Raw genomic sequence first — 57,671 nt, 5'->3', positions numbered from 1 at the left:
AAGGGTTTGACGAAAATAACGTTTATCGAAACCTGCAGAGAATCGTTCTCAGCGCTTTTGATAAGTTTGAGCGCTTACATGGTCCTCACAGAAAACAAATAGATACGGCGATCAAGGGCGAGTCGAAAATTATCCCCGTAGAAGAGGCTTTTGACGCACTTAGTGAAATTGCAAAGAAAAATAATTTAGAGAGCGAAATTAAACCGGTTGTTGAGTCCCTGCAATCTCAACTGAATAGCTACCGCACGGTTATGCTTAACTCTGGCATGGCTGGCCTCAACTTGTCTTTAGCTTTCCATGAGATGGTCCATGGCGTAGATACTCTGACTAGGCAACTTGAGGGAAATACCAGCAAAGTAACGCTTCAGCAAACAATTGTACATTTGCGAAAATTATTGGATACATTCAAGCCTCTTCTAAACAAAGAGCGCGCGCGCAAGACAACTATCAGAGAGCTTGTTGCCAGAGCTCTGGACATGAACTCTGGGCGATTCAAACGCCATGATCTTGTCCTGTCTAATCACCTGTCTGATGGAGGTGTTTCATTTCCGGTTAGCGGCCCCCTCAACCTGTTGATGGGCGCGATAAACAATATCATCGATAACGCTATTTATTGGTCGCGTTATCAGGCGCAGAAAGAAGGCAAGCAGGGTGCCGTCCTGATCATGACGCAGTGGGATGGTGATAAACGCAGCGGCTCTCTTGCGATTATTGACAATGGCCCCGGTTTTGAATTGCCGTTAGACCAGCTGGGCACTCCCTTTGTGTCAAACAGGGCAGAGGGTATGGGACTTGGGCTTTACTATTCTCGGATGGTAATGGAGTCAATTGATGGCAGTTTAGTTTTGTGCTCAGCTGATGAAATTCGAGATGATTTTCAAGTCCCAGACGCATACGACGGCGCTGCAATTATATTTCAGTTCAAGGAAGAAAAATGATCCCTCAATTCGTACGTGTCGCTGCTATTGATAACGAACAGGAACATCTGGATAAAATATATTCGGCCTTGGTCTCGGCTGGATATTGGGTTATGCCTTTCTTGTATGACCTAGGAACGATAACCCCTACGCCTCCACAGCCTTTCAATGGTGTCAGGATAATTTTTTCCGACATACACTTGGGTGATGGAGGAATGAATAATATGGCTCAGCAGACGCTAGCTATAATGTCGAGCCTGAAAAAAATTGTCTGTGATGGCCCTTATGTGGTCATTTTTTGGACTGCATTTCCTGAAGATGCTGAAAATGTCTTTGCTGAGATAACGAAGAGGGCGAAAGACTTTGACCTAGTTGTACCAGTAGGCTTTGGATGTATAGATAAAAAATTAGTGCTAGGCCTTGAGCAAGAACCGAAACGGCTTGGTGATTTGACCAACCAAGTTAATGAGGCAATTTTGAATTGTGGTGCTTTGCTGCTCTCTATCTCTTGGGAGGAGCGTGTTTTTCAAGCTGCGGTACGTTCCACTCATCGCCTTTTCGATTTGACTAGGGCGGCCGGGGAAGAAGGCGCTTTGTCCCGCTGGCACAAGCTTCTAGCATTTCTATCTACAGAAGCAGTTGGTTCGGCTCAGGCACAAATTGCACCTGTCGCGGCTATGGATGCTGCTTTATTACCCGTTTTAGAAGATCGGCTCGATGTCTCAGCTGAATATGTTGCAGGATTAAATGCTTTGCTTGCGGAGCAAATGGGTCACGCTCCAGACGGAGTATCGCAGTCTAGTTTAAATACCCATTATCTTGTGTCCGTCTTGACTGACCCTGTGGCATTTCAGCCCTCCAGTCGGGGGATGGTCTCAATAGTGGATAGGGCGGGCTGGGATCAGGCATGCCCCGAGCTTTGGGGAGCTAGTTGCAATGAAGTGTTAGGCCGTGAGTTTCTAATGCCTGGGGACTATGTAAGAGATGATGGTTTTCTCAATTCTTTAACTCCGTGTGTTGTAACGCTTACTCCCGAGTGCGACGACGTCCAGGGTAAGGTCTATAGCTATAGATATTTGTTAGCTGTTTTTATCCCTGTCGCCGATGTAGATAAAGCTCGTTATTTTTCGAGAAAACAGAGGAAGTACTCCAATCTTTCCATTTTTGACGTGGGTGTACTCTCGTTAGATCTTGGAGATGGTGTCAAGGATTACTGTCTGCTGGTTTCGTGCAACAGGTTTTTTGCAAAGCCTGTCAAAGACCTATTGCACGTTCAGCCTAAGCTAAGATTGCGGCGTGCAACTCTTGAGGAGCTGAGTCATCACTACACGACTCACGCACGACGTCCAGGTGTGATGAGGTTTTTTCCTGAATAGGATTAGTAGTCAAACCTCTGACAATGGCAGCCATCACTGGTGAGCAAACCGCATTACCAAGTAAACGAATGCGGTTTCTCTTATTGATTTCTGGGAATATGTAGTTCTCAGGAAAGCCCATCGCTCGACGGAGCTCAATCGGTTGTAGCATCCGCATCATGTGACCGTTTTCGGTCGGTACAACCAGTGCAAACCGATCGACGGTAGTGATAGTTCTCAAGGGTACGTCTAACGACTGATAACCGCCTGCACCATCATTTCCGTAGTACACCAATAGGAAAGCTTCGTTCTCGCCGAACGCAGCTATTCCTCGATCTGCGCGAGCTAACGTCTTTTGAGCTCGGCCGGGCTTACGGAGGGGGGTCATGCGCCACGTTCCGTCAGGATCGAGTATCTCCCTAGCCGTCATCTCCCTATCTGCACTACCCATAGTGCCAGTGGGTTCGTTAAGCATGTCTGCGATCAAGAACAACCTCTTGCGGCGCTGCGGCACTCCAAAGTCAGCAGAGTCCAAAATTTGCTCATGCAAGTGATATCCAAGATCTTTGAGCTCCGCTTTTAGCTCGGGGTAGCGCTCCCAGGGTTTCATGTGAGTGACGTTTTCAAGCACAACCCAACGAGGCTTCATCACTTTGGCATAGCGTATAACCTGTAGAGCTGTCTCTTTGCTTTCTTCAGAGCGCGGCTTGCTGCCTCTAGCGCAGGAGTGATGCGTGCACTCGGGGGAGGACAATAGAAGATCGATGGGGCCCGTCTGTTTTACGACATCGGACGGCTCGATTAGCCTTAAGTCTCCTGTAAACACCTTTGCGCGAGGAAAATTGAGGCCAAAAGCCTCGGTGGCTATGGGCCACATATCTACGCCGCCTACCACCTCAGCGCCTGCTAGCCGTGCGCCTAGACTGCTACCGCCGCCGCCGCAGAACATGTCGAAAACCTTGATGCGCTCCATAGCTAAACTGCTCTCTATTAATTAGTCGCCACGTTACCAAGTCAACAGAGGAATGCCAAATTTAGCCCGGCGTCTAGAGAATCCGGGGCGATTCAGTCTATGTAAATCATGTTTCCCTACGGGCGACAAGGCAGTCTGCTGTTGGCCGGTAGCGGCCCTTCTAAGCGAAAGCCCCTAGTTTTATGACACACGCCGTATCATCACAAACAGCTCCTCCCGAGGCATTCATTGATGTAACACCTATTTGCCACGTAACACGCATACCGGCAAACCAGCCACAGCTGTTTTAATGCTTCAAAACCTTTTTAAATCAAATAGTTACCGATCAACGTAACACGCGTAACGCCCGTAACACGGTTTTTATTAGGGTATACCCCGAGCCCCATCAGTATTGATCCTCCAGCGAAAGGAGATCGATCATGCTCTTGGCTTTGGTTAGACAGCGGGGGGCCCTGCGCATGTTGGTTTGTCACGGGGTAGGAAACCCGCGTGATCGTGTTAGCGGAAAGGCGCCCAGCTTAGTGAACAGGTGAACCGGGTGACTGCTGTTCACCAGTGCATTTGCCCTATGAACCGGAAAGTCGCTGGCACCCTGGGCATTTCGGATAGACACGGGGCATAGAACCTGCCGGATCTCGTTAGTGGCTGGGCTCCAAAGTTAGTTGACTGGTTGACCGAGCCAATCGTTCACAATCCTGAACGAAACCAAGCACCGTTACAGATCCGATAAGGATGCCCTTTTCTCTTCAAGATCCTTTCAATTTCAATGTTGAAATTTCAGTAAGCTGGTGTGGCTGCCGCTACCACGATTCCGCGGGTTTCATGCCCCGTACCTTCAAGAATGCTCCAGGGTCCCCAGCGACATATCAGACCTACCCTCCCACCAGATTCGGGGGTATTTTCTCCGGTCACCCACTGGAGTAGGAAACACCATGTTCTGGCGCAGAGACAAACCGCTGAGGGTAGAGCTGCTTACACCCATCCACGTCACTGCTTCCTCAGCTCCTGCACATCTCGAGACGTTAGATGACCCAGCTGCCAAGGAGGCGAAAACCAATACAGACCTGGCTTTCAAACTGATTACATTTGGAGCGCTGGCATCGCAAGCAGCGCTGGTGATCTACGGTTACTCACTCCTATCCGGCAGGTTTCAGCAGTTCGGTATCGACCAGAACGAGCTATCACTGAGCACACCAACGCTGCTTCTGCACGGGTACACCAGTCTGTTCTCTGGTGCATTGGACGCTGCGGAACAATGGCCCATCGTAGGACCCGGCCTTCTGGCTTTCGCATTTGTGGCGATTGCTGCGCTCTTTGTTGCGGTTATAACGAGGAGGCCCAAGGCCAACGTAGTGATCGGACTTGCAGCATGGATAGGGATTGCCATGTTTATGGCGTTCTTCGCTCCTGGCGCAGGAGTTCAACAAGGTAGGGGGGCTGGGCTTGCAGATTTTAAAAGGTATACCCAGTTAGAAACTGCCGGGGACCTCGAAGCGGTGGATACCGTGGTAACCGACAAGGGCGAACGCCTGGTAGGCCATTTGATCCTGGCGGACAGCAAAAGTACGTTTCTACTCGTGGGCAGAACCCTATTTAAGCTTGATGGTACGACTGGCCGCGTAATCCGTGAGACGGAGCTGAAACAACGTCCTCCCGAGATGGAAAAGCTCACACCGAAGGCGTAAACCCAAACGCAGCAGGAAGAGCCATGTATGCCCACGTGTATGCCTAACCGATACAACGCCTACGAGGCCCAGCAAATACGGCAGCCTTACAGTCCAGTTCAAACGACGCCGGGGCACCACATACAAACAAAAAGCCCCAGGTCTCTCGACCCGGGGCTTTTTTGTGGACGCATGTTTAACGCTTTTGCAACGCCTCCAACCGCGCAGGTAGATCCTCGTTTGGAAAGCGTTTATGCAACGCCAGCAGCTTTTCATCCGCCGCTCTGGTCTCACCTGCGTTACGCAAGCGCAGGATTTCCTGCAGCGCTTGTTCCAGCGTGGGCAAGGCGACCGCTGCGCGTTTGCTCATTTTGGCGGTGGGTGCTTCAGCCAGGGAGCCTGCGGACTCTGCCTGCACCTGCGCGCTGTCCGCCTGGGGCGCGAGGGCGAGTCGGGCCATCGGCGCGGGGGCCGCTGGAGCCGCCAGCGCGGGGGGCGGGGGCGCGGCGGCGTATTGCGCAATGTCGGGCGTGGGCCGGTCGGCGGTGGGAACGGGGGAACGCACGACCAGGCCGATCATCAGGGCTACGCCTGCGACTGTGGCAAATGCCATCTGCCAGCGCGGCCGTTGGCAGGCGTGCAGCCAGCGTTGCCACAGGTTGGGACGCGGCGCCGGGGCTTCGCGGCGGGCGGCGGCGAGGATGAAGGCGTCGAGGGCGGCCGGCGGTTCGCCGTGGGCCTGCTGGCGAAAGTGCTGGAGCAGCACGTCGTCGCTCGAGTCCTTGGTGTGTCGGGGGTCAGTCATACGGTTACCTCCTCGGCCAGCAGCCGACGCAGTTTCTGCTGGGCGTAACGCAAACGGCTTTTGACGGTTTCCAGCGGGACGCCGGTCAGGGCGGCGATTTGCGGCAGTTCCAGGTCGCCGTGCAGGCGCAGCAGGAATACTTCGCGCTGGTCTTCGGGCAAGTCCTGCAGGGCGGCATCGAGACGACCCTGGTCGCGGCTCAGGCTCAACTGCTGCTCGGGGCCGGCGCTGTCGTCGAGGCGGGCGTGCAGTTGTTCGTCGTAGCTGTCGTGCAACGGGTTGTGGACACCGTGCTTGCGCCAGTGATCGATCAAACGGTTGCGCGCAATCTGGAACAACCACGTACGAAAACTCGCTCGGCCCTGTGGCTGGCTGCTGCTGCGGATCAGGCTGAGCCAGGTGTCCTGGAACACTTCCTCGGCCAGTTCGGCCTTGTTGCTCAAGGACACGAGAAAACGGTACAGGCCCTGCCGATGGCGAGCGTACAGGGCTTCAAACGCCGCCCCGTCGCCGTCGCGATAGCGGGCCAGCAGGGCCTCGTCGCTGGGTGAATCCATTGAATGCCAAACTCCCTTCAAATGATCATTGCGTAACCGGTGTCTTGAGGCTCTGCGCCAGCTCGACCAGTTGCACAAACTCGTTGCGCAGGCCAAAGAAGTCATCGCCTCGGGCGGCGCGCGCCAATGCGGCGGTGTCGGCCAGGCTCATGGTGCCAGTGTAGCGTCCGTCATTCTTGAGTTGTTGGGCAAAAGCCGCCACGGCGGCCGAGAAGCGTAGGTCAGCGCTGGGCTGGGCGTTGTTTGGCTGGCTGCCGATTGCGCGTTCGATCAGTCGGCTCTCGCCGCCTTCGGCCGGCTTGTAGCGAACGCGCAACAGCGCCAGTTCTCCCGCGTTGCTGTCAGCGCTTGAGGGCGACCCGTAACGCAGCGGCTCCAGCCAGCCTTTTTCGCCCTTCGGAACAATTTCATACAACGCAGTGACGGTATGTCCGGCACCGATCTCGCCGGCATCGACCTTGTCGTTGTTAAAATCCTCACGCTTCAAGGCGCGGTTTTCATAACCCAACAGGCGATATTCACTCACCTGCGCCGGGTTGAATTCCACCTGCAACTTCACATCCCGCGCCACCACCGCCAGGGTTGAGCTGAGCTGATCCACCAGGACCTTGCGCGCTTCACGCAGGGTGTCGATGTAGGCGTAGTTACCATCGCCAGCATCGGCCAGTTGCTCCATCAACTGCTCATTGTAGTTACCCACGCCAAACCCCAGGGTGGTCAGGGACACCCCGCTTTTGCGTTGTTCGACCGCCATTTGCTTGAGGCTGTCGAAGTCGCTGATGCCGACGTTGAAGTCGCCATCGGTGGCCAGCAGGATGCGGTTGATGCCCTTGTCGATAAACCCTTCACGGGCCATCTGATAGGCCAGTTCGATGCCCGAAGCGCCGGCTGTCGATCCACCTGCGTTCAGTTGATCGATGGCGTTGCGGATCCTCGCCTTGTCGCGGCCGGAGGTCGGCTTGAGCACGACTCGCGACTCGCCGGCGTAGACCACCAGTGAAACCCGGTCTTGATCACGCAGCTGATCCACCAGCAGTTTGAGGGTGCTTTTCACCATCGGCAGGCCTTCGCGGCGATCCATGGAGCCGGAAACATCCACCAGGAACACCAGATTGGCCGGCGCCAGATTCGCCACCGCACGGTCGGAAGCCTTGATGCCGATGCGCAGCAGACGGGTGTGGGGGTTCCACGGCGTCGCCGCGACTTCGGTGGTCACGCCGAAGGGCGAGCCGTCGTTGGGCAACGCGTAGTCGTAAGAGAAGTAGTTGAGCATTTCCTCCAGTCGTACAGCGCCTTCGGGCGGCAGGCGACCTTGATTGAGGAAACGCCGGACATTGGCATAACTGCCGGTGTCGACGTCGACACTGAAGGTCGACACCGGTGTTTCGGTGACGCTGTGGACCGGGTTGTCCGGCAGCTGTTGATACTGCTCGCGAGACTCGGCGCGGTATGGCGGGGCGACGCCGTCGTGCATGACCACAGAGGCGGGCATTGGCGCCGCGACGAGCATTCTCTTGAGCCCGCCACTCTGTACCTGAACGGACTCACTGTGCACGTGCGGCGCAGCGACAGCGTCGCGAGCTTTAGCCTCATCACGGGACGAAGACAGCCCACACCCGGCAAGCGCCACCAGCAAGGTAACGGCAAAGCCTTGGGCAGCGGGGCGCAGTAGCAGAAGAGAATGGGACATGGGCTGAACCTCGTGAGTGAATGATGCGTTCACAAGGTCAGACGCAAGCGCGGCGTGATTCGGGTTTTCCGCAGGGAACAGATTTAATCCAGTGCGATGCGTCCCCTTCTGAAAATAAGCCCTTTCAAGGTCTTTGAGGACACGCAGCAAGCTGCAGAGCTGTTTTGATCTGAAGTGGAGGGTTCTTTTGTGTGTGGCTTGAGATCCCCCCTCACCCCAACCCTCTCCCCAGAGGGGCGAGGGGGCTGATCGGGGGATATTGGCGGTTTACATCGACCTGGCAGATCGGCTTTGAATCCGTCATCAAAAACGATTTTTCAGGTCGCCCATTTTCTCAGCACACTTCGGTCAACTGCCTCAGGGCGGTCCGACGTTTCGGGAGGGTTAGGGGCGGATCTCAAGCCCGCCCCTTATCGCACTGCCAACCGCATTTTAAACGGTACATGCAGACCGTCATCGCGACAGCCCAGTCTCAATCCAATGCGACTGGTTTTTCAAAGACCTTGAAAAGGTTGCTTCTGAAAATCAGTCCGTACCGTACTTCGGCGAACGCGGCCCGTACAGGATCCCGGTGCGTTGGCCGGCCGACAGCAGGCGCGCACTGGTGATGCCGGCAATCGGATGCGCCGCGTCGGTGGAACTGTTGATCACTTGCTTGACCGCCGCCGTGATCAGCATGCCCACCAGGCCGCCACCATTGTTATTGCCTTCCTCGCTGGAGGCCCGCGCCGAACCGGTCCACAGCGTGGTGCCGGTGCGCAGGTCCACCAGTTTGGCCGAAGCCGTCACTGCGGTGTCACTGGTGATCAGCATGTACTTGGTGCCGTATTCGCTGACGGTGATGTACAGCGCCGAATCAGCCCCGAAAATCTCATGCAGCTTGCCCGGTGGGAGCGCCTGGATGTCGTTCGGGGTGGTCAGGCCGTTCTGGCGGAAGGTTTCGTCGACCAGCGCGATCGGCAACACGTAGTAGCCAGCTTCGGCCAACGGGTAGGTCACCTGCGACATCAGGCTGTAGGACGCCTGCACTTCCGGGGATTCGTTGATCGGTGGCAACACCAGGATCGACTTCGGCCGCGACTGCTTGAACGCCGAGTAATCAACCGTCTTGGGCGCGGCACAACCGCCCAGCAACGCCAGGGCCAGCAAGGCGCCGGTAAGTTTCAACAGGTTCATTTCTTCACCTCGGGGGCCTTGGCGTTCTTCAGCAGGAAGTCCATATAGGCGGCGGACTCGGGGAACAGCGCCTTCTCGGTGCGGAACTGCTGCACCATCTGGTCATCCTTGCCCATGCTCAGGTACAGCATGCCCAGGTGTGCGTGATAACCCGGCGGGGCCTGGCGACCACTGGCGTTGATCTTTTGCAGATCCCGCTCCAGCGCTTCGACCTGGGCTTCCTTGGGCTCACCCTTGAAATATTCATAAACCTGCGGCTGATAGCTTTCCCACTGATACAGCGGCTTGGGTGCCGTCTGGCACCCGGCGACCACTGCCATTGCTGTCAGCATCAGCGCCAACTTCACTGCCTTGCTCATCCGTGTACTGCTCCTTGAAAACAATTAAATCAGTTGCGCGGGTTCCAGGCGCCGGCATTGATGCCGTCGACCAGGCGATTGATCGCTTCGCGCATGGCCAGGTCCAGGACCTTGCCATTGAGGGTGGAGTCGTAGCTGGCGGTGCCGCCGAAGCCGACCACTTCGCGGTTCGACAGCGCGTATTCACCGGCGCCTTGAGTGGAATACACCACTTCCGACGTACTGATATTGACGATGTTCAGGTTGACCTTGGCGTAGGCCACCTGGGTCTTGCCACGGCCGAGAATGCCGAACAGCTGGCGATCACCGGTTTCTTTACGACCGAACTCGGTCACATCGCCGGTCACCACGTAATCAGCGCCCTTGAGCTTCTGTGCGGTGCCTTTGATTTTCGCTTCCTGGGAAATTTCGCCCATATTGTCGCGGTCCAGCACGCTGAAGCGGTTGGTCTGCTGCAAGTGGGTGATCAGGATCGTCTTGGCCTGACCGCCGAGGCGATCCACGCCATCGGAAAAGATCCCACGCATGTAGCTGGAGCGGTTGTCGAACTTGCCCACGGCAATCGGTACGCGCACACCGGAATAGACCACGCCGGCGCTGGCGACTTTCTCGACCTGCAGCGCGCGCGAGCTTTCCGTGGCGGCACAACCGGCCAGCGTCAGCAGCGCGGCGCCGGCAAGGCCCGACAGCAGGATTTTGAACAGTGTTTTCACGGGGTGCTCCTAAGTAAAGAAATCCAGGGTGTTCGGGGGGCAACTAGCGCGACGGAATGTCCCGCAGGTCATCGAGGATGTAGCGGCTCAGCCCGCCAGTGAAATGCCGCTCGATATTGGCGTTGCCGGTATTGGAGACGATCCCGGCGATGGTTTTCCATTGCTGCGCCTGGCCGGCCCAATTGTTGGGCACCAGCCCCTCGCGAGCCTGGGCAAAGTGCAACACCTCGGCGCCGGCCTGCTTGACCTTGACCTGATAGCTGAAGTCGATGCTGCTGAGGATCGTGTTGTCGTCGACGATCAGCGTGCTGAGGCCACCTTTGGAGTCGGCGATATGACGGGTGTAGACGATATCCACATCCAGCAAGTAATCGGCACTCGCCTTGCTGGTCGCATAACGCTTGGCCTTGAGCAGGCGGTCGACCAGATCGACGCCCAATTGCTCACGGACTTTGGCGTCCGGCAGGAAACGCGGGTTCTGCCCCACCACTTCCACGTCGAAGGTATCAACCCAAAAGGTCGCAGTCTTGGGGATGCTGACGGGCGCGGGGGAAATGTAGTAATCGGGCTTGGAGGCACAACCGGCCAGGAAGGAGAGGGCCAAGAGTAAAGCAAAAACACGCATGTCTGATTTCGTCCCTGAAAAGTGTCCGGTGTGTAACGGCTGGCGCATTTTACGGGGTTGAAAGCGGTTCTCAAGTTGTTTTATGCACCGCTGGTCCAGTTTGCCTGAGCTTCAACCATTCAACATCAGCCACTGTAGGAGCGAGCGTGCTCGCGAAGAACCTGAGCACGACAGGTTCTGCCTGGGTGCATGCGTAATCGTTGACGATTTTCGCGAGCACGCTCGCTCCTACGGTGGGCTTCATTTGCTGCCGTGTTGTATTCAGGCGCGGGGCTTATGGCTCCAGCGCTTCAGTTCAAACCGACTTTGACGGAACGCTCGGACGACCAGGAACCCTGGCCTGACGGCAATATCGGCTCGGCAGGAATGCGGTATTTACCGAATGCGTTGACGACGGCCTGGTCTACCTCAGCGTTGCCTGAGCTTTCGACCAAAGCGATTTGCGGCACATTCGAACCAGGTTTGCCTTGCACTCGTAGCGTCACCGGGTTGCTGGCGCCGCCGCGTTTGATGTGTTTATTTAAGGCAATCTCGATGTCCAATGCCGTACGATTGAGACTCTTGCGACTGGTATCACTCCAGACGTCGTTGTAGCGCTGGGTCTGTTCAGGCGTCAGCAGCAGTCCTTGAGCGCGGATCCGCTGAATACCCGTCCACGAGACATCGCCGGCATGCTGGCTGGCTTCCACGTAATACATCATTGCCCCGAACAAATCCTGCGGGCCGCCGCGGCCCTCCTCCATCAATCTGGCCAATGCGAGTTTACTTTTATCGCTGTCGCTGTTGGTCAGCGCCAACTGATAAAGGCGTCGCGCTTCTACGTCGTTGCGCGCTTGCCCGTGGCCATCCTCGGCCATGCGCGCCAGTCTCTCGTTACCTACGCCGTCCACGACGGCGACAGACTCATAGAGCGATCTGGCCTTGGCAAAATCTTGCGGCAGGCCGCCACGACCGAATTCGTACAAACCACCGAGCGTGGTCTTACAGCGCACGTTGCCGTTATCGCTGGCTTTACGAATGTATTGAACCTCGTCTGCAGTGAGGCTTTTTTCTCCCGCAAACAGCATGCATCGAACGTTGGCCAGACTCTCTTCCAAGGTGCTAGGTGGCCGGGAGGTTTGACACCCCGCGAGCAAGCCCGTGATTGCCAGCACAACTATTGCCTGTTTCATGTAATGCATCCGTGGAATCGTGTGGGTTTAACCGGCTGAGGCGCGAAAAAATGAAGCACGATCAAAAGATCGCAGCCGGCGTCTGGATCTGCACTTCAGTGGCCAGATCATCGATGGCCTAGGCCTATCCCGAAAAAAGCGAAAACGGGGATTTATTTCAGAAACTCCCGCCCACCGTCCTGAAAACCTCGAGCAATAAAACGAAAAATGAACCCATCCCTTTTTTCGTTTTTCGCTCCCGTTAAAGCCCATGACCCAGTGCAGGAGCGAGCCAACCCGCCCCTCCACATTCGGCCCTAAGACTTAGAACGCGTAGCGCGCCTTGAGCATGAGGCCGTCAGCATCAAACCCACTACGCGCCTGACGGGTATAGCTGGCGCCGACGGTCAGGTCCGAGACCTGATAGTTCAGCCCGAGACTGGCTTCGTAGCTGTTGCGCGCCACCGAGGCGCCGGTGACGGTGAACGCCGAACCGCCGGCCACGAAGCTTGAAGTCTGCGCCACGCGATCACCCATCAGGTCGTGATAGGCCATCAACGTCGCTTCCGGCTGCAAGCTGCCCGCCCCCATCGGCAAGTTGGCCGCCAAGCGCACACCGGCGCCCAGTTCACCCACTTCGTAACGCTGGGAAGCGGTGTTCAGCGCCGCCGAAGAACCTTTCTCGCTGAAGCTGTCCATACGCACATTGGCATAGCGCGCCGCCACGCGCGGTTCAATCACCACGCTGTCCGACGGTTTGAAGCTGTAGCCGCCGAGGACGCTGGCAGACAGTACATTGCTGTCGTAGCTGCCCTTGGCCGTGGTGCCAGCGACGTGACGCTTGCTGTCATTGTCGTTATGGCCGTAACTCAGGCTGCCATCGACAAACCAGTTTTGCAGCGACCAGTTGCCGTACAGCGACAACGCGTTGCCCTGCACTTCGGTCTTGTTGCCCAAATCCGAATGAATATTGGAATTGAGGTAGCTGTACGCCACGCCCACACGGGTGCTGTCGTTCAAACGACCGTCCACACCGACAGCCATGCCGCTGCTGTTGGCCGAGTAACCGTTATCGCCACCGCGACCGTCCTGATCCATGTTGCTGCTCAGGCCCTGCACCCACACGCCGCCACGCTCACGGCCATCACGCTGGCCGGCGAGACGATTGTGGATCGTGCCGTTGATCACGGTTTGCCCCGACAACGCCACATCCAGCGCACCACGGTTGACGTCCGGCTTGAGCTGCTCGCCGACCTGCGCCAGTTGTTGCGCGCCGCCGGCGCTAGCCAAGGCCTGGAACAGCGGATCGTCCTGGCTCAATTGCCCCAGCACCTCGTTCTTCAACACATTGACGGCGGTAACCACCGACGTGCCGGCACCGACGCCGCCGAGGTCGGTTTGCACCTGTTCATCGTTTTTCAAACCCACCACGGCCTTGACCGTTTGCGCGTCGGCCGAATAACTAAGCACGTCGAGCAACGACGAGCTGCTGGCAACCGTCAGGCCGTTGTTCTGCACGCTGCTGGCGCGCAACAATGTGTATTCAGTACCGCTGGGCACGGCAGTGAAATCGCCAGGGTTGGCGCTCAGGGTCACCTTCGACGCCTGGGCAAAATTCGCCGAGCCGTTGACGGTGAGGTAAGGCGTGGTCGGCACCACGCTGTTGGCCAGACGCATATCAATCCCGGCGCCGCTGGCGACGTTGAGGTTGCCAGTGATCGCGACGCCCGGCGCGGACAGGTTCAGCGAACCCGAGTTGATCGAGACAGGGCTGACGATGCGCTTGCCGATAAAATCAGCCTGGCCGGCGATGTTCACGCTGGTAACGTCGAGCACATCGCCGACGATTCTGCCGCCGGTCCAGTTCAAGGTCGCCAGGTTGGCGGCGTCGATGGCGGTACCGGTGTTGCTGCGGATTTCGCCGGCTTGTTGGTTGATCTCGAAGGGTGAGGTCTGGTTGATGGCATCGACTGCAATGGCCGTGCTGCCGGCGCTGATAGAGCCGCGGTTGATGATGCCACGAGAGCCCTGCGCGCTGTTCTCGGCAAAGGTTGCGCCCTGGAAGTCAAAGGCTTTGGCGTTTTCACCCTTGGCTTCTATTGTTCCGGTGTTGAGGATGTAGTCGACGGTTCCATCGAAAAAAGCCACGCCTTTGGCATCAGAACCATTGGCGGAAATCAGCCCACTGTTTTCGATTCTCAAGGGGGTGGTGCTGGTTTCCACCTCAAAGGCCCAAGCTTCTTTGCCTGTGACGGACAACGTACCCGAGTTGAGGATCTTGCCGCCGATGCTGGTCTGAAGCGAATTGCGTCGATCCAACGCTATGCCCAAAACGTCATCGCCTACCATCGATATCACACCGGTGTTGGAAACGTCGCCGGCAATCGTGGTGCCATGCAGGTACATGCCATCGCCACCGCCGTGGGTGTCCGGAACAGGGTATGTAGACTGGATCGTGCCGGAGTTGATAACACTCCCACCTATGTTTGCAAAGCCAATTTCAAAGCCTTCATGGGCTCCGTTGTTCATGATGATGTTGCCGGCCTGGATGACATCACCGGTGATAGTGCTAGCGCTTGGAGTGACGGCCAGGGTCACCAGCGGGTCTATGGAAAACGCTTGAATGGAACGACCTTGGGCATCCAGCACGATATCTGCGCGATTGATCAAAGAACCCTGAATCGTGGTATCGCCGACAGTCACTCCCCGCCAATTGCTCGTACCTTGGCTGGCGGTCAAGTTGGTCGGCTGCGTCAGTGTACCGGTGAGGGTCAATGACTCATTGAGCGTCTCGCCTAACCACATGCTCTTGCCTTGGCCAATGTCTACCTCAACGGCTAGCACTTGCGTGCTGATAGTACCAACCATTAGGGCCAGCAGACTTTTCTTGAACGGCTTACGCATCATTTAAAACTCCATTTTGTAAAAAAAACGCACCGTCATGAAGCCTGACGGTGTTGGATATGAAACCCAATCGAATTACTTGAATTCTTGCGCGAAGTTGCACCCACACAATCCAGTGGGCGCCGAGCAATACTCGATTTACAGTAGCGTCTACTCCGACAATCACATGCAACCAGGGCCAGGAAGATGAAAGCCAGCAATTTAATACTGCTGGCGTAGTAGCTTTTAATCCTGACACGACACCTGCTAACGGACGCCCCCCTTTACCTTGAATGCTCTGCACCAGTCAGCACATTTAATCCCGACTCATATTTCAGTCCAAGTTTTAGGCAAGAACTAATAAGCCGCAAATGTTATTTTCTTGCCCCTTTTCTTGACACCGAAATAGAGTGGTGAGCTTCAAAGCTCAATGATTCATACAGGCAACATCTAATCAGACCTTCCGAACAACCGCGCCCACCATCCAGACTTGGCACTCGGATTAGGTGTTGGAATAACCTCCTCGCTGGGATGGAGCAAATCACCCGGATAGTGTTCGTGCCCAATGCACTCACTATCGTCAAGCCCAAATACTTTCACGGCAGCGACCGCCTCAAAACACCAGCGACCGAAATAACTCCCCATCTCAAGTGGGTGTTTTACCGGATCACCATAGATGTACCACCACGGTTGCTGTTTACCGCGCCGGTTCAACTCCGGATACCAATATTCTACGAATACCAGCAGCAGAGCTGCTTGTTGCGCCTGTGGCGCATCAATTGCCTTGAGCAGCCTTGCATATGGCTTGGCATGTAGCAGCTTATCCCCAATTGTCCGCTCTGGTTGGCGGTACGCAATGATCCGATCCAACAGAACGTCCTGCCCCCCCTCACCTATTAACTCAACCAATCGAAACCACTGGTCATCGGGAATTTCGAGAGCAAGCGCCAGGCCCACCAACCAGAAACAGTAGATGTAGTGGTTTAAGTCGGTCAGTTCGAAGGACCAGTCTCGGCAAGTCTGAAGATTATTTTCAGCGCATATGTTGTCGGATTCTCGGTTGGAAAGTTCCCATGCATCCAGAACTCCGGGAAAGTATGTTGCGATCGCTGTAACATTTCCACCACTCGAGTAGACCCGTATGGCCGCACGCAAATTATCTTTGGCAAAGTCAAACGTAAATTGCGCTCTGTATACGGGATTAGCCGAAGGCTCCGACAAAATCTTACTGGCACGCTCAATCCATTGCAGATCCTTTGCCTCACGACCATCCCAATACTGCTTATCTCCCCAAGGCGCACGAATCATGGAAAAACCTTATTCAAATTTTCGGGGAAAAAATGGGGACGGAAAAAATGGGGACAGATTTATTTCAAAACAAAAAAAATAAATCTGTCCCCTTTTTTTCTCTTTTTTTCTGAAAAATTAAACAGGTCCCCTTTCTTCGCATCTTCGAAAACCATTTGCAAAATCCTTTCACTTCCTATCTTGACTTTAAACTAAAATCAAAAAATTAGTTTTTTTAGGCGATCACCCACACTGATTAACTCGGCAGGGGAAAGCGGGCTATAACTGATCACAATCAAGACCCCTCCTTCAAATTCTCGCACTTCGTCCACATAACCATTTAACAACTCAACAAGTTGCCCAGGAGTTTTTTCAAAAGCGCGAAGACATAGTTCACGATCGAAATAGTTCGCAGCATTTATACGAAAAATACCATCTCTACCATTAATGTCTTTTTTTGTAACTTCACAGGCTTCCAACACTAGGGGCCAATCATTTCTCGTAATACTCCAATCGTGCAAAGTTGACCGATAGGAATTAAATGCCTTGATATACCGAGGAAAAACAACCTTCAGCAAGCCTGAATAATCAACTTTAGAGGCTGGAAACTCAATAAAGAGCGTATCATCAAACTGCGCATCGTCTTTTAAGTATTTTTGATCACGCAGAGCATAAGAAATTCGACCTTTAACGCCGGATGGAAGTAATTTATCTAAGGAGACTGAGGTCACTAACTCGCCTCCAATAGAGGGGACTTCAAGAGAGCCATTCAAATTCCACGGAGTGTCTAAATCGCCTATGGCTTTAAAAAAATTACTATGCCTCTCCTCGATAGACTCTGAAACTTTAGGTCTATGTCGAAACTCAAGCTTATATTTAGTCATTAAGGTGCCACCCTTACGGAAATATTTCTGATGTTTTGCTCAATAAGGATATCTGTTGCCCTATCAGCTGCCTTTTGATTAGGAAACTCAAAAACTGCCTTAACACCCGGATTCTGCTTTAATGCTGCCGACACTCGCTGAACGCTTTGTATCTGTTTATCAAATGTAGTTAGCGCCGTTTTTCGATCAATCAGTGTGATACCGCCAACATCCTCTACGCCATCAAATTTCACAAAATTGTTACCGTTAGGATTGGGATTGTCAAATCTAATTGCCGGCACTGCTTTACGCTGCGAAAGAACTTCTGAAAATGCTCCTGCCGTACCCGCTTCGAATTTTACGAAAGGTTTAGCAAAATCTCCTTGAGGTTCCTGCACAAAAATCAGGCCTCTATTTTCGCCATCCAGTTTCCGTGCATCCTTTATAGTCAAAACGTCGACTTTAGAAAGATCTAACTCACTTCTACTAGGACTTGGAAGTTTTTTCGCAGCAGTTGCGCTGGCAGCCTCTCCAGCTAATTTCCCGCTAAAATATTTACCGGCGCCTCCGAATAAAGCGCCTAGCGCTGCCGATTTAGCCGCACTGATTGCCAAGTCAGACGTCGCACTCGACTCTCCGGGGAAAGTTTCAGGATAAAAAGAAGCCGCAATTTTTCCGGGTTCCTCAGACTTGAAATCCGCCGTAATTTGGCTGGCCGAATCCCAGGCACCCACCATTGAGGTGGTGCCCAGTGCACCAAGGCCGGCCGGTAAGGCGCAGGTAACTACGCCAACACATGCAGGTGACGAAACCAACATCCCCGCGTATGCCGCGGCCCCCCCCGTGAGGCCAAGGGCAGTGTCTTTGCTTGCACCAACGACTTGTACGGCCTTGCCATGGGCATTGAGTGTGTCGTCGCTCCAATCTTTCCAACTGCGCCCACCAAACTGGCCGGTCGCTTGAAGCAGTGCAATCTCCTCGCTATAAGTAGCGCCGCTATCCTGAAGCGTCTTGAACCTACCGTAGATAGGATCGTCAGTCGGAATCGACTCTGCACAGCGCGCCAACGCGCAGGCAGCTGCATTCAAACGATCAGCTTTTTCAGGATGGAAGCGTCGCTGTTCATCCAACGCTTCAGCTTGAGATTTGTGAAGAGCATGGTTGTACTGCGTGGCATTTTTCGCCACCCAGCCACCCTTTTCCAACGATTTAGCGTTGGCATCCTGCTGCGTGGCGGCAGCAAGCACACCTACCACTTGAGAGCTCATGGAGAGAAGGGTCTTGTTGCCTTCAACTAGAGTGTTTAAGTGTCCAACTACAGCTTCATTGATCCCGGCTGCCAAAGCTCCAGTTTTGAAATCGCCCCCTGTGGCCTCTGCAAGCAAACCACCCACCATTGCATGCACAATGATTTTCGGCGGATAACCGTCGGTCAAACGCCCTTTTGTATAGTCCCCAACGGCATTAAAGCTGACCGCCGCCAGCGTATTGAATAACGCGCTTTTGAGTGCGTCACTGCCACTTTCACCCTGCCCCAGGGCCTTGCCAAGAAGCATGGACGTGCCGTTCTGCAACGTCTGACTCGCAGCAAACTGGCCAGCCCCAGTCCATGTATTCAAAGGCGGAGACGTGATGTTTCCGGTTCCGTACTCAGTTTTGGTACCGGTCCAACCATCGAAATAAGCAGCGGTCAGGCCTGCTGTCGCCCCCGCAATTACGTACCCCTTCATCGCATCCGAAGAGGTCACGTCCTTGAACACGGCCCCCAGATTGCCTCGATTATTAACAACGCTTACGGTTGCATTGGTCGCAGCTCCTGCTGCAACGGCACCCGCCGCAGCTGATATGCCGGCTGCCGTTTCTACGGAAATGGTTCCGGCAGCAACCATGCCTCCAGTAGCGGTGCCCATTGCGCCTGCCGCCATCGGCCCAACCACCGCCGCCATCACAATCGCAATAATGATCTGCGAAGCCGGCCCCAACCCCGAGTTGCTGTACTTGAAGCTGTCGTGGATTTCCTTGACCTGCCTCCAATCAACATCGCCCCGAGCTTCAGCGTCCTTGATCCAGGCCAGTTGCGGGTCCGCCTTGACCATCGCGTCGATGGATTGGCTGACGGTCTGTTGATTGACCTGCTTGACGTCGATTTTCAGGCCTTCCACGGCCTTGATCGCGATGCTGCCTTCGGCGATTAGCTGGCTCTGGCGCAGTGTTTCGTCAGTGTTGCCCTTGCCTTTGGAGGACATCCAGAACGCGTTGTTATTGCTCTTCTCGTGGCTCTCCTGATGCAGGTCTTTCACCGCTTCAAAGGTGATGACTCCACTGCTGTCGAGGATGATGTCCTTGCCACTTTGCAGCTTGGCGAGTTGGAAGGTCTGGTCGCCGCCACTTTTGAGTGTCAGATCGCCGCCAGTCTTGATTTCGGTACCGACATTGGTGATACGGGATACTTCGTCACGTTGGGTCTTTTTGGAGCCCCAACCACTGTTTTTCTTCATGTCATACAACGTGCGCATACTGTTCTGCGCAGCCAGCAGGTTCAACCTCTCCCCGCTGTACAAATAGGCCTCATTCCCCGCACTGATCTTGCTCGCCACAATCGTCGTATCGCGCCCTGCCTGGCTGGTAAAGTTACCGCCCGCCGTCAACACGCTCGCCACTTGCGTGGTCTGTTCATCCGCAGTCTTGATGCGTTTCTTGCCGTCCTTCTCCTTGCCTTCGACATTGTGCTCATCACTGACCGACGCGATGTTCAGATCGCGCGCGGCCTGGATGTTGAGGTCTTTGCCGGCGGTCGCGGTGCTGCCGACCACGTTGATGTCTTGCCCCGCTTTCATGTTGAGGCTACCGCCTGCCGTAACGCTGGCAGCGAGGTTTTTCACGTCGGTGGTGATGCTGGTTTTTTCGCCGCCGTCGCTGAGCTCGTGTTTCACACTGGTATCGCTGACAGCCAGCAGGTTGAGGTCACGACCGGCCGTCAGGCTGGCGTCGCCACCAGCAGTGATGGCACCTCGGTTGGTAAAGTCGCGGCCGGCATCGATAGCGAGGTTTTCGCGGGCGACGATGGTGCCAGCGCTGGTGTCGGTAAGGGTGCGCATACCAGCACCGTCGCGAACCTGGATAGCGGTGCTGTCGTTGGTGAAGTCACCTTTGAGGGCGGTCAGACTGACTTGCTTGCCGCGGATTTCGCCAGCCATGGCGTTGCGGATGCTGTTCTGGGCCAGCAGGCTGAGGTTGTTGCCGGCCTCGGCCAGGCCGCCGGTGTAAATACTGCCGCTGCTGACTGCGGTCAGATTGTTGCTAGCGCGCAAAGTGCCCACGTTTACCAGATCGCCGCCAGTAATCAGATTGAGGTCGCGACCTTGAATCAGGCTGTTGCCACGCACATTACGGGCATCGGCGTCGGCCAGGTATAGCACCGGCACCAGCACCGTCTGGCCATCGACCACGCGGTTTTCCATCCACACGATGTCGTGTGTCAGGGCACTGACTTGCTGCTCGGTTAAGGTTACGCCGACACTCAGACGTAGGGCGTCTTTGCTGGCGAGCGCGTTGTCCATCAGGTAGCGGAACTGGTCGTAGTCACTGGACAGGCCGGCTGCGAGAAAGCGTTGGCCGGTCTGCGCCAGCACCGCATCGCGAATCAAACGGGACTCATACTGGCCGTCGCCCAAACGGCGCCATGCTTCATCGGGATCGTAGCCGAGCTTGCCGAGCAAGTAGTCAGAACTGAAGAAGCCCGACAGCGTCGTAAGGTTAGGGTTGGTTTCGATCAGGTAATGGCTGCTCGGGTCGATATTTTTGATGAACAGGCCGTAGTCGCCTTTGGGCAACTGGAAGTTCGGCGCGGCCGTGGGGTCCACCGGGGCAAAAGGCACGCCGGTGTAGTCCACAGGGACGAAGCTGACCACCGTGCTGCCGTCGGCGGCGATGTGTTCCACTCGTTTGACTGTGGCGGGCGCCTGAGCACTGGCGTCACTCGCTTGCTGGCTGAGATTGATGTTGATGCCACCGACCGGGATACCGGTCTGGTCATCACCCAAGGTACCGGTCAGCTGCGCCAGAGTGTTTTCATGCAGCGTGCCGTTTTGCAAGGTCCGCGCAACGTTGAGGTTGACGCTGCCACCGGCTTGCAGGGTAGCCGCGTAGGCCGGCTCGCCATTTTCGGTCCACGTGGTGACGTCGCTGACTTGCAAAAACGGCAAGCTGTTGGGCGACAACGCCTTCAGTGTTTCAAAGCGTGCCTTATCAAAGTTCCCGGCTGCGGTGGCTTTATTGAAAGCAGGAACATCAACGTACTCCATGCGCTCCCACAGATTTTTATCGACGTGCCCAGGGGTACCAAATACGATTTTCTGCTGCCCAGTGCGTTGTCCGGCTCCTTGGTTAAGCAGGTCGTTGGCCGTGATAGCGAGGTTGCCGTTTGCAGCCAGCAGGCTATAGCGATTCTGGACATTGTCGCCCTGCAGGGTCATGTCCTGACCGGAAACCAGGCGCGCCGAGACTGAATCCTTGATCGCCGTTTCGCTGTAGGTCTGGTTGATAGTGATCACGCCACGGCGCCACGAGTCTTTCTCGTTGCAGTGTTGTCCGCAGACCCAGCTCAGGCTACCCGTGGTGAGGGTCTGGCCCAGTTCAAATTCGGCTTTGGCGTTCTCGATGAACCCGGCGTTGATGGCAATTGCGCCTTCACTTTCGACGGTGCCGGAAAGGTTGCTGAACATCACCGCACGTCCACCGTCCGCCCCGGTGAAATTGAGATTACCCTTGCTGTAGACGTCGCCGTACAGGTTGCTGAAGCCATTGGCCCGCATCATCATGGCGCCGCCGCTGAACAACAGGGTATCTGCGGCATTGTTGATGCCGTTGACAGCCGCGAGGGTGACCTGGCCTTGCGATCCGAGAGTCCCACGGTTGTTGATCTGCGCAGCGGCAATATCGAGTTGCTGGCGAGCTGTGAGGTAACCGAGGTTATCCAGAGTACCGCCGAGCGTGATACGGGTGGTGGTGCCGCTGGCCAGTCGGCCGCCATTCTGAGTCAGGTTGTTGGCGACAAGCGTCAGTTTCTGCTGGGCGGAGAGGCGGCCGCTGTTGGTCATATCGCCACTCAGCGTGATGCTCAAGTCGCCATCGCTGAGCAGTTCACCGCCGTTGTCGAGGCTAGCGACTTCGAGGATCAAACCCTTGCCGCTGGCCATGCGGTCGCCAGCCTTAAGGGTCAGCCCCTGAGTACTGGTGTAACGCAACGTATCGTTGAGCTGCAGGCGACCGAGGCCATTGATGTTCCCAAATGCCCAGTTGGCACTGCCCAACCCATTAATCGTGCCTTGGCTGCCAGCGAGACTGCTGGTATTGATGCTGAACAGGCCGCTACCGGCATGTTGGAGTTGACCGGATTGGTTATTCAGATGGGATGCGCTGAGCGTGAAGGCCTGGCTAGCGAATTCGAGAATGCCATTCTGGTTGTTAACCTCGCCAGTGAAGCTCAGTGTGCTGCTAGCGCCCGACAGTGCTCGCAGTTTCCCGCCGGCGCTGTTGTCGAGGCTGCCACCGCTCACCGTCAGGCCTTGGGTAGCTTCAATCAGGCCGCCCTGGTTGATCATCTGGCCACCTGAAGTCAGCTTGAGCTGACTGCCGCTGATCTGGCCGTTGGCGCTGTTCTCGAGGGTAGCGCCGTTGACGGTCAATTGCTCTTTGCCGAACAACCTGCCGCCGCGATTGATCACAGACTCGACGGTCAGTTGCAGGTCGCCCAGCAGGCTGGCCATCAAGCCGGCCTTGGTACCATCGTGGCTATTGTCGAGGCTGTCGCCCGTGACACTCAGGCTGTCGCCTTGCACCGTGCCGCCCTGGTTGCTGAGGCTGCCGACGTTCAGTTGAGTGGCCGCACCGTTGCTGAGGATCATGCCTTGGCGGTTGGTCAAGCTCTGGCCGGTATAAATCAAACCCAGATTGCCCGCCAGCAATTGACCTTTGTCGTTGTTGACGCGTTGCGCCGCGATGTCGAGGTGCTTGCCCTTTAGGGTGCCATTCTGGTTGTCGAGGGTGGTTAACGCCTTGACGAGAACACTGCGCTCGCCGGCATCGATCACGCCGCTGGCATTCGTCAACAGTTCGCTGACGTTGAGTGTAATGTCGCCGCCATTGCTGACCAGTGCGCCCGCGTTGCTGTTGTCGAGGTTGCGGGCGGTGACGTCGACGGTACCACCCAGCAGGATGCCAGCGCCGTTATCCAGCCGCTCGCCCTGCAAATATAAGCGACCGTCACTCTGAACCCGGCCCTGGGCATTGAGCAATTGGTCCCTGAGTACCAGGCTCACACCCTGCGCGCCAGCGGCCAACATGCCAGCGTTGCGGTTATCGAGGCTGGCGGCAAGCACGTCCAACTGGTCACCGACCATGCGTCCGGCCCGGTTGTCGATATGCCCGTTGTCCATCTTGAGCAGCAGTTTTTTACCGACGACCACGCCGCCCTGGTTGTCCAGGCCGGCTGCTTGCAGATCGATATCACCGTGCCCGGCCTGTAAACGCCCTTGGGCATTGTTCAGTTGCTGGGCCACGGCCAAGGTCAGTGTGCCGGTTTCGGCACTGAGCACCCCCTTGTCGTTATCGCTGAGGCTGCCGAGGTTAGCGTCCAGTATGCCGCCTACCAGCTTTCCGTTTTGGTTGGCCAAGTCGCTTGCGGTCACACTCAGCAGCTCACGGCCTTGCAACAAACCTTCGGTATTGTTCAGGTTTTGACTGACGACGGTCAGTTGATCACCGGTAATCGTGCCCCCGCGGTTGTCGAACAACCCAAGGCTGTTGAGCTGCAGGTTTTGACCGAGCAGAGTGCCGCCTTGGTTGGCGAGGCTGGCGGCCGTGACATTCAGTGCGGTGCTGGCCTGGGCATTACCCAGATTGTTGTTGAACGCGTTGCTGACTGTCAGCTTGAGAGCGCCTTTTTCAGCACTGATCAAACCCTGGGCGCTGTTGTCCAGATTGGTCGCATTGAGCGTCACAGCGTCGGCGACAAGCACGCCGTTCTGGTTCAGCAGGTCGCCGCTTTGAGTGGTCAGTCCTTTTCCAGCCTGCACCTTGCCTTGACGGTTGTCCAAGGTAGCGCTGATGGAAAGCTGCGCATCTCCCAAACTCGCGGCCAACAGGCCGGACTGGTTGTCTACCGAAGTTGCCGTCACCCCCAGGCTGCCGGCGATGATTTGCCCACCCTGGTTGTTCAGCGTGCGGGTGTTGAGGTCCAGGCTACCGCCTGCGACTTCGATATGGCCTTGGCGGTTATCCAGAGAATCGGTTTGCAAACTCGCGGCTTGGTCGGCGCCAAAACGAATCAAACCGCCAAGGTTGAGAATCGCCGGTGCCCCGATCATCAGCGTCTGCTCGCCATACACCCGCGCAGCCGCCCCCTGGTTAGTCAGTTTGGCGCTGGTGAGATTGACAGCCTTAGCCTGAATCACGCCGCTCTGGTTGTTCAGTTCTTGCGTCGCATTGAGTGTTACCGCGCGGCTGGCCAACACGCTGCCACGGGTATCCATCGTTTGCGCGTTAACCACCAGGTCACCAGTGGCATTGCGTCTGTTATCTGCCTCAACGCCCGCTTCGATAACTCCGGCATTGGTAACTTTGACCGCGTTGATCTCAATGCGTTGACCCGCGGCCAGGCTCTTGCGATTCACCAATTCTGTGGCGCTGTGCACTTCGACATTGCCAGTAGCGTAAGCCTTGTCCGTCAGGTTGACGCTTTGGGCGGTGACCTTGAGATTTCCGGTAGCCGCCGCCTGCGCCATACTCAACCGCCCATTCGCATCCAGCTGAATATCCCCACCACTCGCTGCCAGCGTGCCATCCAGCTTCACGCCCACGCCGGCTTCGGTGCCCACCAGCTTGATCGCGCCGGCGTACATGCCGCCCAGTGCCGAGGAGTCGATTGCCAGTTCCGGTTTGGCGCTGCCGTCGTCGGCGCGGGCGGTGGTTTTCAGGTTTTGGGCGTTGACGTCGTTGCGCCCGGCGATCACGGTCAGGTTGCGCGCATTGATCTGCGCGTTGATCTTGGCCGAGCGGGTGATGATTTCGAAGCGGTCGACATTGCTCGCGTTGAGGCCCTGGCCGTCGATGGTAACTGCGCCGCCATCGACCTGGTAACGGTCCAGGCGGCCGTTATCGAGGATGGGTTTGCCGGTGGTCAGGGTGACGTTGGGGGTGTTGATGAAGCCGCAGCCGTTGCAGGTCACGCCATACGGGTTGGCAACGATGACCTTGGCCGACTGGCCCGCCACTTCAGTGTAGCCACGCAGTTGGCTGGGGCTGCCGCCGTTGACTTCGTTGAGGATGATATTGGCGGCGCCGCCCTTGAGGTTGGGGTTACCGAGGATGATCCCGCCCAGTTGCGTCGATTGGGTGCGGCCGCTGGCGTTGTTGAGGATCACGCCGTTGGCGCCGACGTTGTAGTCCTTGAATTTGTTGTGGGACAAGCCGCTGCCATTCGGTGTGGCGATGTTCACCACCGGCACGCCATTGCCCGCCTGCCCGAGCGTTGTACCCGGACCGCTGACCACGATGCCGTCGGCCTGAACCAGCAACGGCTGCCAGAACATGGCGTTCGCCAGAATCAGCGCGACCCCGCGCTTGGGCAGGCCCCAGAACGCATCACGGTTTTTCAGGGTGGCAGAAGGCTGGCGAACCAGGAAGGCAAATTGGCGAACGTCCATTTCAAACTCTCGATGCAACCAGGCGTTGAATTAAAGGAAGAAGTCCATCCGGAAGTACACCGGCGCTTCTCTATCGGCCATCACGGCCGGGCGTTCCAGCGAGTGGGCAAACGTCACGCTGGTGCTGACGTATTTGCCCCGGGCAAACAACTCCAGGGAGTTGCTCGAGACCCGGCCATGCACTTCGCCGTTGTAGCGGTCATTGCGGATCACACCCTGGTCGTAACCGACGCTGGCGCCGTACTCACCGAAGGCCGGGCGCAGCCAGGCCCAGGTCACCGGGCGTGACCAGCGCAGGTCGTTGCGCCAGTAGCCACCGCTGTCGCCGGTCAGTTGCTGATCCTTGAAACCACGGATCGACGACGAGCCGCCAAGGCTCATGCGCTGCGGGCTGAACAGGATGTCTTCACTGCGTTGCCCGGTGGCCAGGCTGGTGAAGGTGAAGGACTCGCCCCACAACGTGAAGGGCTGCAGGTAGCTGACGGTGGCGGTGTATTTGCGATAGCGCGCATTGGGTTGCCGACTACCCTGTTCGCCACGCTCTTCTTGAGCCTGGGCATCGAAGGCACCGATGCCGTTCTGCACGCCGAGGTCGACGTTGACGTAGGCGCTGCCCACCCGCCGGCCATGGTTGAGGCCCAGTTGCAGCTCACTCAGACGATGGCTGCTGACGTCCAGACGGGTGTCGTCGATGTAGGTGTTGGTGCGCAGGTGCGAGAGACCGGCATTGATCGAGGTTTTGCTCAACGCGTCGCGATGGATCACGCGTTCGGCGCGCAGTTGGTGAGTCTGGTTGTCGCCGCGTTGTTTGAAGTCATAGCTATCAGCCTGTACCACCGAGCGGTTTTCGCTCTGGTTGTAGCTGTAGCTGAAGTTCCACCAGCCCCATGGCAGGTTGTAGTAGAACATCGTGCTTTTCGAGGTTTTCCGATGATCGCTGAGGGCATCGTGGCCGCCGCGCAGCATCAGTTGATCGGCCAGGCCCAGCGGGTTATCCCACTCCAGGCCGGTGCCCCACTGCTGCTCGCCGGTGCTTTTCTGCCCGTCATTGTTACGCGACAGGCTGGCGCGCCAGGGTTTTTGCGGGGCGTTCTTGACCAGCACCACGCTGTCGCCGACCTGGCTACCGGGGGCCAACTCCATTTGCGCCTGGTTCGACGGCAGGCGGTTCAACTGGTCCACCAGTTGCTCGATTTCCCGCAGGTTGAGGTGTTCGCCAACCCGGCCCGGAAAGGCCATTGCCAGTTGGCGGTCGGTGATCTTGCTGCCCTCGGCACCTTTCAGGCCTTCGAGCTTGCCTTCCACCACCAGCACGCTCAGGTGCCCCTTGGACATGTCCTGTTGTGGCAAGTAGGCCCGACTGGTGACCATGCCTTTGTCGATGTAGTAATCGGTGATCGCCTTGAGGAGTGCATTGAGCTGGGACACGCCCAGGCACTGGTCGATGTAAGGCTTGAGCAGACGCTCGCGATCAGCGGCGGACAGGCTGTCGGCGCCCGTGAGTTCGATGGTCTTGATGGGGAAGCAACGAGTATCCACTGGCGCAGCGGGAGCGGCAGGTTCGGCCTGTTTACCGGGCAGGTTCTTGAGTTCTTCAAGGCGTCGTTGCTGCTCTTCCAGCAGGCGATTTTGCCGGTCGCGGATCAGGTCTTGATCGCCGGGCGTGGTCGCGGCCATCGCGCTGTTTAGCGCGAAGCAGGCGAGCAGAGTAAGGCCCAGTGAATACCGAGTCCATGGCACTAAAAAAAACATGTTCGATCCATCGAATGACAAGGGGCGGCAAACTAACATCTAACTTCCAGCGAGCCAAAGTTTTGTACTCGTTGGAAACACTCAACAATATGCAGCCAAGCTATTGATAAATAACAAATATCAAAATAAGCAATGATTAAACACTTGCACTTTTGATTTTTCTTCCGACAAGCGGTATCAGTTTTGAAACAGTTTTCGGCAGCACTTTAAAACGCCACTACTTCGCTATCAAAGTGCTACTGCGTGAGGTTAGTAGCCAAATAACCCGAAAAGTTCGCCGGCGTTTTGTGACCTGGATCGCATTCCCAGGAATCCATTGATCGCCTCTTTTCGTGAGAGCGTTTACACCCGCTCCACCCCTTTCAAGCGTGGCCACCGCACATTCAGGGACACGTGCGCGTTCACTTCCTGCACGCCACCCTCATGGTCGTTATGAATCACCAATACCCCCGGCCGACGCAGTTGTTCCAGATCGCCCTCGCCGAGGTTGAAACTGTCACTCAGGCGCTGGTCGCTCAAGGCCTTGGCGGCTGAACGCCGCTGGGCAAAGTGTTTGCCACGCCGCTGTTGATAACGCGCCCAGCCGATCAGCAGCGCGGCGTTGACCAAAGCGATCCACAGGTAGATCTGCAAGGTGTGCAGCGCCGCAAATATCGGCGCGTCGATGCGCGGCCCGCCGTGGGTGTCGAGCATCGGCACCAGGCCGCGCACTAGCAGCACTATCAGCCCGGCCCAGGCCAGCAAGGTCAGTACGATGTCGATGGCGCGCATCACCGGGCGCTGGGAAGTTCGGATCAGGTTCATGGGTTGATTTCCTTGCCGGGGGCTTTGATGCCGCGATCCGGGCTGACCCAGCGCGCGCGTTTTTGATGTTGGCGGAACAACACTTTGGGAAAGCTGACCAGGGTGGTGAACAAGCTCACCAGCCAGAACACCAGCGGGTACCAGATGGTCCAGAACAGGGTTTTCCACAGGTCGCGTTCATACCGACGATCAATCATGATGCTCACGGCGAACTGCACCAGGCACACCACCGCCAGCAACAAGCCGGTGAAAGCCGGCGGCATCAGCGAATCGACGGCAATGGCCTCGGGCATCGGCACCACTTTGCCCATGCCCCAGAAGATCACCGACAACAGAAAGGTGAAGGCCCAGCCGGTGGACAGGCAGTATTCGAACAACAGCGGCCACAGGTAGCGGTGACGCCATTGCCAGATGCCACGGATGTTCTTGAACAACACTTCGGCGCCGCCCTGGGCCCAGCGCAAGCGCTGCTTCCACAGGCCGCCGAGGGTTTCCGGCATGAGGATCCAGCACAGCGCGCGCGGTTCGTAGAAGATGCTCCAGTGATCCAGTTGCAGCTTCCAGCTGACGTCGATGTCTTCGGTGATCATGTCGGTGCTCCAGTAGTCGACCCGGTCCAGGGCCGCCCGCCGAAACGCCACCACCACGCCGGAAACGGTGAAGATCCGCCCGAACACGCGTTGGGTGCGCTTGATCAAGCCAATGATCGAAGAGAACTCACCCACCTGCACCCGACCGATCAAGGTCGAGCGCGTACGGACGCGCGGGTTGCCGGTGACCGCGCCGAGCCGTGGGTTGTCGAGCATCGGCGCCACCAGGTAGGCCGCCGCGTTGCGGTCGAGCAAGGCATCACCGTCGATGCACACCAGGTAATCGCTGTGAGCCGCCACCGCACCCATGCGCAGGGCCACGGCCTTGCCCTGGTTTTGCGCCAGGTGCAGCACGCGCAGGCGCGGCTCCTTCAGGGCCAGGGCATCGAGCACGGCGGCGGTGTTGTCGCTGGAACCATCGTTGATCGCGATCACTTCGAGGTTGCGATACTGCTGGGCCAATGCGGCGCCGATGGTGTCGGCGGCGTTATCGCCTTCGTTGTAGCAAGGGATCAGGATCGAGATCAGCGGATCGCCCTTGAGCACCGGCGCCGGTGTGTCATCGGCCCACGGCCAGTGGCGCTCCCAGTGCAGCCAGAAATACACACCGCCGGCAATCCACAGCGCGGACATGAACAGCGGATAGAAAAACACGAAGTCCATCAGGAACTGCCCGGTGACCAGGAAGATCAGGCCAAGGGGCACACCCAACACCAGTGCCAGCACGAGTAACGCAAGGATTCTGTCGAACATGAGTCAAGGATTCCATTTGTTGGAAAGGGCCGGACGCACGGTGTTCAGATCCGGCGAATTCTCCAGGAAGTTGTCGGGGTAGTAGCCAAAATTGTTGACGCCCTGACGCTTGAGCACGCCCATCCATTCGGCCATTTGCGCAGCGTCCAGATCCGGTGCGGAGGGCGCGTGCCAGTCCTTGGCTTGCAGTTCGAAGACCGTGCGTTGCAAGGCACCCGGACGGGCCTTGACGGTGCCCACGAGTTTTTCCAGCCAGGCATTGGATTCCTCGAGCGACTGACCTTCCATCAGCGGCATGGCCATGGGCGCGGTCCAGTCGTAGTTCTGCAGGAAGTCGTCGAGGTTCTGCGCGAACCAGGCCTCACTGGCCGGGTTAAGCATCGGCTCGGCGAAGATGTTGCGCGCGGTCTGTACTTGCGGACCGCGCAGGGTGCGGACCTTGGCGGTCAGTTCATGGGTGAAGTCAATCAGGTAGCGACTCTTGAAACGGGTCCAGCGCTGCATCACTTCAGGCTCGGCGCGCAGCGCCTCGAGGGTGGCGGGCAGGCCGTTGGCCGCGTAGACCTTGAGCGCCGCGGGGCTGGCATCTTCAAAGTCCGAGAACACCGCGTCATCGTGAAACAACACGCCGTCGATGGCGCTGGTGCGCGCCAGGTCCTGGTAGATCTCGCCAATCACTTGCCGTACCTGCGGATCGAACGGTGACAGACGCTGGTATTGGTCCGGGTCGATGGCGATCTTGCCCGTCTGCGGGTCCCAGCGAGTGACGCGGGGCAGCTTGGCATCGAGGGCGAAACTGAGCACCGGCATCCAGGCGAAGACCTTCACGTGGGCACGGGTGCGCAGTTGCCAACTGACGCGATTGAACAGGTCGGCGCGCATCGGCAAATGCCGGTTGGGGAAGTACAGCGAATGCACCAGGCCGTCGCCCTTGGGATCGGCAAAGGCTTGCAGAAACACGGTGTCGGCGCCCATGTCCACTACGCGCTGGACCAGCTTGTCGAGGTTGCGCGCTTCCTGGGCCTTGTCGGCGTCGTAGACGTAATCCAGGTCCACATGCAGCACGCGCATCGGCGCCGGTGTCTGCACCGCGACCATGCTGTTGGCGAATTGCTCGCCGTCCGGATCGGAGGCCACCAAAAAGCGCGGGCTGCTCATCAGGTTGTCGAGGCTGTCGAGACCATCTTGCAGGGTCAGGGCCATCTGATAACCCTGCTCACCCACCACGGCCAACGAGGTGCCATCGGCCTCACCATAGGGCCAGACCCATACCCGCGGCGCCTTGCCGGTGACCGCCCGGATCTTGTCGGAAATGGCCGTCACATCGGTGCGTATCCGCGCCTGGAATTGCGCTTCGGTTTCATAGCGCCCGGTGCTTGCATCAAAGCGTCGGGTGGTGGCGGCCGGTTGCAGGTTGCCCTGGGGGTTGGCCAAGATGCCTGTGTGATTGGCGTCGGTGTGGGCGGCGATTTCCACCAGCCCCGATTGCGCCACTTCACGCACTTGCTGCCAGGTGAGGAATTCCGAGCGGGCACGTGGTTTACCGGCAAAATCCACCGGCCGATTGAGCGGTGTGTCGACCCAACTGCCTACCGGCGCCAGCAGCGCGGGCCATTGGTAGGCCCGCAGGATCGGCATCACGCGAGTGTAGAAACTCGAGTAGCCGTCATCGAAACTGAGCAGGATGGCTTTGGCCGGCAACTGCGGGCCGCCCGCACGCGCGGCGATGATCTGGTCGACGCTGACCGGTTGATAGCCGTTCTCCCGAAACCACGCCAATTGTTCGATCAAGCGTTCGGTGCGCACCGCCACCAGCGCCTGGTCGGGATCGCTGTCCTCGACGTCGTGGTAGCCAATGCCGAGAAAATGGTTCTTCGGCCACGGCGCTTCATTCACGGGTGTGGGCCGTTCGGCGGGCGGTATGAAAGGCGCGGGTTGCTGGGCGCAAGCGCTGCTCAGCATAAACCCCAGGGCCAACAGGCAGCGGGAAAAGACGGTCATGATCGGACTCTTCTAGAAGCGGTAAGTGAGGTCGACGATCAGGCGCACATCACTTTCGCGCTCACCGTCATAAGGTCGATTGATCCAGCTCAGGTTGGCGCCGGTGTCCAGTACGTCGTTCCAGCGATAGCGCTGGCCGTAACTGACCAGGCCGACGGCGCCGGTGGAATAATCGCGCTGGCTGTACGTACCCGCGCCAACCTGGAACTGCTGACTCCACTGGGTTTCATAGCGGTGATAGAGCACGTGATTGACGTTCACCGTGGGCAGCACGCTGAAGTCCGACCGGGGGTTGAAGTACGGCGTGTCTTCCTTGCTGTTACGACTGGCGCCGACTTCCAGGCCCAGGTCCACTTGCACACCGGGCGCGCTGTAGACGCCTTCGCGACCGGTAAGCAAGGCTTCGACGCGGTCGTTGCCGTCGCTGAAATGCGACGGGCTCAGGGCCAGCCTCCATTCGCGGCTTTCGTTGGCGCGCCAGCGGACAAACGCGCTGCCGCCGTTGGCGGTGATGTCGGCGTTCAGCGCACGCAACGGCGTGCTGGCCGAGAGGTAGTCGAGGCTACCGCCGTATTGCCAGTGATCGTTGATGTCGCGGGCAATCGCCAGCCGTGCGCCCTGTTTGGAGCCAGAACCATAAGAGTGATTGGAGACTTCGGCTTCCAGGGTCATGTCGCGGGTGCGTCGCTCTACGCCCAGGCGCTGCCAGCGGTGTTGGCCGGTGCCTTCTTCAAAGTCGGCGGTGGCGTAACCGATGCCACCGAACACACGCCAATCTTCATCGATGGGCGGGCTGTAGAGCAGGGTTTCGATACCCCAGTCGCGGCTGCCGGACACCGCGCCGCCGCCGTGACTTTTGCCGGTGTAGGCTTCGACGCGCAGCTCGGCCATGTCGTGAACCTCGCGCAGGCGCTTGAGACGTTGAACCTGCTGGTTTTCCGGCATGCGGGCGACCACATCATCGGTGAGCACATCGAGCTGGCGCCACTCCTGCAGTTCCAGGGCGTTGTGGCCTTGGGCAACCTCCAGGCCAATGTCCCGTGGTGCCTGGACTTCGGTTTCCTTGAGGGCGTATTCGGAACGGCGCGGCCAGTCACGGGCGCGGAACATCTGGGCCTGGGCCAGCCGCAAGCCGATGTTGCCGGGCGCCTGGCGCACCAGGTTTTCCAGGCTTTTTTCACTGGCCGGCAGGTCGGCGCCATACGTGTCGGCCTGGGCCGCCAGTTGCTGGGCGTCCATCCAGGCATCGTTGGGGTTGCCCACGGGCAAGCCTTTGAGTTCCACCCGTGGTTTTTGTGTGCTGGCCAGCGTGTCGGCAACGGCACGGGCTTCATTGACCTGATCGTTTTCCAGCAAGGCGTAAAACAACGCCATGCTGTCTGCAACATGATGGGAAGGATCGGCATCCGGCGCGACAAGCGCCTGACGATACAGCGGCGTGGCCTTTTCCGGCTGGCGTTGGTCGAGGTAGGAAGCCGCTACCCAACGCTGTGCGTAGGTGGGCAATTGCACGCCCTGGCTTTGCAACACCTCGTACTCGCGGATCACTTCAGCGGTACGCACCCGCGCCTTGAGCGCACCCAGGCGGTCGATGCGCCAGCGCACCACGTCGTCATGGGCGCTGGGGTCCGGCGTCCAGGTGGCGAGCAGTCGGTCGTAATCCTCAAGGGCGCGGTCGGCCACGACATAACGCTCGCTTTCACTGCGCGAAGCAAACTCGGCCAGGCGCACACGCTCGGCGGCCAGGTCACCTTCCAGGCGGCGCTGGGTCACCGGATCGAGCAGACCGGGATGACGGGCGCTCAGGCGTAGCGCCGGTTCCGGCAGGCGCGCCTGTTGCAGGGCACTCAGGTACTCACGAACCACGTCGGGCTGGTTGCCGGCGCGGATAAAGGCTTGATCGAACTCAAACAGCGCGTCGAACGTCGCGCCGGCACGGGACAGCGCGTAGCCCAGCGCCATGCGCCGCTGTGCATCGTCCGGCCTGGCGGCGACCAGAGTCCGCGCACGCTGCACGGCTTCGGCGGTTTTATCGCCGTCGGCCAGGGTCAGGACCAGGCCCAGTTGCAGGTCCGGGTCGTTCGGCGCGCGTGACAGCGCCTGGCGATACAGCGCCTCGGCGGGCTGCCAACGCTGTTGATTGCGATAAGTGCGGGCCACCGTGGCCAAGGCCTGGGTGGTCAATTGGCGCTGGCGGCCCTGGGTCTCATAGACCTTGAGCACCTCGTCATCCTGCTGGGCCCAACTGGCAATCAACAGGTGATCGCTGACTTGCCCCGACGTCTGACGTTCGGCGGGCAATTGGCGCAGCACGTTGAGGGCAGGCGCATAGTCGCCGGTGCGAGCCTGGCGGATCAGCGAATCGTAGGCAGGGTCGGCCTGGGCCAGGCTGGGCAGCAGCAAAGCGGCGGCGACCAAAAGACGCAATCGGCCAGAACCAGAGGGAGGTAGGTTACGCAGCATATCGTCAGCTTCCTTACTTACACGGAAAGCTGTAGCGATTTGTTTACCTGCACAGCACTCATCAGGCTGCCGGCGTCTGATGACCCGGCCAAGCTTTCCAGGAGTGCAATATCCTTGAAGGGGGGATGAAAAGGGGTGAATCAAGACAATTGTTCAGAATTGTCCTACAGAATTTCAGGACTCCAATGTAGGAGCGAGCTTGCTCGCGAAAAACTCAAAGGCACCGCGTTTATCCAGAATGCACGCGTTATCGTTGACGTTCTTCGCGAGCAAGCTCGCTCCTACAGGACGTAGGCTTACTGCGCGCCGCTCATTCCGCCGAGTTTGCCCAACACGCCGCCGATGAACTGCTCAACGGTCATTTTCTGGCCGTTGAAGGTCACTTCATTGTTGGCGTAGTGCAGCTTGGACAGGATGTCGTCACCTTCAACCGTCGCCAGTTGAGTGCCCACGGCCATGTTGCTGGCCATCTCGCTGGCCATCTGGGATTGCTGTTCGATGGCTTTCGGGTCGGTGACACCGCCGATCTGCGCTTGCAATGCCGCGACATCGGCAATCATCGGCTTGGACAGTTTCAGATTGGCCTCGAGCAGGGTGATGATCTGTTTGCCCAGTTCGACCGGCGGCAGTTCCATGGTGGACGGCTTGGTCATGTCCACCACCAGGCTGAAGCGGCTTTCCCCATGGGTGGTCTTGAGGGAGAGATTCTCCAGTGCCACCTGCGGCTTGGCCGCCAGCAGCAAATCAATGTTGGCCTGGGCCAGCAATTGCTCGGCTTCGGTCAATTGCAGCTCGGGGACCGGCTGTCCGGCAGCGGACGCGGCTTGCACCGGCTGCATCTTGTCTTGATACAGCTTGGTCAGCACCAGCGTGGACGGTACGTCAATGTTCTTCAAGCTCACGGCCATGGCAGCCGACCCCACGGTCTTGCCCTGGTAACCGATCTCGTCGATCTTGTAATCGACACGGCCCGCGAGGTTGTTGCCCTGGGTGTCGCTGCTGTCTTTCTGCTCGAAGCCCTTCAAGGTCAGCACCGCCTGCTGCGGACCTAGGGTGAGCGTGGTGTTGCTCAGCTCAATGGTGTTCTGCCCGACATAGAAACCGAAGCTGGATTTGGACAGGTTGCTGGCCAGGGTCAGACCGTTCAACTGCGCCTGGAACGGCGCGCCGTCGGGATCGATCAGCGAGATTTTGAGATCATCCATGTAACCATCGACCTTGACCTTCTCGCCCTTGGCGGTATTGGAGAAGTCCAGCTTCAAGCCGGAAAAGTCGACGCTGCTGGTGGCGTCCTTGAACGCCAATGGCACCAATTCCACCGTGCCATCCACCGAACGGTTGAAGCCGATGTTGGCAACGCCATGCAATGGCGGCACCTCCTTGGTGGCGGCAAACCATTTTTCGGTGGTAGGGCTCTTCTCAAGCGCCATATTGCTCGTAGCCAGCACTGGCCACCACTTGAGACTCACCAGGCGCGAGAACGGCAGCGGACCATGTTCGATACGGTCGACAAACAACAGTTCGCTGTTTTTGTAGTCTTCACCGAACGCCGAGCCTTCCGCCTTGAGACGCCAGTGCGCGGTGCTGCTGAACCAGCCGCGATCCAGGGAGAGCATTTCTAGGGTCAAGCGGCCATCGACACCGGCCATGGAGCGTTCCATTTCCTTGTTGGCGTCTTCGGTCGCGGTCTTCAACACCCCTTCCAGTTGACTGCCGGTGTACCAGGCGCCACCGGCACTGACCACGCCGACTGCGGCGACAAAACCCAAAAGTACAACGGCTGATTTATTCATGAAGTGACCTGATCGAATCCTGTGTGAAAGTGGGCTGTCTTCCCTGACCCCCGAAATGGGGTGTCGGCTCAAGCCCGCCGAAGCCTGCGAAGGGTAGCCGGACCGCGTAGCAGCTGTCGAGGGTTCGGACCTTATGCTTGCTCGGGGTAGTTCATGAGGTATCTACGGGATACTCGGCTCAGGAATACTCCATCTCGATCTCGTCAAGCTGATGATCGAAACTCTTCAGGCGGACGGTCCAGGTATACACCAGCACTTCAAACTCGCGATGAATGACCGCGTTGCCCGGCGTGTCGGTTCGCGGGTCGCAAAAGTCCAGCTGATAGCGCTCGCGGGCCATTGCGGTGGCCACATCGGAGAGTTCCCGGGCGTTGTTCAGCCAATGCCGCCCGTCGGCCACTTGCTGGTCCAGCAGCACGCATTGTTGCTTCAAGGCTTCGAGACTTTTTTCCAGAGGCGTGCCCGTGAGTTCGCCCATGACTTCCTGGAAGGTGCGACCCGGCTGCCAGTAACTGCCCCAGAAATAGCGATCAAACACTGTTTCGACCCGGCGCAACGCGACCTTGGTGTCCCAGATCGCGACCCGCGTCTTGCCTTGTTCGAGGAGTTTTTTCTTGGTTCGCTGACTCTGGTAGGAGGCCCAGGCCACAACGCCGATGGACAGCACGGCGATCAGCGCGCAGGCGCTGTCGAGGAAGATCATGGCCTTGTCGATCTGATGGGACAGCATGACGCCATAGAAATAAGTGGCCGATAACAGCACCAGTGCGAAGAGCACGCACCAGAAAGCGGGAGCATAAGGGTTTTTCATTATTGGAATCCCCATGAGCAACGCAAGCAGTGATCAGCGGGCCATCACCACGGCCCGACTGTCAAAGCATAGCAACCACGTCAGGGTTTGCCGGGTTCCGCACCTTGCGTTCGTCCGCTTTCCCAACCGCCGCCCAGGGCCAGGAACAAATCGATCTGGCTCATGGCGACCTGGGTATTGGCCTGCGCCAGTTGCGCGCGCATGTCGGTGTAGGTGCGGGTGGCTTGCAGGTCGGCGAGGAACGACTCGCGGCCGGCCTGGAAGAAACGGTGGGTCTGCTCGGCGGCCTGTTGTGCCGACTGTTCGGCCTCGGCCAGGGCATCACGGCGCTGCAATAGAGCGGTGTACTGCGCCAGCCCGGTCTGGGTTTCGCGAATGGCGTTGAGCACCACGCCGTCAAACTGCGCCAGGGCGCCTTGCGTCGCGGCTTCAGCCTGGTGGATGCGCGCGCGCGAGCCGTTGGACGGCACGGTCCAGTTCAGCAACGGACCAAAACCCCAGCGGTTGGCGGCCGGTTTGCCGAGGTTTTCGAGAAGCCCGACCGTGCCAATGGAAGCGCCGATGCTGATATCCGGGTACAGCTCGCCAGTGGCGACACCGATACCGGCGGTGGCGGCGGCCAATCGACGTTCCGCCTGGCGCACGTCGGGCCGGCGCTTGAGCAAGGCCGCGCCATCGCCGACCGGCAGCAGTTGAGCGATGTGCGGCAACTCGGCGCAATCGCGGGTGCCGGCAGGCAATTGCTCCAGCGGCTTGGCCAGCAACATCGACAAGCGGAACAACGCGGCCTGGCGCGACGCTTCATAACGCGGCAGTTCGGCGCGCAGGGATTTGAATTGGGTCTGCGAACGCGTGACCTGGGTTTCATCACCGCGCCCGGCATCGCGCAAGCGCTGGGTCAAGCGCGTGCTCTGGGCTTGCAGGTCGAGGGAGTGGCGGGCAATTTCCAGTTCTTCATTGGCCGCGCACACTTGGGTGTAGGACCGCACCACGTCTGCCACCAACGTGATGCGGGCCGTGTCGACAGCGGCCTGGGTCGCGTCGGCATTGGCCTGGGCGCCTTCAATACCGCGTTGCAAGGTGCCGAACAGGTCGAACTGGTAGGAAGTGGTGATGCCGACATCACCCACGTTGGCCACCGGCACTTTATCCGCCAGCAAAAACGCCTCGCCGGATTCCTGCAAACGCTGGGCTCCGAGCTTTACGCCGCCGCTCCAACCGCCCGCGGATTGCGCTTCTTGCACCTGGAAACGCGCCCGTTGCAGATTGGCCGCCGCGACACGCAGGTCGGTGTTGGACGCCATGGCCTGCTGCACCAGCTCGTCCAGACGCGGATCCTGGTACAACTTCCACCAGTCCGCCGGCACCGGGGCCGAGACGACGTGATTGCCCTGCCCGGACAGTTGCCCTTGGAGGTCGCCACGGTTCACGGCGGCCTTTTCGGGCACCTGGTAATCCGGTCCAACCACCTGACAGGCCGACAACAACAGACCCAACGCGGCGGCCGTCAGCAGTCGCTTCATGGTTGGTCTCCAGCGTCGGGCTGGTCGTCGATGATCGACACCGTGGCCGTGCGCCCGGCAATCATGCGGAAGTCCTCGGGCACTTCATCAAAGGCAATGCGCACCGGAATCCGCTGGGCCAGACGCACCCAGCTGAAGGCCGGGTTGACGTTGGGCAACAGGTTGGAGCCACTGCTGCGGTCGCGGTCTTCGATCCCGGCGACAATGCTCTGCACATGCCCGCGCAGGCGAGCGCGGTCACCAACCACACGAATGTCGACGCGTTGGCCGACATGGATACCGTCGAGCTTGGTCTCTTCAAAATAGCCATCGATGTGGAAAGAGTTGCTGTCCACCACCGACAACACCGGGCGTCCGGCGGTGACAAATTCCTGGGCGCGGGGCGCGCGGTCGTTGACGTAGCCGTCCACCGGGCTGCGGACCACCGAGCGGTCGAGGTTGAGCTGGGCGCTGTCGACCGCCACTTGTGCTTCGGCCAGGGCCGACTGGGCACGGGCCACGCGAGACAGGCTTTCTTCCAGTTGTTCGCTGGCCACCAGGTTACCCAGGCCACGATTACGCTTGGCTTCGCGCTGGGCCTGGGCCAGGGTTTCCTGGCGGTCGGCGACAGCGGCCCGGGCTTGACGCAAGGCCAGCTTGAAGCGGTCCTGATCCACCGAAAACAGCACTTGGCCCCGGCTGACCAACTGGTTGTCGCGCACGTCCACATGCTGGATCAACCCGGAGACGTCCGGGGCGATCTGCACAATGTCGGCGCGGATGTGCCCATCGCGGGTCCAGGGCGCAAACATGTAATACATCACCATGCGCCAGACCACCACGCAGGCGAACGTCACGACCAATAACGTCAGGACCACACGGCCGATAGTCAAAAAAGGTTTTTTCATGTCATCAGGTATCGACTGAGTGAGTCCACCGCGCCCAGCAACAGCGCGTAGAGAGCTACATTGAACAATGCCCGGTGCCAGACCAGGCGATAGAAGTGAGCACGCGTCAGTAAGCCATGCACCACCAGGTACAACACATACGTAATGCCCATCAGCACCAGCAGCGTGGGCAGGAATACCCCGCTGATATCCAGATCACCGATCATAAGGGCGCTCCATCCGGTAACGGCGCTTGCATCTCGCCCGAGCCGACAAACTCGACGCCGGGCAACAGCGCCAGGCGCAAGCCGCTGAGGGCGTGCAGCAGGTGCAGACGGGTTTCGCCCGCGTCCTGCAAGCCCTGGCCATTCAGTGCGCGCCGGGTTCGGTCGAGGGTCATCAGCAGACCGCTGGGCGTCGGTAAGCGTTCACCGGCTTTCAGGCATGCCTTGAAGTACGCGCCGACCTCGGCCACGACTTGATCGAGCAACACGCGCGGCACGCCGAGGACACGCGGCGCATAGGCCAACAGGTCCAACAGGTTCAACGCCACGCGCAACTCGCGCAGGGCCACACCGCTGTCCTGTCCGGTCATGGCCAGCCGCGGCAGGTGTTGCATCAGACGGTCCAGCATCTGCACGCCGAGGTGACGATGTTCGGCCAGGGTGGCGGGCTCGGTGAGGCTGACAATGTCGCGCCAGCTGAAACGGGTCAGGCGCTTGGCCGCCAGTTCCGCGCCGAACGGCCGCGCGATCAGGGTCCAGACGAAGGCGAACAACAAGCCCATCGGACCTGCCAGGTTGGAGTTGGCGAAGCTCAGGAAATCCGCGTCGTAGGCGCCCTGAATGCTGATGAACGACGAGGTGTTGACGATGGTCAGCAACATGCCCAGATAGAACCGCGGTTGCACCGTCAGCGTGCCGACGCAGATGAACGGCACCGCGAAGGCCAGCACCAGCATCGGGAAGTCGTGCAGGTTGGGCAGGATCAGAAACAGGTAGAGGCTGGCGAACAATACCGACATCGCGGTCCAGAAAAAGAACCGGTAGATCTGCGGCGCCGGGTCGTCCATCGAGGCAAAGAAGCTGCAAGCCACCGCCGCCAGGATCACCGCGCTGCCGCCATCGGTCCAGCCCAGCAGAATCCACAGCACCGAGGCCACGATAATCGCGCTGACCGTGGAAAACGCCGAATACAACATCAGGCCACGGTCCAGGAACGGTGTCAGCCGGCCCAGGCGCCAATGCCGGTAAACCGCGCGCCACGGCGCCTGGCTTTCACACTGGATCGCGGCTTGCAGGCTGCGGCAGTCCTGCCACAGATCGATCCATTCGCCCAGCCGATACAAGGCGTTGGAAAACAGTAACTGATGGCGATCGTCCAAGGCGTCGGCGTCGGGCTGCAAGGCTTCAAGCTGGTCACGCAGGGCGCGCCAACGTTCAACCGGCGCGTCGTTGGCGGTGCTGTCCAGCCACTCGCTGGCAGCCGTCAACAACGGCGCGAATGTGCCGACCAATTCCGGGGTACGGCGCTCCAGGGCATACAACGCGTCATCCAGGGCATCCACCACCGGCAGCAAATGAATCATGCGCCCGCGCAGCTCTTTGGTATTGCGCACGGTTTGAGGGCGTGCGCCCTCGTGAGGCAGCTGGCCGATCATCAGCTCCAAGGTGTTGAAGGTCGCGACCATGCCACCGCGCAGGCTGGCGACTTCCTCGGGCTGCACGTCGCGGGTCAAAAAGCGCTGGCTGTAGAGCGTCGCATCGGCAAACCATTTGCTCACCGACGCATCGAACACCGGCGCCAGGCGTCGCGGCCAGAACATCGCTCCGACCACGGCCGCCACGACAATCCCGAGGAAGATTTCTTCGGTACGCGCCTCGGCGACATCCCACACCGCCAACGGGTTATCCACCACCGGCAAGGCGATCAGCGGCAACGTGTAGCCCGCCAGCATCAGCGCGTAGCTATTGGCAGTGCGCAAATGCAGAGACAAGAACAGCAGAATCCCGGTCCACAGCGCGATCACGATCGCCAGCAGGTACGGGGTCTGCACGAACATCGGCACGAAAAACACCGCAGCCATCGCCCCGAGAAAAGTGCCGATGGCACGGTACAGCGCCTTGGAGCTGGTGGGACCGACAAACGGGCTGGACACGATATACACCGTGGCCATCGCCCAATACGGTCGCGGCATTTGCATCAGCATGGCGATGTACAGCGCGATCATCGACGCGGCGAAGGTACGTACGCCGTAAAACCAGTCGCGGGCTGGCGGCATGCCGGTAAAAAATCCGTTCACGACGGCGCGACCGCAGCCGGATGACTGGCGTTTTCAAACGCTCGCAGGACCCGCAACGCGGCCTCCAGATCAGCGGCGTCAATGCCCGCCAGCACTTCATGGCGCAGCCGCACCAACTGCGCTTCCACCGCTTGCACCAACTCGCGGCCCCGGGCGGTCAGGCTCAAGGCCTTGGCCCGACGGTCATGGATATCTTCAGCGCGACAGACGTAACCGGCGCTGCACAACTGATCCAGCAGGCGTACCAGCGACGGGCTTTCCATCCCGGAGGCCTGGGCGACCTTGACCTGATGCACGCCGTCGCCAAGGCGGCCGATCATCAACAGCGGCACCGCGCAGGCTTCGGAAATACCGTAGTTCACCAACGTGGCCTGGCAGATTTTGCGCCAGTTGCGGGCGCCTGCCACCATGCTGCTGCTGAGGTTCATATGAAGGTGTTCGAGGGCTTGGGACACGTGAGGATTCGCATAAAGTTAGTTTGCTAACTATCAATATGATGGAAGATGAATCTTACCCAGTCAAGTTTTGATACAAATTCGCGGACAGGTGGCTTGCAGGCGTGTTCGGCACCCGATGCCGGTCAGTTAGACAAAAATCCTGTGGGGGCGGCGGTGCGACGATTCGACTTACTTGCGAAGACGGCGTAACAGCCAACATTGATGTTGCCTGTTACACCGCTTTCGCGAGCACGCCCGCACCCACAGGACCGTGCAACAATTTGTAATCTTCGCGCTATCATCCTCACCTCTTCGCCCTGCGGCACTTATGGACTCTAGGAACAAGGACCCTTCATGCGCATCCGTCTTCTGTCATCCCTCACGCTGGCCCTGTTTGCCGGCGTTTCGATCCAGGCCCAGGCCAGCAGCGATGACTCGTGCTACCCCGACTGGCGGGTGTCGCGTGACACCCTCACCGGCTGCAGCAACATGCCCTTCCTGAGCCCCGGCAACGACAGCCGGGTCAATCTGCGACTGCTGCTGGCTGATCAGAAGAGCGCGCCGCTGACCCCGAATGCCTTGGGCGAAGACGATCTGGCCCAGGGTTTCGGACCGGTGCCGTTTCCGGTGTATCGCCTGGTACCCAACCCACCGGCCATGCAATCGTCTGAAGAACAAGGTACGGCCAGCAGCATCGAATTGGATCAGTTACTCGGTTCACTGGGCATCCAGCGTGAGGTCGCCCCAGCGGCAGGCGAGCAGTTTTTGTCCGGCGAAGGCAGTCGCTGCCGCAGCAATAACGATGACAGTGCGGCAGCGTTTATCCGTCAGGTGATCCAGGCGGATATTCCGGCAAATGAACGGGCATTGTTGGCCAACGCGCGCCTGAAATTGCTCACCACCTGCGACTGGCAGGGTTCGGTACTCCTGGAACCGCAGTTGATCGCGTCAACCCAGGGTCGTGAGCTGACGACGTATTTGCTCGCCGCTTCCGACTTTTACAGCGGACGCTTTGTGTATGCCGAACGCGGATTTGCCGCCGTCTCCGTGACGTCGCTGCCCTGGCTGAAGGAAACGGCGGTGTACATGATCGCCCGCGCCTCGCTGAATCATGCTCAGGAAAATGCCTTCGACGAATACGGCATGCCGCAGCGCCAGGCTGTGGATAAAAACGCCCTGGACGAAGCCGAGCACAGTTTCCTCAGTTACCTGAAAACTTATCCACAGGGCGAATACGCCGCCTCCGCTCGCGGCCTGCTGCGCCGGGTACATTGGTTGGCGGGCGACGCGAACAAACTGGCGGAGGATTTTGCCTGGCAACTGACCGAAGCCAGCGATGCCCAGCGCAACGTCTCCATCGACGAACTGGTGGAAGAAACCGACAACAAATTGCTGACAAGCCATGCCGATAGCGTCAGCAACCCGATGCTGCTGGGGATCAATGACTTGATGGGGATGCGTGCGTCCAACCCGCCCAAGCTGAGCCGCGAAATCCTCGACGCCCAGAAGGCCGCATTTGCCGACGAACCGGCGTTATACGCCTACCTGCAGGCGGCGTTCGCGCTGTATGTCGAGCACCAGCCCGACAGCGCCTTGAAGCATTTGCCGCGGGAACTGCCCTCGAACCTGGATTACTTCGCCTTCAGCCAACAGACCCTGCGCGGCCTGGCGCTGGAAGCCAAGCAGGATTGGCAAGGCGCGGCAGACCTTTGGCTGCAACTGTTGCCGCTGGCCAAGCAGCCGTTGCAGCGCGACCAACTGGAACTGGCACTGGCCATGAATTACGAGCGCAGCGGCCAGTTGGCCAAGGTGTTCGCCAGCGACTCGCCGATCCAGTCCAGGCAGGTGCGTTATATCCTGTTGCGCAGCGTCGCCGGTCCTGAGCTGTTGCGCCAGCAGATCACCCAGGCCAGCGATCCCCTGGAACGTTCCACCGCGCAATTCGTGCTGCTCTACAAAGACTTGCTGCGCGGCCAATTCGCGACGTTTGCCGAAGATTTGCAGCAACTGCCGGCATCGGCTTCCGCAGACAAGCTCGGCACCAGCCTGGGCTATGTCTACGACGGCGGACAGTCCCTGAAGTTGTTCCACTGGAATGGCGACCAGGCGCAATCAGGCTATGCCTGCCCGAGCATTGCGCAGACCGCGGGCACGTTGCAGAACGCTCCGAAAAACCCGCACGGCCTCAACTGCCTTGGCGAGTTCATCCTGCGCAACGGCCTGGACAGCATGCCGCTGGAACACGCCCGTTCGGCTGGCAGCCTGGGCAGCAGCGCCTCGGACTTCAAAGGTCAGACCTTCTCGCGGCTTGAAGGCTACAAACAGGTGATCGCCAATCCCCAAGCGCCACGTGACGACAAGGCTTACGCGCTATTCCGTGCGATCAACTGCTATGCGCCTTCCGGCTATAACAGTTGCGGTGGCGAAGACGTCGACAAAGCGGTGCGCAAGGGTTGGTTCCGTCAGTTGAAAAGCGGGTTTGCCGACACTCAGTGGGGCAAGTCGCTGCAGTATTACTGGTAAGCGCGTGAGAGGCTTCTGGTTATCGCTGCTCCTGCTGGCGAGCCCGGTCTTCGGCGCGGTCGATGCCCATGACTACGATGCATTCTGGCTGTGGAGCGGCGTCGCGCCCCAGCCGGTGCTCAAACAGGCAAAGACCCTGTACATCCTCCAGGGCCAGATCAACTCCACCCGCCGTCAACCCGGGCGTGGCGTGCAGTTCATCGCCCAAGGCATGAGCGTGCCGCGCATCCGTCAAGGTGAAGTGTGGGTGGTCTACCGCGCTCATACGTTGCGCTGGCCGGCGTCGGTCTACACTCAACTGCTGGGGCAAGTGCAACGCTGGCGGGCGGCCGGCAACCCGGTAATCGGTATTCAGATCGACTTCGACGCCCGCACCCACTACCTGCACGAATACGCCAACTTCCTCAAAGACCTGCGCCGACGCCTGCCCAGGGACCTGCGCCTGAGCATCACCGGGCTGATGGACTGGAGCAGCAACGCCGACCCCGAGGCCATCGCGCAACTCAAGGGTGTGGTGGATGAAGTGGTGGTGCAAACCTACCAGGGGCGCCACAGCATCCCGGACTACGCCGCCTATCTGCCGCGAATGAACCGACTGGGCATGCCGTTCAAGATTGGCTTGATCCAGGGCGGGGAGTGGCAGGCGCCGCACTACCTGAAGAACGCTGAGTGGTTTCGCGGCTACGTGGTGTTTTTGCAGAACCCTTGAGTGGGTGCGGCGATGTCACACCGCCCGGAGGGAGCGGAACCTGTGAGAGCGGGCTTGCTCGCGAAAGCGGTGTGCCAGACAACCTCAATATTGACTGTTACGCCGTCTTCGCGAGCAAGCCCGCTCCCACAGAAATTTCGCCTGAAGGGGTAGCGGCAGCCTGTAGGAGCGAGCTTGCTCGCGAAAAACCTCAACGATAACGCGTGCCTTCTGGATCAACGCGGCGCCTTTGAGTTCTTCGCGAGCAAGGGCTAGGCGCTCCCCTCGCACCTATAAAAAGCCTTAACTGATCGGCATTAGCCTGAAGGGGTGCTAATCAGCAGCGGGTATTGTCGCTTAGCCCCCGGCGGTCTGCAGCGGATACACCGATTCCCAGCCGCCACCCAGCGCCTTGTACAAGCCGACCATGGCCAGGGACACGCCGGTCGAGCTTTCCACCCACTGTTCCTGAGTCGCCAGCAACGCACTCTGCACGGTGAGCACGTTGACGAAATCCACCACGCCTTCGACGTACTGCTGCTGGGCGGTGACCAAGGCGATCCGGTTCTGGCGCACGGCCTCGGCGAGGCTGTCGCGCCGCAGTTGGCTGGCGTTATAGCGGCTCAGTTGATCGTCGATTTCATGCCAGGCCCGCAACACCGTTTGCTGGTAGACCAGGGCTGCTTCCTGTTGCTGGGCTTCGCGCAGATCGAGCATGCCTTGCAGGCGTCCCCCATTGAAGATCGGCAGGCTCAATTGCGGGCCGAAGGCAAAGGTGCGCGAGCCCCAGGAACCGAGGTCCGACAACTGCATGGCCTGGGACCCGAGATTGCCAGTCAGGGTGATACGCGGGTAGAAATCAGCCTTGGCCACGCCGACGCTGGCGGTGGCCGCATGCAGGCGCGCCTCGGCCTGACGAATATCGGGGCGCCGCTGCGCCAGTTGCGACGGTAAACCAATAGCCACCTGGCGTCGGGTCTGCGGCACGGCGGCCTCTTTCGACAGTTGCGCGTACAAGGCTTGCGGCGCCTGGCCCATCAACAAGCTCAAGGCGTTGATCAATTGGTCCTGGCACTGCTGCAAATCCGGCAAGCGCGCTTCGATGGCGGCCACTTGAGCGGCGGCCTCGGCCACGTCCAGATCGGTCGCCACGCCATCGGCCAGGCGCAGTTTCGAGAGCTTCAGGCTATGGCGCGCGACGTCCAGGTTTTGCTCGGTGACGGACCGGGTATTCTGTACACCACGCAGCTGGATATAGTCCTGAGCGATTTCGGCCAGCACCGACAACAGCACTGCGCGCCGATCATTTTCGGCCACTTGCAAGGTGGCGTCGGCAGCTTCGGTCTGACGTTTTACCCGGCCCCAGAAGTCCAGCTCCCAAGAGGCGGAAAACCCCGCATCCCACAGGTTGAAGGCCGAGCGACCGTTGTGCCCGGACGGATCGTTGAGGCCCTTGGCGCTGTTGCGTTTGCGCCCATAGTCAGCGCCGGCATCGACGTTCGGGTAACGTTCGGCGGTGGTCACCTGGCGCAAGGCGCGACTTTGTTGCAAGCGACTGCTGGCCAGTTTCAGGTCAAGGTTGTCGTCCAAAGCGCGGCGTACCAGCGCCGACAATTGCTCGTCGTGAAACACGTCCCACCAACGCTGTTCAAGCGGCTCGGTGACGGCTCGACTGGCAGCCTGCCGACCTTGGGGCGTAGACCATTGCGTGAGCTGCGGTGCCGGCGGCCGCTGGAAATCCGGACCTAGGGTACAAGCGCCCAGGCTGCACAGGCTCAACGTGAGCAGAACAAACCGTCTCATTGCTGGGCCACCTCGCGTGGCTGGGTTGCCGGTTGGGTATCGACGCTGGCTTCCACCGACATGCCGACCCGCAGACGTTCGGCCAGCGCCTGGCCGGGCTCCAGACGGATTTTCACCGGTACACGCTGCACCACCTTGGTGAAGTTGCCGGTGGCGTTGTCCGGCTTGATCGAGGCGAAGGTCACACCGGTCGCCGGCGCCAGGCTTTCGAGGTGGCCGTTGAGCACCTTGCCGTCCAGGCTGTCGACGCGCACTTCAACGGCCTGCCCGGCGCGCATGTGTGACAGTTGGGTTTCCTGAAAATTGGCCACCACGTACGCATCATCCAACGGCACCACGGCGAGGAGCCTGCTGCCGGGCGTGACAAAGGCGCCCACGCGCACCGCGCGCTCACCGACCATGCCGTCGACCGGTGCGACGATGCGCGTATAGGAGAGTTGGTAACTGGCCATTTCCAGTGCCGCCTGGGCACGTTTCAAGCCACCTTCGGCGGCATCGCGCTGGGCGCTGAGGATTTCCACCTGCTTGCGTTCGGCCGCCAATACCGCGGAGGCATTGGCCAGGCGCGCAGTGGCCTGGTCGATGCGGGTCTTGGCTTGCTGGGCATTCTGTACCGTACCGGCGCCGACACCGGCGAGGTGGTTGTAGCGGCTCAGTTCGTGTTGGGCGAAAGCCATTTCGGCACGATCCGCGGCCACCGTGGCCTGGGCCTGGGCGATCACCGAGCCTTGGCGTTCCAGCGTTGCCACGGCATTTTTCAACTGTGCTTGCGCCACCAGTGTTTCAGCATCGGCGGCCTGGGCGGCAGCACGCAAGTCGCGATCGTCAATCAGCGCCAGTAACTGCCCGGCCTTGACGCGCTGGTTGTCCTCCACCAGCACCGCCTTGATAAACCCGGACACCCGCGGCGCCACCAGGGTGTAGTCGGCCGCGACAAAGGCATCATTGGTGGTCTGGCGTTTGCCGCCAAAAATGCCCGGCGCCAGCAGGTACACCAACACGCCCACGGCGAACACGCTGATGGCGGCCACGGCAATCTGGTCTTTACGTTTCATAAGCATCCTTTGTTCAGTCAAGACGGCGCACGGGGCGGATAGATCCGCGTCGGCATCCAGAAAATCAGCAGGATCAACGCCACCGCGACAGCCGCCATGACGTAATAGAGATCCGCAGAGGTCAGCACCACGGCCTGCTGGTGCAACCGATGGGCAAGCGCCGGGGCGTCGCTGTCCGCCAGCGGTGAGTTGCCCAGGGCATCCACCAGCATCACCGAGTGAAAATGCAGACGGTGGGTGGTCAGTGCCTCGATTACGCCGGTGGCAACCACGGCGGCCAAGCCTTTGACGGTATTGAACCAGGCCGAGGCGAATGGCCCGTCCGCTGGCACGATGCTGCCGGTGGAAAGCATCAGCAGCGGCAACACCGCCATCGGTTGCCCGAAGATTTGCAGCAGTTGCAGCGCATAGAAATCATCGCGAATCCACGCTGATGTCAGTTGCGCGCCGCCGACACAGGACAGCACCAGCATGCTCAGGCCAATCCCCAATACCCAGCGGCAATCGACCCAGCGCAGGTTGCACAACGCCGCTACCAGCGGCAGCGCGATCAACTGCGGCAGCGCCATGACCAGCATCACCGGCGCGGTCTGCAACGGCCGGTAGCCCTGGACCTGTGCCAGATAATTGGAAGGGATGATGATGACCGCGAGCAGCACCACCAATACCCCGGCCAACACGATCAAGGCGAACGCCAGATTGCGCAGCCCGAGCATCTGCAATTTGAAAAACGGCATCGGGTGGAACCATTCATTGAGCATGAACAGCACCAGCAACAGCGTGCCGCCGCACAGCAACGTGGTGATCAGCGACGACTCGAACCAGTCCAGGCGATTGCCCTGCAACAGACCGATCACCAGCATGCAGATCGCCGGAAATCCCAGCAGCAGGCCGCGCCAGTTGAATTGCTTGAAGCGTTCCAGGCGCAGCGGATCCTGGGGCAAGCCGTAGGCCACGGCGGCCATGGCCAGCAGGCACGGCGCAACGATTTGCCAGAACGCCCATTGCCAGCCGACATACTCGGTCCACAACGCGGCCAACGGCGTACCGAGGCTGGGCCCGAAGGTGGCGGTCAGGGCATAGCCGGCCAGGCCGTACAATTTCACATTGGCGGGCAGGAAACGCAGGGCCACGGTCATCAGCATCGGCGGCAAGGCGCCGCCCGCCAGACCTTGCACCGTGCGCAGCAGCAACAGGCTTTGATAATTCGGGGCGAAGGGACACAGCACGCCCAACACGGTAAACAGGCCAATGGCCCACAAGGTGAAACGGCGCAGGGACAAGGTCACCGCGCACCACGGCGCGAACGCCATGGCCGCCACGGACGTCGCGGTATACGCGGCCACCAGCCAGGTGCCTTCGTCAAAGCCGATGTACAACGCGCCGCGAATGTCGGCGAGGGCGACCTTGGTCACCATGTCGTTGAGGCCCGAGACCAGCACCGCGAGCAACACACCGACCAGGCCGACGATGATGCGCGGGCCGAATACCGGCGGGCTGATGGCGTTGGGTTTGGCTGCGGCCAAGGGGGCAGCGAGGGAAGTCATGGATACAGCTCGGAAAAAGAATACCCGAGCAGTTTAATAAGGCATAGACATGACGAAAACTGACTTATTGGCAGGTTATAAGTGCATCAGGCGCAATGCTCAAAGCAGCACCTTGTAGGAGCGAGCTTGCTCGCGAAGAACTCAAAGGCGCCGCGTATCCCGAGGTACGCGTTATCGTTGACGTTTTTCGCGAGCAAGAGCTAGGCGCCCCCCTCGCTCCTACAGGCGTTCGCTTAAGTGTCATGCAGGCTGCGCTTCGCGCCAGGTGGCTTCGCAGCTCTCGCGCACGGTTTCACGCAACCATTTGTGGGCCGGGTCCTTGTCGAAGCGTGGATGCCAGGCCTGGGTCAGTACGAGGGTCGGCAGGGAGATCGGCAAGGTAAACGCGCGCAGCGGCAGCTTCAGGCGTTTGGCGCTGTACAGCGCTTCCTTGGGCACCGGCAGGATCAAGTCGGAATCAGGCAACATGAACATCGCGCCGTGAAACCCAGGTGCAATCATCGCCACGCGGCGCTCCAGGCCCTGGGCGTTGAGGGCGGTGTCGATCGGGCCGCGGGCGATACCTCGGCGCGAGATGCTGATATGCGAGTAGCTGGCAAATCGCGCGGCGGTGATTTCTTCGTCGAACAGCGGATGCCCTTCCCTGGCCAGGCCAACGAAGGTGGTGGAAAACAGATTCTGCACCTTCACTTCCGGGGTGATCGGCATGGTGTTGCCCACCCGCAGGTCGAGTCGGCCTTCGCGCAGCGCTTCATCATCGCTGTCGCCTTCCGGGACAAAGCGCAGTTCACAATGGGGCGCCATGCGTTCCATGGTGTCGAACAGGCGGCCACCGTACACGCCGACAAAAAAGTCGTTGGCGCGCACGCTGAAGCGCCGGCGCAAGGTGCTCAGGTCCACTTCGTCCGCAGAGCGAAACAGCAGCGCCGCCTGCTCCACCACATTGCGCACCTGCCCCTGCAGCTCCAGGGCCTTGGGTGTCGGCACCAGGCCGCGACCGGCGCGCACCAGGATCGGATCGCCAACCGCCTCGCGGATGCGCGTCAGCGTGCGGCTCATGGCGGCGGGGCTCAGGTTCATCCGCCGGGCAGCGCCCACTACGCTGCCTTCATCAAGCAAGGCGTCGAGGGCGACCAGCAGGTTCATGTCCGGTAATTGCATGCCAAGCACTCGTGAACAGTATGGAGTACACCGAACGCAATCGTAGCAGGCTTTACAGGTAGCGCTTCAGATTAGCCGGAAGGAAGTCGGCATAGACCGCTCTAGGGTTGGCCTGGCATTTTCGGACGATTCTCGGCAGCACTTTTTCCAACGTATCCGCCCTTTCCAGACCTTCGATGTAGTCGCTTTTACCGCTCAACGCCGGGAACATTACCGCCACACGGGTGATGGCAAAGCTCTTCACATCGATCAATGCGCGGGTCGGATGGTCACGGCGAAATTGGCTGATTTCTTCGTTCAACGTGCTGCACGACTGATAAGTCGTTTGGCTGAACGTCAGTTGAACAGTCTCGGTTCTTCCCAGTTCGGGAGTAAAAATCATGTCGTTTTGCGCCTCGATCACCGCAGGCCCGTCGGCACCCGCTGTCCAGGGCTTGAAGCGCCATTGTTTTGCCGCTTCAACGGCGGCCTCGCCAAAGGCCGGCTTGGTGGCGCTGAGCGCTTTCACATCGCTGACCGAACCGTCATTGTGAATATTGAGGCTGATCCGCGCATGGCCTGCGGTCGCTGTCAGTTTTTTTGGATAGACCGGCTTGGGCATGGCAACCGCTTCTGGCGCGGAACCAGCAAAAACCGATGTCGACAAAATCAATGCCGCCGCCAAGACAAAAAACCGCATCGTCGTAAATCCTTTTACCCGCCATGCCTGACGCCGGGGCGGCGTCAGGTTCGGCCGCCATTATCGAACTCGTAACGGCCGAAGGGCAATCATTCTTGTTTATCGCTGCATGCCCCAGCGCTTCACCGTAAGGCGTTCCAGGGTGTCGAACACCAGGTTTTCGACTAGCAGGCCGATCAGGATCACCACCGCCAGACCGGCGAAACCGCTCCCACATTTGACCGTATTCCCCTGCTGGAAGTCGGTCGAGTGTGGGAGCGGGCTTGCTCGCGATGAGGCCCGCCCAGACACTGAAAATCAGCGCTCGTGCAGCGCCTCGGCGCGGGCCTTGATGATGGGTTTGAGCAGGTAGCTGAGGATGGTTTTCTTGCCGGTGATAATGTCCACCGAAGCGACCATCCCCGGGATGATCAGCAAGGGTTTTTCGTCCGTGCCCAAATGGCTGCGGTCGGTGCGCAAGGTGATCATGTAGTAGGTGGTTTTCTTGTCTTCGTCGGTAATGGTATCGGCACCGATGCGCTCGAGCTTGGCTTTCAGGCCGCCGTAGATGGTGTAGTCGTAGGCGGTGAACTTGACCATCGCTTCCTGCCCGGGATGCAGGAAGGCAATGTCTTGCGGGCGGATCTTGGCTTCCACCAGCAAGGTGTCGTCCAGCGGCACGATTTCCACCATGTCGCTGCCGGGCTGGATCACACCGCCGATGGTGTTGACCAACAACTGTTTGACGATCCCGCGTACCGGCGAGGTAACCAGGGTCCGGCTCACCCGGTCTTCCAACGCTTTGCCGGTAGCCTGGGCCTTGTTCAGGTCGGTGCGCGCTTCATTGAGTTCGGTCAGGGCTTCACTGCGGTATTTGCCACGGGTTTCGTCGATCTTGCGTTGCACTTCCTTGATCGCCGACTGCGCGCGCGGGATCGCCAGCGTGGTGGCATCCAGTTGCCCACGGGTCTCCATTTCCGCACGCTTGAGACGCAGCACTTCCACCGGCGACACCGCACCCTGGGCGACCAGCGGTTCGGACATGTTGATTTCCTGACGCTGCAACGACAGTTGGTTGCGGTACTGACTCTGCTTGGAGGTGTATTCGCGCAGTTCCTGTTCGCGTTGCGTCAGTTGCTCTTGCAGGCCACCGATTTCATCCTTGAACTGCTGGCGACGGCTTTCGTACAGCGATTGCTCGTTCACGGCCTGGTTTGGCGCGGCGGCGCGCACGTCCTCGGGAATGTTCAGCGGCCGGTCTTCGACCTGGGCGCTCAAACGCTCGATGCGCAGCAACAAGGACAAGCGCTGGGCCTCGGTTTCCCCAGCGTTGGAGACAAAGCGGGTATCGTCCAGACGAATCAGCGGCGCACCGGCCTCGACGATCTGCCCTTCCTTGACGTACAGCTCGGCGACGATACCGCCTTCAAGGTTCTGGATCTTCTGCAGTTTGGAGGATGGAATGGCCTTGCCATCGCCGCGGGTCACCTCGTCAATCTCGGCGAAGCCGGACCACAGCAGCATGCACAGGAAAAAACCGATAATCCCCCAGATGGTCAGACGCACCACGCGGGGAGCGTCTTCGATCAGGGCTTTCTTGACCTCTGGCAGCGGCTGGCCGTCCAGCGAATCGGCACCAATGAAATAGCGACGGACCGCATCCTTGAATTTACGCAACACTGATCTGCCCCTTCTTCAACGCATCCATCACCACGGCTTTCGGACCATCCGCGAGGATTTGCCCGCGGTCGATCACCAACAAGCGGTCCACCAGGGAGAGCAACGACGCGCGGTGTGTCACCAGCACCACGGTCTTGTTTTCCACAACGGATTGCAGGCGCTGTTTCAAGCGCTCCTCACCGGTGTTGTCCATGGCGCTGGTGGGTTCATCCAGCAACAGAATGGGTGGGTTGAGCAGCAGCGCGCGCGCCAAGGCGACGTTTTGCCGCTGGCCGCCGGAGAGGTTTTGGCCACGCTCGCCCACTTGCAGCTCGTAGCCTTGCGGGTGCAGGCGGGCAAACTCATGCACGCCCGCCAGTTCAGCGGCTTGCAGCACCAGTTCGTCCTCGACGTAGCGGGCGCCGGAGACCAGGTTGTCCCTCAGGGTGCCGGCCAGCAACTGGATGTCTTGCGGTACATAGCCGACGTTATGGCGCAGTTCGCTGACGTCGATCTGGCGAATATCCACACCGTCCACCAGCAAGGCGCCGGAGTCTGGCTGGTAGAGGCCGACGATCAGTTTGGCCAGGGAGCTCTTGCCCGAACCGCTACGCCCGATGATGCCGATCTTCTCCCCGGGCTTGATCACCAGGTTGATATTCCTGAGCGCCATGTTCTGCTGGTTGGGGTACGTAAAGTTCAAGCCCCGGCATTCGATGGCGCCTTGCAGGGTGCGACGACTCAGCGGGCGCTCTTCGAAATTGCGTTCCTGCGGCAACTCCATCATCTGGTCGGTGGAGACCATGGTGACTTTGGCTTGCTGGTAACGGGTCATCAGGCCCGACAATGACGCCAGCGGGCTGAGGGCACGACCGCTGAGCATGTAGCAGGCAATCAGGCCGCCCATGCTGAGGTTGCCGTCAATGATCTGGTAGACGCCGAAGACGATCATGATCACACCGGCCAGTTGCTGGATCAGCAAGGTGATATTCATCGACAGCCCGGAGAGCATCTTCACCCGCAACTCAAGCCGGCTGAGGGTGCCAATGGTTTGTTCCCACTGGTATTGGCGCTCGCTCTCAGCGTTGTTGACCTTGACCGCATCCAACCCGGCCAGGGTTTCAATCAGGCTCGATTGGCGCTCGGAAGCCAAGGCCATGGTCCGTTCCATGGTCGCCACCAGCGGTTTTTGCAGCAGGTAACCGATGCCCAGCGCAATCGGGAAGGCCAACATCGGGATCCACACCAGGTGCCCGCCGAGCAGGGCGATCACCAGGAAAATCAACAGGGTGAACGGCAGGTCGATCAGGCTGGTCAAGGTCAGGGACGCGAGGAAATCGCGCAGGCTCTGAAACTCGTGGATGTTCTGGGCAAAGCTGCCGACTCGCGCCGGGCGGTACTTCATCGACATGCCGACAATACGTTCGAACAAGGTCGCCGAAATAATCAGGTCGGTTTTCTTGCCGGCCAGGTCCAGGCACAAACTGCGCAGGCTTTTGAGGATCAGGTCGAAGGTGTAGGCGATGAAGATGCCGGTGGCCAATACCCACAGGGTCGCGGTGGCCTGGTTCGGCACCACGCGGTCGTAGACGTTCATCACGAACAACGGCGCGGCCATGGCGATGATGTTGATCAGGAAACTGGCGGCGATGGCATCGGCGTACAGCCAGCGCGAACGCTTGAGGGTGTCGCGAAACCAGGAACGGGCACGCGGAATCAGGGTGCCGTGGCTCACGTCGAACTTGTGCTGGGGCTGGGCGAAGAACACTTTGCCGGTGTAGTCATCGGCCAGCGCCTGGCGCTTGACGATGGTTTCGCCGCCATCGCTTTCGCTGAGCAGCACCTGCGCTTCGTCTTCACCCTGCCAACCGAGCAGCACGGCCGTGCGACCATCCTTGAGCAGCAGCAGCGCCGGCATGGCAATCGCGGGAATTGCATCCAGCTTGCGTTGCAACAGACGCCCCTGCAAACCGGCCCGAGCTGCGGCACGAGCCAGCAAATCGGCGTTCAGACGCTGGGATGGCAATGGCAGGCCGGTGGTCAGCATCGCTGCACTGGCGGGTTTCTGGTGCAAGGCACAAAGCGCCAACAACCCGTCCAGTAACGGGTCATCGTGCAACGTGCGTGGATCATGACTGAGATGAACTCGACTGACTTCTGATTCCACGCGGGTACTCTCGACTAACTGATGGGACTATAAGGAATAGCTCAATTCATCCCGGGCAGTTGGACTTTCGGCTTCACATCGTTCTGTACGACGGAAGCCATTGGTGCGACCACTCCCTGGCTCTTGAGCAACTCGCCCATGGTCGCCTTGATTCGGTACTGAGTAAATAACTGAACGTTTTTTATCTCTTCCAGACGACGCGCAGCGGTGAACAATTCGTTTTCGCTGTCGAGCAAGTCGAGCAGCGTGCGCTCGCCGAGGCTGAATTGCTTCTGATAGGCGGTACGTACGCTGGTGCTGTGATCGACGTATTGCTGGGCGATCGGCACTTGGGCGTTGGCGTTGTTCAAGGCGTTCCAGGCCAGGCCCAGCTCTTCATTCAACTGGCGCAGGGCGTTGTTGCGGATATCCAAAGCCTGATTAGACTGATAGGACTTGGACTCGAGATCGGCCTTGTTGCTGCCGCCGGCGAACAGATTGAAGCGCATGCGCACCATGGCTTCCCAGCCGTTGCTGTGGGAAGGCTCGCCCCCGACGTTGTTGTCGGCATTGGTCCCCAGTTCGGCATCAAAGCGTGGGTAGAACGACGATTTGGCGGCCTCGTACTGTTGTTCGGCAGCGACGATATCGGACTCGGCCGAGCGCAGGATCGGGCTGTTGTCGAGCATCTGGCGACGCGCTTCATTCAGATCGGCGGGCAGCATGGACATGAAGGTCGGCGGACGTTCCAACTGGTCGGGCATCTGGCCAACGGCGCTGAGATAGTTGGTCTCGGCGTCAGCCAGGTTGGTTTGTTCGGTGATCAGGTTGTTGCGGGCCTGGGCCAGACGCGCTTCGGCCTGGTCCAGGTCGGCGCCGCTGCCCACACCGCGCTGGGTGCGCAGCTTGATCTGGTCGTAAATGCGTTCGTGATTACGCAGGTTATCTTCAGCCAGGCGCACGAACTCACGACGGGTCAGGACTTCCAGGTAAACCTGGGCGACGGTCAGGGCAGTACGCTCGGAAGTACCGAGCAACGAGTAGGCACGGGCGTTGACGGTGGCTTGTTGACGCCCTACTTCACTGGAGGTGGCAAAGCCGTCAAAAATCATTTGCTGCAGACGCAAGCTCGACTCACCACGATTCAGCGTGTCCCAGTGGTCGGAGCCGCCGTTGGCGCGAGTGGTGGAGTTATCAGTGCCTGCGCGCCCATAACCAGCCAACACATCCACACGAGGCAGGTAACCGCCGCGAGCTGCCTTCAACTGGTAGTCGGCGGCCAGACGGCTGTTCACGCCTGCCTGAATTTCCGGGTGCACGTCCAACGCTTGCTGCATGGCCTGCGGCAAAGTCTGGGCCTGTACGAAACTGGCGGCGAGAGCGAACGGTATTGCCTTTAGAAGGTGTAGACGCATTTATAAATTCCCCAGGACATCTTGTCTCAAGTCACGGCGGATCGTGCCGCAGTGTCGGAAAATGGCAACCTTATTGACCGTACGTCGGAAAGTTCAAAAAGCGGAACTGGTTCACATATGTAGGACGGATCGCCGCGCAAATATCAATGTGACATTAGTGGAGCGATTGTTTAGGATGGCGCCAAGAAGGTCAATAGTTTGGCACAAACTTAATCATCGAAGAATCAAGCCAAAATATTGACGAAACTGACTGTCAAAATTTAAATCGCCTCCATACGGCTGCTAAAAATAGTAGCCAGGATTATGGAAGTCGCCCGAACGGATCGCCGGAGAATCGTCAATGAGCAGTGTTGTTGCCACCGTCAAAAGCATTGTTGGCCAGGTTTTTGTTATTTCTCCGGAAGGGACCCGGCGCGTACTCGTTGAAGGCGACCGGCTATTTGTAGGTGATCAGATCGACACCGGTCTGTCTGGCGCAGTCAGCCTGGAGTTGGCCGACGGTCGCATCCTGGACCTGGGCCGCGACACACAATGGAGCGCCGACGCACCTGACTCCAGCACCGACCTGGCCGCAGCGACCGCGCAGGCCGCGCCATCGGTTGCCGAATTGCAGCAAGCCATTGCCGCCGGTGCTGACCCGACGACCGAACTGGAAGCCACGGCAGCCGGCGCAACCGCCGCGGGTACGGGCGCTGCGGGTGGCGGACACAGCTTTGTGATGCTGGATGCAACCGCGGGCAGCGTCGCCCCCGTGATCGGCTTTCCCACTGCGGGGCCAAGCGCTGCCGCTTCGACCCTGACCCAGCAGACGGGTGGCGCAGCGAACACAAGCGGCCTGGTACAACAAGCGGCCACGCTGACCTTGGGCGCGACCCCGACGATCACCGAGGCCGGCGGCGTGCTGACCTACACCGCGACCATTACCCAGGCATCCAGCACTGACCTGAACGTCACGCTGTCCAACGGTTCGGTGATCACCATCCCGGCCGGCCAATTGACCGGCTCCGTCAATGTACCGTTGGCCCCCAACGACAGCCCGTACATCGACCCAAGCCAGATCAGCGTGACGGTCACCGGTACCACCGGCGGCGCCAACCTGGTCCTGAGCGTCGACCCGACGCCGGCCGTGACCCAGATCACCGACACCCTCGACACCACCACCGTGACCCTGACTGCGGGCGAGACGGTCACCGAAGGC

General features: G+C 59.1%; 39 protein-coding genes and 1 pseudogene (1 of these 40 running past the window's edge). 6 read left to right on the top strand and 34 right to left on the bottom strand.

The features are described from left to right. Window positions 1–938 carry the end of an ATP-binding protein gene (locus AC6CIA_RS23785; protein WP_498315582.1) on the top strand. The gene continues 1,300 nt to the left of window position 1, outside the view, so the window shows 938 of its 2,238 coding nt (coding positions 1,301–2,238); its start codon lies off the left edge, out of view; the stop codon is at window positions 936–938. Further along, complete coding sequence (locus AC6CIA_RS23780; protein WP_498315581.1) at window positions 935–2,293, top strand: hypothetical protein; 1,359 nt, start codon at window positions 935–937, stop codon at window positions 2,291–2,293. Before AC6CIA_RS23785 ends, AC6CIA_RS23780 begins: the two co-directional genes overlap by 4 nt. Here the strand turns inward: AC6CIA_RS23780 and AC6CIA_RS23775 are convergent. Next, window positions 2,196–3,245: a DNA cytosine methyltransferase gene (locus tag AC6CIA_RS23775; protein WP_498315580.1), complete on the bottom strand. Its 1,050-nt coding sequence runs from the start codon at window positions 3,243–3,245 to the stop codon at window positions 2,196–2,198. The two genes, AC6CIA_RS23780 and AC6CIA_RS23775, sit on opposite strands and share 98 nt — an antisense overlap. A gap of 932 nt (window positions 3,246–4,177) precedes the next feature. Between AC6CIA_RS23775 and AC6CIA_RS23770 the strand changes: the two genes are divergently transcribed. After that, entirely contained in the window at window positions 4,178–4,930 is a 753-nt protein-coding gene (locus tag AC6CIA_RS23770) for a hypothetical protein (protein ID WP_498315579.1), read from the top strand. A 175-nt stretch (window positions 4,931–5,105) separates the two neighbouring features. On the opposite strand, the gene AC6CIA_RS23765 is transcribed toward AC6CIA_RS23770, so the two are convergent. The 24 genes from AC6CIA_RS23765 to AC6CIA_RS23650 all read right to left on the bottom strand — a co-directional run bounded on the left by AC6CIA_RS23765 (window position 5,106) and on the right by AC6CIA_RS23650 (window position 41,809). Beyond that, the gene (locus tag AC6CIA_RS23765; protein WP_498315578.1) at window positions 5,106–5,714 is read right to left on the bottom strand and encodes a hypothetical protein; all 609 of its coding nucleotides are present in this window, start codon (window positions 5,712–5,714) and stop codon (window positions 5,106–5,108) included. Further along, the gene (locus AC6CIA_RS23760; RefSeq protein ID WP_498315577.1) at window positions 5,711–6,271 is read right to left on the bottom strand and encodes an RNA polymerase sigma factor; all 561 of its coding nucleotides are present in this window, start codon (window positions 6,269–6,271) and stop codon (window positions 5,711–5,713) included. Before AC6CIA_RS23760 ends, AC6CIA_RS23765 begins: the two co-directional genes overlap by 4 nt. Window positions 6,272–6,296: 25 nt before the next feature. Then, window positions 6,297–7,961 (bottom strand): vWA domain-containing protein, encoded by a 1,665-nt coding sequence (locus AC6CIA_RS23755; RefSeq protein WP_498315576.1) that lies wholly within the window; start codon window positions 7,959–7,961, stop codon window positions 6,297–6,299. A gap of 525 nt (window positions 7,962–8,486) precedes the next feature. After that, window positions 8,487–9,137 (bottom strand): DUF799 domain-containing protein, encoded by a 651-nt coding sequence (locus AC6CIA_RS23750; protein WP_339529261.1) that lies wholly within the window; start codon window positions 9,135–9,137, stop codon window positions 8,487–8,489. Further along, on the bottom strand, window positions 9,134–9,496 hold the full coding sequence (locus AC6CIA_RS23745) for a DUF4810 domain-containing protein (RefSeq protein WP_084381422.1): 363 nt from the start codon (window positions 9,494–9,496) through the stop codon (window positions 9,134–9,136). Before AC6CIA_RS23745 ends, AC6CIA_RS23750 begins: the two co-directional genes overlap by 4 nt. A gap of 29 nt (window positions 9,497–9,525) precedes the next feature. Continuing rightward, window positions 9,526–10,209: a CsgG/HfaB family protein gene (locus AC6CIA_RS23740; protein ID WP_498315575.1), complete on the bottom strand. Its 684-nt coding sequence runs from the start codon at window positions 10,207–10,209 to the stop codon at window positions 9,526–9,528. A 43-nt stretch (window positions 10,210–10,252) separates the two neighbouring features. After that, entirely contained in the window at window positions 10,253–10,834 is a 582-nt protein-coding gene (locus AC6CIA_RS23735) for a hypothetical protein (RefSeq protein ID WP_339529258.1), read from the bottom strand. Between the two features lie 290 nt (window positions 10,835–11,124). Next, the gene (locus tag AC6CIA_RS23730) at window positions 11,125–12,006 is read right to left on the bottom strand and encodes a tetratricopeptide repeat protein (protein ID WP_498315574.1); all 882 of its coding nucleotides are present in this window, start codon (window positions 12,004–12,006) and stop codon (window positions 11,125–11,127) included. 303 nt (window positions 12,007–12,309) lie between these two features. Next, on the bottom strand, window positions 12,310–14,892 hold the full coding sequence (locus tag AC6CIA_RS23725) for an autotransporter family protein (RefSeq protein ID WP_498315573.1): 2,583 nt from the start codon (window positions 14,890–14,892) through the stop codon (window positions 12,310–12,312). A gap of 426 nt (window positions 14,893–15,318) precedes the next feature. Next, complete coding sequence (locus AC6CIA_RS23720) at window positions 15,319–16,176, bottom strand: PoNe immunity protein domain-containing protein (protein WP_498315572.1); 858 nt, start codon at window positions 16,174–16,176, stop codon at window positions 15,319–15,321. A gap of 197 nt (window positions 16,177–16,373) precedes the next feature. After that, window positions 16,374–17,039 carry a hypothetical protein gene (locus AC6CIA_RS23715; protein ID WP_498315571.1) on the bottom strand — a complete coding sequence of 222 codons (666 nt, stop codon included), beginning with the start codon at window positions 17,037–17,039 and terminating at the stop codon, window positions 16,374–16,376. After that, window positions 17,039–25,723, bottom strand: a complete 8,685-nt coding sequence (locus AC6CIA_RS23710; RefSeq protein ID WP_498315570.1) for a two-partner secretion domain-containing protein — start codon at window positions 25,721–25,723, stop codon at window positions 17,039–17,041. The genes AC6CIA_RS23715 and AC6CIA_RS23710 overlap by 1 nt, the downstream gene beginning before the upstream one ends. Before the next feature lie 30 nt (window positions 25,724–25,753). Continuing rightward, window positions 25,754–27,475 (bottom strand): ShlB/FhaC/HecB family hemolysin secretion/activation protein, encoded by a 1,722-nt coding sequence (locus AC6CIA_RS23705; protein WP_498315569.1) that lies wholly within the window; start codon window positions 27,473–27,475, stop codon window positions 25,754–25,756. Between the two features lie 342 nt (window positions 27,476–27,817). Further along, complete coding sequence (pgaD, locus tag AC6CIA_RS23700) at window positions 27,818–28,279, bottom strand: poly-beta-1,6-N-acetyl-D-glucosamine biosynthesis protein PgaD (RefSeq protein ID WP_339533059.1); 462 nt, start codon at window positions 28,277–28,279, stop codon at window positions 27,818–27,820. Continuing rightward, complete coding sequence (pgaC, locus tag AC6CIA_RS23695) at window positions 28,276–29,622, bottom strand: poly-beta-1,6-N-acetyl-D-glucosamine synthase (RefSeq protein WP_498315568.1); 1,347 nt, start codon at window positions 29,620–29,622, stop codon at window positions 28,276–28,278. Before pgaC ends, pgaD begins: the two co-directional genes overlap by 4 nt. 3 nt (window positions 29,623–29,625) lie before the next feature. After that, window positions 29,626–31,623: a poly-beta-1,6-N-acetyl-D-glucosamine N-deacetylase PgaB gene (gene pgaB, locus AC6CIA_RS23690; protein ID WP_498315567.1), complete on the bottom strand. Its 1,998-nt coding sequence runs from the start codon at window positions 31,621–31,623 to the stop codon at window positions 29,626–29,628. Window positions 31,624–31,635: 12 nt separating this feature from the next. After that, a complete protein-coding gene (gene pgaA / locus AC6CIA_RS23685) occupies window positions 31,636–34,086 on the bottom strand; it encodes a poly-beta-1,6 N-acetyl-D-glucosamine export porin PgaA (protein WP_498315566.1) in 2,451 nt (816 codons plus the stop codon). 296 nt (window positions 34,087–34,382) lie between these two features. After that, the gene (locus AC6CIA_RS23680; protein WP_498315565.1) at window positions 34,383–35,879 is read right to left on the bottom strand and encodes a YdgA family protein; all 1,497 of its coding nucleotides are present in this window, start codon (window positions 35,877–35,879) and stop codon (window positions 34,383–34,385) included. Window positions 35,880–36,057: 178 nt separating this feature from the next. Then, the gene (locus AC6CIA_RS23675; protein ID WP_084381638.1) at window positions 36,058–36,690 is read right to left on the bottom strand and encodes an NADH:ubiquinone oxidoreductase subunit N; all 633 of its coding nucleotides are present in this window, start codon (window positions 36,688–36,690) and stop codon (window positions 36,058–36,060) included. An 80-nt stretch (window positions 36,691–36,770) separates the two neighbouring features. Continuing rightward, a complete protein-coding gene (locus AC6CIA_RS23670; protein ID WP_498315564.1) occupies window positions 36,771–38,213 on the bottom strand; it encodes an efflux transporter outer membrane subunit in 1,443 nt (480 codons plus the stop codon). Further along, window positions 38,210–39,100, bottom strand: coding sequence for an efflux RND transporter periplasmic adaptor subunit (locus AC6CIA_RS23665; protein WP_339533065.1), 891 nt, complete (start codon window positions 39,098–39,100; stop codon window positions 38,210–38,212). The genes AC6CIA_RS23670 and AC6CIA_RS23665 overlap by 4 nt, the downstream gene beginning before the upstream one ends. Further along, window positions 39,097–39,306 carry a DUF1656 domain-containing protein gene (locus AC6CIA_RS23660; RefSeq protein WP_084381635.1) on the bottom strand — a complete coding sequence of 70 codons (210 nt, stop codon included), beginning with the start codon at window positions 39,304–39,306 and terminating at the stop codon, window positions 39,097–39,099. The genes AC6CIA_RS23665 and AC6CIA_RS23660 overlap by 4 nt, the downstream gene beginning before the upstream one ends. After that, window positions 39,303–41,381, bottom strand: coding sequence for an FUSC family protein (locus tag AC6CIA_RS23655; protein WP_498315563.1), 2,079 nt, complete (start codon window positions 41,379–41,381; stop codon window positions 39,303–39,305). Before AC6CIA_RS23655 ends, AC6CIA_RS23660 begins: the two co-directional genes overlap by 4 nt. Next, complete coding sequence (locus AC6CIA_RS23650; protein WP_498315562.1) at window positions 41,378–41,809, bottom strand: MarR family winged helix-turn-helix transcriptional regulator; 432 nt, start codon at window positions 41,807–41,809, stop codon at window positions 41,378–41,380. The genes AC6CIA_RS23655 and AC6CIA_RS23650 overlap by 4 nt, the downstream gene beginning before the upstream one ends. Before the next feature lie 363 nt (window positions 41,810–42,172). Here AC6CIA_RS23650 and AC6CIA_RS23645 point away from each other — a divergent pair, with 363 nt between their 5' ends. Together AC6CIA_RS23645 and AC6CIA_RS23640 are read left to right on the top strand one after the other, a co-directional pair. Next, window positions 42,173–44,341: a PA5441 family protein gene (locus AC6CIA_RS23645; RefSeq protein ID WP_498315561.1), complete on the top strand. Its 2,169-nt coding sequence runs from the start codon at window positions 42,173–42,175 to the stop codon at window positions 44,339–44,341. 4 nt (window positions 44,342–44,345) lie between these two features. After that, a complete protein-coding gene (locus AC6CIA_RS23640; RefSeq protein ID WP_498315560.1) occupies window positions 44,346–45,050 on the top strand; it encodes a DUF3142 domain-containing protein in 705 nt (234 codons plus the stop codon). 336 nt (window positions 45,051–45,386) lie between these two features. On the opposite strand, the gene AC6CIA_RS23635 is transcribed toward AC6CIA_RS23640, so the two are convergent. The 9 genes and pseudogenes from AC6CIA_RS23635 to AC6CIA_RS23595 all read right to left on the bottom strand — a co-directional run bounded on the left by AC6CIA_RS23635 (window position 45,387) and on the right by AC6CIA_RS23595 (window position 56,473). After that, window positions 45,387–46,832: an efflux transporter outer membrane subunit gene (locus AC6CIA_RS23635; protein WP_498315559.1), complete on the bottom strand. Its 1,446-nt coding sequence runs from the start codon at window positions 46,830–46,832 to the stop codon at window positions 45,387–45,389. After that, entirely contained in the window at window positions 46,829–47,887 is a 1,059-nt protein-coding gene (locus AC6CIA_RS23630) for an HlyD family secretion protein (RefSeq protein WP_498315558.1), read from the bottom strand. The genes AC6CIA_RS23635 and AC6CIA_RS23630 overlap by 4 nt, the downstream gene beginning before the upstream one ends. 17 nt (window positions 47,888–47,904) lie before the next feature. Beyond that, window positions 47,905–49,434 carry an MFS transporter gene (locus tag AC6CIA_RS23625; RefSeq protein WP_498315557.1) on the bottom strand — a complete coding sequence of 510 codons (1,530 nt, stop codon included), beginning with the start codon at window positions 49,432–49,434 and terminating at the stop codon, window positions 47,905–47,907. Window positions 49,435–49,674: 240 nt separating this feature from the next. Continuing rightward, window positions 49,675–50,595 (bottom strand): LysR family transcriptional regulator, encoded by a 921-nt coding sequence (locus AC6CIA_RS23620; RefSeq protein ID WP_498315556.1) that lies wholly within the window; start codon window positions 50,593–50,595, stop codon window positions 49,675–49,677. Window positions 50,596–50,647: 52 nt separating this feature from the next. Continuing rightward, window positions 50,648–51,259, bottom strand: a complete 612-nt coding sequence (locus tag AC6CIA_RS23615; RefSeq protein WP_498315555.1) for a TonB family protein — start codon at window positions 51,257–51,259, stop codon at window positions 50,648–50,650. A 114-nt stretch (window positions 51,260–51,373) separates the two neighbouring features. After that, window positions 51,374–51,481: pseudogene (locus tag AC6CIA_RS23610) on the bottom strand (ABC transporter permease); the annotation flags it as partial. A 90-nt stretch (window positions 51,482–51,571) separates the two neighbouring features. Continuing rightward, complete coding sequence (locus AC6CIA_RS23605; protein ID WP_339533077.1) at window positions 51,572–52,933, bottom strand: HlyD family type I secretion periplasmic adaptor subunit; 1,362 nt, start codon at window positions 52,931–52,933, stop codon at window positions 51,572–51,574. Then, window positions 52,923–55,079, bottom strand: a complete 2,157-nt coding sequence (locus AC6CIA_RS23600; RefSeq protein ID WP_498315554.1) for a type I secretion system permease/ATPase — start codon at window positions 55,077–55,079, stop codon at window positions 52,923–52,925. Before AC6CIA_RS23600 ends, AC6CIA_RS23605 begins: the two co-directional genes overlap by 11 nt. A gap of 41 nt (window positions 55,080–55,120) precedes the next feature. Then, entirely contained in the window at window positions 55,121–56,473 is a 1,353-nt protein-coding gene (locus tag AC6CIA_RS23595; RefSeq protein WP_498315553.1) for a TolC family outer membrane protein, read from the bottom strand. A gap of 340 nt (window positions 56,474–56,813) precedes the next feature. Here AC6CIA_RS23595 and AC6CIA_RS23590 point away from each other — a divergent pair. Further along, the coding region (locus tag AC6CIA_RS23590; protein ID WP_498315552.1) for a retention module-containing protein at window positions 56,814–57,671 on the top strand (858 nt) is incomplete at its 3' end.

It is taken from the genome of Pseudomonas sp. GQ91 (assembly GCF_059758795.1).
Note: the sequence above shows the minus strand (reverse complement) of the source record. Positions and strands in the feature narration are given on the sequence as shown.

Bases quoted from the DNA above. Each gene is read 5' to 3' on its own strand.
- AC6CIA_RS23715 (WP_498315571.1), bottom strand. From the start codon at position 17,039: ATGACTAAATATAAGCTTGAGTTTCGACATAGACCTAAAGTTTCAGAG.
- AC6CIA_RS23780 (WP_498315581.1), top strand. From the start codon at position 935: ATGATCCCTCAATTCGTACGTGTCGCTGCTATTGATAACGAACAGGAA.
- AC6CIA_RS23665 (WP_339533065.1), bottom strand. From the start codon at position 39,100: ATGAAAAAACCTTTTTTGACTATCGGCCGTGTGGTCCTGACGTTATTG.
- pgaC (WP_498315568.1), bottom strand. From the start codon at position 29,622: ATGTTCGACAGAATCCTTGCGTTACTCGTGCTGGCACTGGTGTTGGGT.
- pgaD (WP_339533059.1), bottom strand. From the start codon at position 28,279: ATGAACCTGATCCGAACTTCCCAGCGCCCGGTGATGCGCGCCATCGAC.
- AC6CIA_RS23630 (WP_498315558.1), bottom strand. From the start codon at position 47,887: ATGAAACGTAAAGACCAGATTGCCGTGGCCGCCATCAGCGTGTTCGCC.
- AC6CIA_RS23660 (WP_084381635.1), bottom strand. From the start codon at position 39,306: ATGATCGGTGATCTGGATATCAGCGGGGTATTCCTGCCCACGCTGCTG.
- AC6CIA_RS23705 (WP_498315569.1), bottom strand. From the start codon at position 27,475: ATGTTTTTTTTAGTGCCATGGACTCGGTATTCACTGGGCCTTACTCTG.
- AC6CIA_RS23650 (WP_498315562.1), bottom strand. From the start codon at position 41,809: ATGAACCTCAGCAGCAGCATGGTGGCAGGCGCCCGCAACTGGCGCAAA.
- AC6CIA_RS23735 (WP_339529258.1), bottom strand. From the start codon at position 10,834: ATGCGTGTTTTTGCTTTACTCTTGGCCCTCTCCTTCCTGGCCGGTTGT.
- AC6CIA_RS23760 (WP_498315577.1), bottom strand. From the start codon at position 6,271: ATGGATTCACCCAGCGACGAGGCCCTGCTGGCCCGCTATCGCGACGGC.
- AC6CIA_RS23775 (WP_498315580.1), bottom strand. From the start codon at position 3,245: ATGGAGCGCATCAAGGTTTTCGACATGTTCTGCGGCGGCGGCGGTAGC.
- AC6CIA_RS23595 (WP_498315553.1), bottom strand. From the start codon at position 56,473: ATGCGTCTACACCTTCTAAAGGCAATACCGTTCGCTCTCGCCGCCAGT.
- AC6CIA_RS23710 (WP_498315570.1), bottom strand. From the start codon at position 25,723: ATGGACGTTCGCCAATTTGCCTTCCTGGTTCGCCAGCCTTCTGCCACC.
- AC6CIA_RS23765 (WP_498315578.1), bottom strand. From the start codon at position 5,714: ATGACTGACCCCCGACACACCAAGGACTCGAGCGACGACGTGCTGCTC.
- AC6CIA_RS23620 (WP_498315556.1), bottom strand. From the start codon at position 50,595: ATGCAATTACCGGACATGAACCTGCTGGTCGCCCTCGACGCCTTGCTT.
- AC6CIA_RS23625 (WP_498315557.1), bottom strand. From the start codon at position 49,434: ATGACTTCCCTCGCTGCCCCCTTGGCCGCAGCCAAACCCAACGCCATC.
- AC6CIA_RS23750 (WP_339529261.1), bottom strand. From the start codon at position 9,137: ATGAACCTGTTGAAACTTACCGGCGCCTTGCTGGCCCTGGCGTTGCTG.
- AC6CIA_RS23725 (WP_498315573.1), bottom strand. From the start codon at position 14,892: ATGATGCGTAAGCCGTTCAAGAAAAGTCTGCTGGCCCTAATGGTTGGT.
- AC6CIA_RS23730 (WP_498315574.1), bottom strand. From the start codon at position 12,006: ATGAAACAGGCAATAGTTGTGCTGGCAATCACGGGCTTGCTCGCGGGG.
- pgaA (WP_498315566.1), bottom strand. From the start codon at position 34,086: ATGCTGCGTAACCTACCTCCCTCTGGTTCTGGCCGATTGCGTCTTTTG.
- AC6CIA_RS23645 (WP_498315561.1), top strand. From the start codon at position 42,173: ATGCGCATCCGTCTTCTGTCATCCCTCACGCTGGCCCTGTTTGCCGGC.
- AC6CIA_RS23675 (WP_084381638.1), bottom strand. From the start codon at position 36,690: ATGAAAAACCCTTATGCTCCCGCTTTCTGGTGCGTGCTCTTCGCACTG.
- AC6CIA_RS23755 (WP_498315576.1), bottom strand. From the start codon at position 7,961: ATGTCCCATTCTCTTCTGCTACTGCGCCCCGCTGCCCAAGGCTTTGCC.
- AC6CIA_RS23770 (WP_498315579.1), top strand. From the start codon at position 4,178: ATGTTCTGGCGCAGAGACAAACCGCTGAGGGTAGAGCTGCTTACACCC.
- AC6CIA_RS23680 (WP_498315565.1), bottom strand. From the start codon at position 35,879: ATGAATAAATCAGCCGTTGTACTTTTGGGTTTTGTCGCCGCAGTCGGC.
- AC6CIA_RS23720 (WP_498315572.1), bottom strand. From the start codon at position 16,176: ATGATTCGTGCGCCTTGGGGAGATAAGCAGTATTGGGATGGTCGTGAG.
- AC6CIA_RS23745 (WP_084381422.1), bottom strand. From the start codon at position 9,496: ATGAGCAAGGCAGTGAAGTTGGCGCTGATGCTGACAGCAATGGCAGTG.
- AC6CIA_RS23635 (WP_498315559.1), bottom strand. From the start codon at position 46,832: ATGAGACGGTTTGTTCTGCTCACGTTGAGCCTGTGCAGCCTGGGCGCT.
- AC6CIA_RS23670 (WP_498315564.1), bottom strand. From the start codon at position 38,213: ATGAAGCGACTGCTGACGGCCGCCGCGTTGGGTCTGTTGTTGTCGGCC.
- pgaB (WP_498315567.1), bottom strand. From the start codon at position 31,623: ATGACCGTCTTTTCCCGCTGCCTGTTGGCCCTGGGGTTTATGCTGAGC.